We start from the raw sequence: 55,352 nt of genomic DNA, 5'->3' as shown, positions 1-55,352 counted from the left end.
CGCGAACTCTCGGGTGGCCAGCAACAGCGCGTGGCGATCGCCAGGGCATTGGCCGTGCGGCCGCGTGTGCTGCTGCTCGACGAGCCGCTGTCGGCGCTCGACGCGCAGATCCGCCGCAACATGGTCGAGGAGATTGCCCGCCTGCACCGCAGCCTGCCGGGCCTGACCATTCTCTATGTCACCCACGACCAGACCGAGGCGCTGACGCTTGCCGACAAGATCGCCATCATGCGCGACGGCAGGGTCTGTTCGCACGGACCGACGACGGAACTCTACCGCCGTCCGCCGAACCGGTTCACCGCCGAGTTCCTCGGCCGCGCCAACCTTCTGCCGGTGACGGTCGCCGAGGGCGCCGGGTCGAAGGGCCTTGCCACGGCAAGGCACGGCGACGCGGTGCTCAGGGGTGCCGGCCGCGACGAGAAGGCTGGCGACAAGAGCCTGCTCTGCATCAGGCCGCAGCACCTCAGCCTGACCGCCGACAGCGAGCATACCAACCGCATCGTCGGCACATTGATGGAAGTGCACTGGCAGGGCGAACTCACTCATCTCGTGCTCGATGTCGAGGGCACACCGGTTCGTGTCTCGGCAACGAGATTGCCGGTCGCCTTGCCCGAGCCCGGCGCCCAGGTGCCGCTGTTCTTCGCTCCCGCCGATACCTCGCTTCTGCCGGAAGACGCCGGTGTCTGAGGCGGTCGCCATCGGTTCGCCGGCCACCAGCAGGCGGGAACCCGGCAAATTCTGGATCGTGCCGCCGGCGGCCCTGCTGGCGCTGCTGTTCTTCTATCCGCTGGCGCTTATTGCCCGGCAGGCATTCCTTGACGATAGCGGCGTCGCCAATGCCGCCGAGATCATTCGCGTCCTGCATTCGCGGTTCTTCCTCAACGCGCTGATCAACACGGTGACGATCTCGGTCGCGGCGACAGCCGGATGCCTGGCCGTCGGCCTCGTGCTGGCGCTGATCCTGGCCTTCGTGCCGTTTCCCGGCAGCGGCTTCATCGCCCGGCTGATCGACACGTTCATCGCGCTGCCGACTTTCCTGGTGACGCTGGCCTTCACCTTCCTCTACGGGTCCGCCGGCATGCTCAACACCGGGCTGATGGAGGCCTTCTCGCTGCCGCTGCCGCCCGTCGATTTCCTCTATTCGACATGGGGCGTGGTGCTGGCCGAGGTCACGGTCTACACGCCCTTCATCCTGCGGCCGCTGCTTGCCGCCTTCTCCCTGGTCGATCGCGGCCAGATCGAAGCGGCAAGCGTGCTCGGCGCCAGGCCGTTCCGCATCGTGCACCAGGTCATCCTACCGGCCGCGGTTCCGGCGCTCATCGCCGGCGGCAGCCTGTGCCTGCTGTTGACCGTCAACGAATTCGGCATCGTGCTGTTCATCGGCGCCAAGGGTGTCATCACGCTGCCGTTGCTGATCTACGGCAAGGCGATCCAGGAGTCGGCCTACCAAGTCGCCTGCATCATCGCCGTGGTCAACATCGCGCTGTCGCTCGGCCTGTTCGGCCTTTACCGTTTCGCCGCCGCCCGGTTGGGGGTCTAGCCAATGCTGGTCTGGTCGCGCCCTGGTCGCATCGTGCTGTGGATGCTCTTCGCGCTGATCTTCGGCGTGCTGTTCCTGGCGCCGCTGGCGATCATCCTCCTGTCCAGTCTCGCCGACCAGTGGAACGGCGTGCTGCCCAATGGCCTGACGACGGAGCATTACACCGATGTGGTCAAAGGGTCGGCCTGGAACTCGGTCAAGGCCAGTCTGATCACCGGCTTCCTGGCCAGTGCGCTGGCATTGGTCAGCGGCACATGGGCGGCACTGTCGCTTCGCCTCCAGGGGCACTCCTTGAAACGGCTGCTCGGCCTGCTGTTTTTCATCCCCAGCGCCGTGCCTTCGGTGTCGGTCGGGCTGGGCCTGCTGGTTGCCTTCAGTCATCCGCCGCTGCTGCTCAACGGCACGATCGCGATCGTCATGATCGCCCATTTCGTGCTGATCTCGGCCTTCACCTTCGGCAATGTCTCGGCCGGTCTGGCACGGCTATCGCCCGACTTCGAACAGGTGGCCTCGAGCCTTGGCGCGCGGCCGGCCTACCGGCTCTGGCACGTCACGCTGCCTCTGCTCGCGCCTTACCTTGTCGCCGCCTTCGGGCTGAGCTTCGCGCTCTCCATGGGCGAGCTTGGCGCGACCGTGATGGTCTATCCGCCAGGCTGGGTGACGCTGCCGGTGTCGATTTTCTCGCTCACAGATCGCGGCGACATCTTTGCCGGAGCGGCGCTGACCATGATCCTGGTGGTGGCAACGCTGGTCCTGCTCCTCGGACTCGAGCGCGTCACCGCACGTGCCACCGGTTCGTAGCAAATTGAATTCAGCGAGATTGCGATCGGGAGAAGCAAACCGTCGAAGCGGACTATCTGCACCTATTTCGACGAGAATTTTCTTCAATCTTGCCCCGTTCGAGCAGATCGAGGGCCTGTACAGGTGCCTCGACGACGATCCGTTTGGCCGCGCGCTCCTGCGGCGATACAGCGACCGGTTCCCCGGCAGCGCGATGTTGACGGCAGGCAGCGGCTGCACCGGCCATTACCGCGCGATCAGGATGTGGGAAGCGGCGGTGAACGAGGCCGGCACGGTCGAGCGCGCGACGCGGTCATCGGGGCGCTCGATCATACCCGGATAGGCGAGGGGCCGGCGGTCCGGCCGAAATGGTCCCCGGCCAGCACCACGTTCGCATGAACATGTACATCGCGCAGGCGCAGCGCGGCCGCTTCACCGCCCTGCAGTCTGCCAATGACTATGGCCAGAACGCATTGGAGGTACTCGATCAGGAAGTCGGACGGCACCGGTTGCTGCGGATGAAGTCTGAGCTTGAGTCGATGGTCGAGGACAACGAGGCGGCACCTTTGGCCCTGGCGGCCGAACAGTATGCAACCGTGCACAAGTATGCCGGTGCTTTTCTGCGGACGCTCACATTCCAATCGGCGCGGCGACACGATCCGCTTCTTGCGGCAATTTCGCTGCTGAAACGCCTATATGCCGAGAGGCGTCGGACGCTCCCGGATCGCGTCCCAGTCACCCACCTCAGCCAAGCCGATCTACGGCTCATCTTCGAACAGGGAAAGCCTGATCGCCGTGTCTACGAGATTGCAACGCTCGGGGCTTTGCGAGACAGGCTTAGATCTGCAGACATTTGGGTCGACGGCAGCCGATCCTTCCGGCCGATCGATGAGCCCCTGATGCCGCGGTCGGCATTCACCACAATGAAGGAAGAGGATCGGCTCGGATTGGGCGTCCAGCGTGATGGCACGGCTTGGCTCGCCGAAGCGCGGCAGATGCTCGACTTCAATCTGAAGCGCCTGGCGCACAGAGCACGGTCAGGGAAGCTCGAAGGTGTTCGCCTTGAAGCCGGGACGTTGATCGTCACACCGACCGCTGGCGAAGTTCCTGCCGCCGCCGAGGAACTGAATGCCGAGATCAGCGATATGTATCCAATGGTTGAGGTGCCGGATCTCCTGAGGGAAGTGCACGATCGGACTGGTTTTGCCGACCAATTCACGCATCCTAGGACACATTGTCGAGCAAGGTCGACTTATCCCAAGCCTTGTGTTGATTCAGGCAGCCATTCACCATTCGGCGTCATTTCGTTGACTGTCTCGGGTAGGTCCCGCGTAATCCTTCTGATTAGCTCCTCGCGCGAAAGACCCGTCTGCACCGACATGGACATCAGTGTACCTTCGTCCATCGCCGCTTCGACGAGCCTTGGCTCGATTGGTTGGTTTGGGCCGTTGCCAACCCACGAGTCGACTTTAGATCCTGCGCCCAGCTCCCTGAATCGGTCGAGGATCTGACCAAGGTCAGCCCTCGACACGCCATTAGTTATCTGAGCCAGAATTCTGCGTTGCGGATCGTTTGGGTTAAGATACCCCGCTCCCGGAATCAATTCACAGACTTTGTCGCGACTTCGGTATGCCAAAACGCCAAGCATCGCGATCGCCAGTCTTCCCAGATTTGCCATTTGGTCTCCTCCGCGGTTTGGCATGAGCGAGTCTTGGCGAATGCCGACGCGTTCGGGCTCGAATAACTGCCGGTCGGCTCGCCGCCGGAGAGGACGCGTCCTTCCGGCGCTTGGCTGCCGCCCTGCGTCGATCGAACCTCCTAACCGGCGCCTCCCGGGTTTGTTCCGCTTGTCGGAGTTTGTCGGTGAACGATGCAGGGGCGCCCGACTCGACGGGAAACTCTACCGGTCGAGAGATAGAGTCGGCCCAATCTGACCTATTTTCAGAACGATGGCGGATCGGTTGCCCTAGCTATCTGGGACGCTGGCTCGCGCACGAATTTCATTTTCGGCGGCACGGCCAACTGCCTGAACCGATCAGCCAGGCTGTCGAGAGCTTGACGCATGCCCACGCCCGCAGCCGCCGTCCCGTGTCCGCTGATGACCATCTGCGGCTTCAGTGCGGCCATGCGCTTCACCGATCTTTCCGCCGCATCCCAGTCGGGCGTGAAATAGCGTGGCGGACCGTGCATCTCGAGATCCTGAACGGCGACCTCATAGACCGACTCCTGACCCGTGGTGATGAAAGCGTCCCCCACGATCAGCGAGCGGTCTTCCTCCCGCCAGAGCGAGATATGCCCCGAGGCGTGTCCCGGCGTGTGCAGCCATTGCCATCCGGGCATCCCGGGGATCCATCCGTCGGCAGGCAAGGACACCAAGCGGTCGCCAAGATCGGATCGGGCCGCATGGAAAGAGCGGCGAAAGCAATGCCATCAGTCCAACCCCCCACAGGGGTCCGGTGGCGGATAGAGCATGGTTCCGTCCAGATAACGCTCGAGCGGGTGTGCGAAGACAGGCACGTCCCACGTATTCGCAGGTCCAGAACCGTTCCCACATGGTCGAAATGGCCGTGAGTCAAGATGATCGCGGCCGGCCGCGTGTCAGTCCCAAAGCGCTTTCCGCGACCGCAAGGATGCTGCTCCGGGACGTCGGCAACCCTGTATCGAGCAGCACCCATTTGCGATCTCCGCTGCCCGGTGCGCCGAAGAACACGACATTGACGATTGCCAATCGCAAATGGCCCAGATCTGGTGCGATACTCCAAGCGCCGTCGCCACGATCCTCCCGCCTGGCGCGGTCGATATCGGAAAGTCGAATTTGAACGGTCATATGATCCCGTGCCTCTGTTGTTTGCGAGCATCCGGCCGAGCTGATCGATGCCGGTGGTACATCCCCGAACTTGGCTCCGGCCGCCTTGTTCCTGATTTGCCTTCGCCACTCAGCTACCGGACGGTGGACCACCGGAACAAAGACACGACCAATCGGTTCGGCACTACTCGGTCATGTAAGAATGACGGGTATGCCGAACTGAGCAGGGGGATGCTGCTTGCCCGATCGGATGCGTTTTCGCCAAGGCAGTTCTCGCTCCGAACAATCCGGCCGAGTGCGAAGCCGACTGACCAAAGGAGACTTCGAATGAACGAGGCGGCACGCACGAAGGGCCAGGAGGTGGATGCTTCGGTTTCCGGTGCTTGGCGCTTTGCCAGTTTTTTCATGGCGGGCTTTGAATGCTCCTCGCATCGGCGCAAGGACGGCGTTCGCCTCGACCTTATTCGTGCGACCTCGCATAATTTGCATGCCCTGGGCGACTACCGCGGCTGCGCCGAACTCGGCCTTCGCACCATCCGCGACGGGTTGCGCTGGCACCTGATCGAAACCGCTCCCGGAACTTATGACTGGTCAAGTTGGGCGCCTATGGTCGAGGCAGCCCAAACGGCAGGTGTCCAGGTCATCTGGGACATCTTCCACTACGGATCCCCAGACCACGTCGATCAGGGGTCGCAGCATTTCATCGATGCCTATGCCTCATTTGCGGCCGAGGCCGTGAGGGTGCACCGCTCGATTACCGGAACATCGCCTCTGTTGTGTCCAATCAACGAGATCTCCTTCTTTGCCTGGGCTGTTGAGGTCAGCTATTTCCCGCGCGTGGGGCCGAACAAACGGGGATGGTTCAAGCGGCATCTCGTCAAGGCCGCCATCGCGGGTGTTCGTGCAATGCGGGAAGTCGACCCGGCATGCAGATTTGTCTGGGCCGAGCCGCTCATCCATATCGCGCCACGCGACCGGACCCGAGGCGAAAGGCGCCGGGCCGAAAACGCCCGATTGGGACAGTTCGAGGCTTACGACATGTTGCTGGGCCGCGTCGAACCTGAGTTGGGCGGGAGCGAAGATGTTGTCGACGCCGTTGGCCTGAATTTCTACCCGCACAATCAATGGTACATAAATGGGCCGACTATTCCGATGGGGCACCACGAGTACCGTGCTCTGTCGGAAATGTTGATGGAGGCCGCTCATCGATACGGCAAGCCGATGTTCATCGCAGAGACCGGGTCGGAGGGATCCGGCGGGCCGGCCTGGCTCCACTATGTCTGCGACGAGGTGCGTGCGGCGATGAGCCTCCAAGCGCCGATCGAGGGTATTTGCCTGTACCCGATAACCGCCTACCCCGGGTGGGATAATTCCCGACATGCGGAGGTGGGGCTGTTTTCGGTCATCCAGGCGGATGGCACGCGACGTCTGTGCCAGCCAATCGCGGACGAACTGGTCCGTCAGCAATATCTGTTCGCGCCGAATCTGACGCGCTGAAGGTGTGGCCGGCAACACCAAGGGGAGGGCGCCTGCCCGCCCCGCGGTGCTGGATGAGTTCTTTGCGGTTCCCCAGCCGCCTTTAGCCCTTATGTGCAGGGGAACTTATTGCCAAGTCCGCCAACGTCTTTCCCGGGCTTGCCCATTCCGGGACGCTTTTTTGGATGCGATCGAAAGTAGCCAGAGCCTGTCCGACCACCTGATCCATGTTGTAGTAGCGGTATGTTGCCAGGCGTCCGACAAACCACACGTCCGAACAGGTTGCGGAGAGTGCTTCATAGCGCTTGTACAGCGCTTCGTTTTCGGCCCGCGGCACCGGGTAGTACGGATCTCCGATATCCGTGGGGTATTCGTAGGTCAGGCTGGTCCGCGAGTTCTGCTGGCCGGTGAGATGTTTGTACTCCGTGATGCGAGTGTAGTCTTGCGTCTGCGGATAATTGACGACGGCAACCGGCTGAAACTGTTCGCAGTCCAGTGTAACGTGCTCGAAACGCAGCGAGCGATAGGGAAGATGCCCGAGCTGCCACCCGAAATATTCATCGATTGGTCCGGTATAGATCAGGCGCCTGAACGGTATCTTCTCACGAATTTCGCGGAAATCGGCATGCAGCATGATCTTGATGTTCGGGTGATCGAGCATGCGTTCGAACATCCTTGTGTATCCGCCGGCCGGGATTTTCTGGAAGCTGTCGCTGAAATAGCGGTCGTCATGGTTGGTCCTGGTCGGCACTCGTGCTGTCACAGATTTACTCAGTTGGCTGGGATCGACGCCCCATTGCTTCCTTGTGTAGCCACGGAAGAATTTTTCGTAGAGCTCCCGTCCGACGGTACTGACGACGACGTCCTCCGCCGTGCGAACATCCTCCACAGTCTCGCGTCGGGACGCAAAGAAATCCTCCAACTGTGCCGAGGTCAGGTCCAGACCGTAAAGGCGGTTGATCGTGTCGAGATTGATCGGGATCGGAACGAGCTTCCCGTCCACCGCCGCCAACACCCTGTGCTCGTATGACCGCCATTCGGTGAACTGCGACAGATACCCCACGATCGCCTGACTGTTCGTGTGAAAGATATGCGGACCATAGCGGTGGATGAGGATGCCGGCTTCGTTGTAGCAATCGTAGGCGTTGCCGCCGACATGGCCGCGGCGATCGACCAGCAGAACGCTCTCGTGACGCTGCGAGGCTATTCTTTCGGCAAGCACGCTGCCGGCAAAACCCGCCCCGACGACCAGCCAATCGAACATGGCTAAGCACTCCTGCGAAGAGGGACGACCTTTTTGCCTTGATAGGCGCGCTCAATGTGAGCTGCCATGGCGTTCCATGTTCGCTCCCACGAGGTGTCCGCAAGGTAGGCGTCGACTTGCTGCATAAGCATTTCACGCGGCCGTAAAAGAACGGAGCGCAGCTTGATTTCCAGATCATCGGGGTCGGCGATTTCCACCAGTCCAGCGGCGCCGTAGCTGCGCACCACGTCGACGATCGCCGTCGAGATCACCGGCAGGCCCGCCGCCAGGAACTCCGGCGTCTTGGTAGGGCTGATGAACCGGGTCGCTTCATTGAGTGCGAACGGCATCCAGCCCGCATCCCAATGGCGCAGGTAGTCGGGCAGATCGCGGTAACCTTTCCCGCCCAGCCAGTGAAGATTCTCGGCCTGGGGCAGGTCTGCGGGGTCGATCTTGACCACCGGGCCGAGCATGACGAAATGCACGTCCGGCATGGTCTCCGCCGCTTGAGCCACGAGATCGACATCCAGCCGCTCGTCGATTACGCCGAAATACCCTACCCTCGGGTGAGGGATTCCGGTCTGATCGGCTGGGTCCTTGCCCGGCTTCCTTGCCTTGTGAAAGTGGCTCACATCGATGCTGCTCGGGAAGGGATAGATCGCATGATGCAGATGACGTTTGTTCTCGAACAGGCTTAGGCCGCCTGTAAAAACGCGATCGGCGCGGCGCAGAAGTGCCTTTTCCAGTTGGCCGAGTTCGGGTGGTGCATTCTTGAACGCGGAGAGTTCGTCCATGCAGTCATAGACGCATACGTCCGGCACAAGGTATTCCGTGAAGCGAAGAGCCATTGGTGTGTAATACCAAGCGATAAGCCGGCTGTGCGGCATAGAAGCGATTGTCTGCTGAACAAATCTCCGCTGCACGGCATCTGCTTTCGCGGCGGACGTGCCGAGCGGGAGCACTGGTGTGACAATCAGAATGTTTGGCGAGGCCTCGCTTTTCCGCATCACCGGCTGCGGCAGTTCTTCGAAAAGGGGTTCTTCAAAGTAGACCACTCTCTGCTGCATGGACGCGAGAGTGAGGATATGCTGCGGTCTTTGATGAACGAAATTCCACCTTAAATGGGAGAAGCAAACCAGAAGATTTTGCCTGCCAGCATGTTTACTGGCGGTTGCCCTGCTCAAGGCTGCTTCCATTGAGATATTCCTTTTTATAGACGGTCGTTTATGTTGCGACTAACATTTGTTAATCGTGAATGACGAAGAATTAGACTTCGGTTTCAGCTCCTAACTTTCGTGCAGGTGAGTTGTTCCAAGTTGAAACAAACAGCCTCGGTCGCTGCTTTGGATGGGCGCTGGCTGCGCGGGGAAGAATGGCAGCCGGAGGGGACGGGCCATCGGAAGGCTCCCGATCAGGGTTTGCTGGTGGAGAACCGCCCTTGCCGTATTTGTGTTGAACTCGCTGGCTATAAAATATGCGGGACATCCAAATTGATTCGCCTGCATCGCTGGGGATCTAGGGCAAGGCAAATTCCGAGACTGAGATGAAGATCACCTTCGATACCAACGTGTTTCCGCTGTTTCATCCGCAGAGCGTGGATGACCTCAAGGACCCATGCCCCGTCTTCGATGGCAGGCTGTGGCATGTCTTCGGTTCAAGCGGGACGGTAACGACCGAGACGTGGAGAATCCTGCACGCGACGGCGCCCGACCTTTATGGGCCTTGGACCGAGCACGAAGCGATCGAGCTTCCCATCAACGGGACGGGGGTCGCGGCTCCGGGCGTCATCCACGAAAGTGGCGTCTTCCACATGTTCATCCAGACCGAGTTCATGAAATCCGGCGGCCGTTGCGAGCATGCGGTTTCCAACGACGGCTTCCATTGGGTGGTTCTCACCCCGGCCATTCTCGCCATCCCCGACACGGAGGAGGATGGCATCTACGATCCACACCCCGCGGTCATCGGCGGCAAGCGCTATCTCGCTTACTCTGCCATGCCAAAATTCAACAGGGTGCCGCAGCCCGACATCTATCTCGCACGCAGCCAGTCCGACTCGTGGTTCGGTCCCTGGAAGCGGATAGGCAAGATACTCGATCATGCTGATGTTCCTCATCACAATACGAGAGAGGATCCCGACTATGAATGGGGCATAGAGGGTGCGCAGCTGGTCGAGTTGCCAGATGGCCGCGTGCTTCTGAACGCCACTTGCTTTCTCCCAAATGGCCTTCGTGGGAACCGTCAGCGCGTATTTTTCGCCATCGCCGATGACGTCGCCGGACCTTACGTGTCGATCGGCCCGGTGCTCGAACCAGGCCAGCCCGGAGAGAATGGTCATTCGACAGTGATGATAGAAGGCAGCCAACTTTCACTGTTCTACCAAAGCCGGGTTGCCGCGACCGATCACCGGTGGCGTTACGGCTTGGCCAGATGTGACGTCGCTCTGTTTTCCAAGGTTGCCTAATCCCGGGCCGACGGTCAGCGCCACCGCGTTCGACCGGCCGGCACGGCCCCGCGTCGTGGCAATTGAGCTCTGCTGACAGGGGGGCGATCCGCTGCCAGTTCTTTCGGAATTAAACGGCTGCCCGGGCGGAATGCGTCCAGGCTGAGGTTCGGCTAGCTGCAAACAAACAGTCGGCCATGTATCACACCGACAAGAAATTGCAGTTCCCGGTTCGAGTCGAGGCGTCGAACCCACTCTTTGCTCCCGCCTTACAGCAGGCCATCGACGGAGTGCGCCGATGCTCTCGCCGCCCCGGCCAAGCCCTGGTGCGCAAATTGGGCAGATGTTCGACAGGAAGGCAGCCGAATGGGTAAAATCGCAGGCAGGAAGCGGCGGCGAAAGCCACCGCTTCCGCTTTGTCCCGTTCGCACTCGAGGGTGGCGGCCTCCCGTCAAGACGCCTCCGGCTGAAGAAGCCTGGCGAAGACATCGCGAATGAGCTGCGGCAGGACGTCGAACGAGTAGCCGACGTATGTCACTCGAGCGGCGTGTGATAATGCGTCCCAAGGGATCGATGTTGATGGTCGGTATGTTGGCCAGTGCTCGCTGGAGAAGCCAGCGCACGCTGTCTTTCCGCGATGGCGTGCTGCGGGCGACGATGTCGAGGGAGGATTCATCTACTTGGCGATCGGCAGCTGTGCTGGAGAACTGGACCGAGGCCCCGCGGCAACGCCGCTCTTGCCTGCGGTGTCCGGACCAAGCTTCCCCTGCATCGCCCTTGAATCGCAAAAAGCTCTTCGTCAACGGAACATCGCAGGTTCCGTGAAGTTGGGCAGCACGGAGGAACGTGCAATGAACAGTGTCATCTATCTTATCGGCCTCGTCGTTGTCGTGCTCGCGGTCCTCTCCTTCCTCGGTTTTCACTAGGTGATCCATGCAACGCAATGACGGCCAGGGCCGTAAACCCGCAGATTTCGACAAGGCGACAAGTGACGTTTCCGACAGGGTTGGCCGGGAAAAAGAGCGCGCGAGCGAGTTGCTTCACGATGCGCGCGACGAACTGACCCGCAAGACTGGCGGCTACGCAAAAGAAGCCACGCAGGTCATGTCGGACAAGGCAGAGGAAACGCAGCGCGACATCGAGTCGAGCTTGGCGGCGTTGGGCGGCGCGCTACGCGCGGCCAGCGATCACCTGGCCAACCATGATGAAAGGACAGCATCGAAATTTGCCTTGGAGGCCGCTGGCGGACTGGAGCGGCTTTCCTCCTCGTTGAAACAAAAACCGTTGGGGCAGGTGCTTGAGGATGTGCAGTCCTTCGGCCGGCAAAACCCCGGTGTCCTGCTCGCTGGCTCCGTATTGGCTGGATTGGCGCTTGGACGGTTCATCAAAGCCTCCCCACCGACAAGCCCCGAGGCATCTCGGAGTGCCTCGGGAGAAGCCAACTCGCAGACCGTTCGATCTGCTGATCGGTCGACAGACGGCTCCCGAGGATATGGCCGCCCCGATGACGATCTGGCCACGCAGCACGCGGAGCAAGACAGATGAACACGCAGGACAATCCCAGCCTCGCGACCCTGGTGACCGACTTGGCCCAAAACGTCACCACGCTGGTGCAAACCGAAGCCAGGCTTCTGCGGGCGGAGCTTTCAGAAAAGCTCACCAAGACGGGAGCTGGCGCCGCCGAGGTGCTGGGCGGAGCAATCTGCCTGCTCGCGGCTCTGATCGTGCTGCTGCAAGCACTGGTCATCGCATTGACTCGGGCAGGGCTGGGCGCCGGGTGGTCCTCACTGCTGGTCGGCGTGGTGGTAGCGATTCTTGGCGTTATCCTGCTGCGCACGGGGACGGCAAGCATGGCGCCTTCCGAACTTACTCCCGACCGGACGCAGGAACAGCTCAGGCGCGACGCGAATGTGATCAAGGAACAAGTGAGATGACCGAGAAATCCGCAGCCGAACTTGAACGCGAGGCGGAGGCCGCGCGCGCCAGGGTGGTGGAAACCGCCGAATCCATTCGAGGCAAGATGACACCGGGACAATTGCTGGATGAATTCACCGGGATCTTCTCCGGAGGAGAGAGTTCGGCCATGCTCAACAACCTGAGAACCCAGGTCCGGGACAATCCTTTGCCCGTGACCATGGTGGGCGCCGGCCTGGCTTGGCTGATGCTGGGCAGTGGTCCGTCGAACGGCAGCAACCGCCCGGCCAGTTATGCGACGCCTACACCGCCCAGTGGGCGCTACGAGGCGGAGGGCGGCGGCTTGGGCAGCACGCTCTCCGACGCTGCTGGATCGGTCTCGTCAGCCGCAAGCAGCGTTGGGAGCACCATATCGAGCGGGGCAAAGGGCATCGCGGAGGGACTGACGAGCAACGCCGCTGATGCAGGATCGGCGGCTGGCGACATGGCTGCGAAAGCCAGCCGCTCGGCGCATGAGCTATTGAATGATCAGCCCCTGGCCGTTGCGGCGGTCGGTCTCGCCATCGGCGCCGCGATAGGCGCCATGTTGCCCCATACCGCAATCGAGGATGAGCAACTGGGCGGATATCGCGAGAAGCTTCGCGACACCTCGGAGGGCATGCTCGAGCAAGGCCTCGATCAGGCCAAGCAAGTTGCCGCAGAGGCCTACGAGACGATCAAGCAGGAAGCTGGACGGCAGGACACACAAGCAGGCACGGTGGCCGACCAAATTGGAGATGTCGTCCAATCCGCGGCTGACTCGGCGGAGCGGTCCGTACGTGAACGGATTTCTCCGTCAGAGCAAAAATCCTAGGTGTTCTAGTTCCCACGTGGGAGCTGACGAACCATTTGGGTTGCAATCTATGCTGCCGCGGCAGAGCGCTTGAACACAATGGTGACTCGGGTGCCCGCGTCAGCGCTGGAAGTCACGTCGAACTCAGCCTTGGCGTTCTCTGTCAGCGATTGGGCGATGAGCGCGCCGAGCTTGCCCTGCTTGGGCCAGCTCTCGCCTTCCGGCAACCCGATGCCGTCATCGGCGACGACGACACGGCAGCCATCGTCGTTAACGACGCTGTGCAGGGTGATCGTGCCGCTGTCACGCCCGCGAAATGCATGTTTGAGCGCGTTGGTCAGCAGTTCGTTGACCACCAGGCCAGCAGGCATGGCAACGTTGACCGAAACCGGGTAGGTATCAACCTTCATGTCGAGGCGAATGCCCTCGACAGCATGCGACGCCATTACGGCGGACGCGATCTGGCTCAGATAGACGCCGAGATCGACTTCCTCCTTGTGCTCCTCGCCCGACAGCGTCTTATAAAGAATAGCCAGGGCGTCGACGCGGCCGGCCAGTCTTTCGAAGCGCTCGCGGTCCGGCTCGGTCGCATTGCGCGTTTCGAGGCGTATCAGGGCGGTAATCATCTGCAGATTGTTCTTCACCCGGTGCTGCAATTCCCGCAGTAGCGTGTCCTTCTCGCGGACGCGCTCTTCGATCGTCCGCGCACTTTCGGCCTCGCCATGGACCGAGACGTCGACCAGTGCGACCAGCCGGAAGCAGGCTTTGCCGCCGTCATCCTCAATTACGTTGGAATAGACGTCGACGATTGCTGGGTTGTCCTCGGCCCGCTCAAGCCGGAACGTACCGACGAAATCGGTCTCTTCGACCACCGCACCGGACAGCGCGCGGTCCTTCTGCTGGTGGAGGCCAATACCGGAAAGTGCCGCCCAATGCTTCTGGGCGAGCGCGGCCGCCTTCAGGCCGGAGAGCTTCTCGAACTCCGGATTGGCATAGACCACACGTTCCAGCCCACCGAGATCCGAAACGGCGATTGCAATCGGCACTTGGTCGAGAAACTTCTTGAACTGTTCACTTTCCAGCGCGCTGGCAAGGTCCGGCGTTTCCAGCAGCTGCCCGACCGTTTCCGCCATATCTGAATCCGATGTCATCTGCTGCGTCCAGAGTTTTCTAGACTGCACCAATATCAGTGAAGCGATGCGCGAGCTATCGCCAAAGCGGCACTTTCAGCGGCATCAGGAGTAGGCCGGTACCAGCCTGGTCTCGCGCAACGGCAGCGCCATGGTGAAATGCAGGCCATCGCGAAGATAGTTCAGCTTGATTCTGGCATTGCATTGCCGGCCACCAGATGCAGAAGATGTCCTGATTGCATCATTCGCAAAAACCCACTGCAACCATTAGTCTCTGCTAACGTTGCAGGCCAACTGACCAGGCGCCCCTATCACCGAAGGGCAAGGTGGAGGGGTTATTGTGGGGATTGATCGTAACGGCAGATATCCCTTCTCCGGACTGCAAAGTACCCTTTCGGTAGCACATCGGCGCACCGCGTTGCCGACCGTCGCGACGGTCGTAGTCACCGTGGCCGCTCTGTATTTCGGGCGCGAGGTTTTCCTGCCGATAGCGATTGCCCTGCTGTTGACCTTCGCACTCGCCCCGATGGTTTCCGCGCTAAAACGGGCCGGCGTGCCCAGGGTCGCGGCTGTCGTATTGAGCGTCCTTGGCGCCTTCGCAGCGCTGGCTCTGTTCAGCTTCATTGTCGCCTCGCAGGTCAACGAATTGGCGCACAATGTATCGCTTTATCAGGCAAACATTCTAACCAAGGTTCGCTTGCTGAAGGAAAGAGGCGTGGGGGGAGGGATCATTGCCAGGTTGAGCGATGTGGTCGAGCGTGTCGGCCAGGAGATTGATAGACAGGAACCTGCGCTGCCCTCAGCGGCAGACACGCCAAAGCGCGAACCGGTGCCAGTCGAAATCGTCGCGCGCGAAAGGCCGCTCGAGGTGCTCCAGAGCATCGTCGGCCCTTTGATCAGTCCCCTGGCATCTGCCGGTCTGATCATAGTCGTTGTCGTCTTCATGCTCTTAGAACGGGAAGATCTACGGGATCGTTTCATCCGGCTCGTGGGCTACGGCGACCTTCATCGAACGACTCAGGCGCTGCAGGATGCCGGAAGGCGAGTCGGTCGCTATCTGCTGATGCAGATGGTGGTCAACGTCGCCTATGCAGTGCCAATTGCAATTGGGCTCTGGATACTCGGCATCCCTAACGCCTTGCTCTGGGGCTTGCTAGCACTTGCACTTCGCTTTGTGCCCTATATCGGCCCGATCATCGGTGCTTCCCTACCTTTATTCCTAGCGCTCGCCGTGGCTCCCGGATGGTCGCTCCTGTTGTGGACAGCGGCGCTGTTCGTCGTGATGGAGCTGATCACCGGCAATGTCATAGAGCCTTGGCTTTACGGGTCGCGCACAGGCTTGTCGCCGCTGGCGATCATAGTCGCTGCAATCTTCTGGACCTGGTTATGGGGGCCACTCGGTCTGGTCCTGTCAACGCCCCTAACTGTCTGTCTAGTCGTGCTCGGTCGGCACGTTCCGCAGTTTGAGTTCCTCGACGTGCTGTTCGGCAACGAGCCGATGCTTGAACCCCACGCGCGGCTCTATCAGCGTCTGCTCGCCGGCGACCCAGAAGAGGCCACAGACCATGCTGAGGAGTTTCTTGAAGAGGGCTATCTGGTCGAGTTCTACGACAAAGTGGCCATTCCAGCCTTGCTGCTAGGCGAGCAGGATCGTGTTCGCGGCGTAATGGGCGAACCGCAAAGACGTCAGGTGGCGGCAAGCGCCCAGACTCTGGTGGCAAACTTGGTGGATAGCGCGCAGCAGGAGGCCAGCGAGGAAGAGGAACCGGCCTTGGCCGACGACGCCGAACCGAGCGACACCAAGGGCGGCGAGGATGAGATCGAACTGCCTGATGGCACCGATATCACCGTGCTGTGTGCAGGTGGGCGTGGCGAACTCGATGACGCTGCGGCCGCCATGCTGATGCAGGTGCTGGAAGTCCAGGGTGCGGAAGCATCAATGGCCAGCTTTGCCGATTTGGAGCCAAACGCTCTTCGCCGCCTCGAACTTGGCAGCTTCGACACCGTTGTCGTCAATTTCCTCAACCAGGATTCGGTCAAACACGCTCGCTTCCTTGTTCGTCGCCTGAAGCGCGCAAAGGCGGCGCTACGGGTAGGCGTGGTGTTGTGGTCCGGGCCAGGCAATGACGACAACGACGCATGCGAGAAGCTTGCCACTGGCATCAACGCCGATTTCGTTGCGGATGGCATGATCAGTGCTGTGCTTGGTGCGCTTTCCAAATCCGCGCCAGTCGGGCTCAAATCAACGGCAAAACGCCGTCGCCCTCCGCCTCGTCGGAAGAGGGCCCTCTCGGCCACTCCGACCGAGTGATCTCCACCATATTGCCATGACGCGGGCGATCTTTACCTGTCCATCAGGCCTCTGACTGTCGCAGAAGGGTGCTCAAGACCTGTCCATCAGCCACGGCGGCGGTGACCAGCCAAGCGTCTCTTCGCTTTTGCGTTATCACAGCAACGATATCGCTGCAAAGACGTTACACGCTGTGCCGTCTAAACCCGGACGTCAAAAACAAGGGACGGCCTCATGCGGAAAGTGTCAGATACGATTGCGCGCCTCGCGGCGATTCGCGCCCGGCAACCTTCTCCTCTCCCGGATTTCCGTTCCGACCGCCTCTTGAACCTCACCGGTTTCGGGTCCAACCCGGGCGCGTTGAACGCCAGGATCTACCTTCCAAAGGGTCTGCCAAAAGGTGCGCCGCTCGTCGTCGTGCTGCACGGCTGCACCCAGAACGCGGCTGCCTACGACCACCATTCCGGCTGGTCCCGCCTCGCCGACGAAGCCGGCTTCGCGCTGCTCTTTCCCGAGCAGCAACGCGCCAACAATCCTAACCTTTGTTTCAACTGGTTTCTCCCTGCCGATGTCAGGCGCGGTTCGGGCGAGGTGCTTTCGATCCGCCAGATGATCGAGACGATGGTGGTCATCCAAGGTCTCGACCGAAAACGCATCTTCATCACGGGTCTCTCGGCCGGAGGGGCAATGGCGGCGGCCATGCTCGCGACCTATCCGGACGTGTTCGCCGGCGGCGCGATCATTGCGGGGCTTCCCTACGGCAGCGCGACGACCATTCCGGAGGCGTTCGATCGCATGCGCGGCCATGGCGGCCGGTCGGATAAGGATCTGCAAGGCGCTCTCCGCAGCGCATCCGATCATCGAGGACCTTGGCCAAGGATATCGATCTGGCACGGGACCGCCGACCGCACGGTTGCGCATTCCAACGCGGAAGCAGTCGCGGCGCAGTGGCAAGGCGTTCATGGCCTCGAAAAGACACCTACAAGATCAGAGGTGTCAGGGCGGCATGCAAGGCGTCTTTGGCTCGACCCCGCGGGAGAAGTGGCCCTTGAGATAAATAGTATTGCCGGCATGGGCCACGGAACCCCGCTGGCCAATGACGGTTTCAGCGCGCCAGGGCCATTCATGCTCGATAGCGGCATCTCTTCCACACGGGAGACCGCTCGGTTCTGGGGGATCGTGGCAACGGAAAAGAGCGTGTCCACGAGATCGCGGCAGAAAGTGGTCGACGGTGAGAGGCTGCTAACCCGTACACCGTTGCCAGATATGGAGCAGTCTCCGGACCCAAATGCCGTCAAGCAGTTCCCGCGTCATACGAGGCCGGCTGCACCGGGGGTGATGACGATCATCGAGGACGCCCTCCGGGCTGCGGGATTGATGCGTTAGGCGCACGGCAATCGCAGGCTTAAGCCTGGAACCGAATTCGGGTCGGCAGCAGCGCGTAGCCGGCCCAAGCCAGCCACGCGATTGATCAAATCAGAAAAATTGCCGCCACGCGCTTAGCGGCGCCAGGCGAACGATTGGCGCACGGGTCAGCGACATTGCCGCTCAGCTTCCGAGGCCCTTTCAAACTGGATTGACCGATTGGAACATTGCTGCAATCGCTGTCCGGTCGCGCTGACAAGGCGGAGATGCCAAGGCTCGTGAAGGCAAGTCGCTTTGTCGCCACAGCGCGGGCTCGGTCGCCACTGGTCGTTTCGCCTTTCGAATGTCCACGAGCCCACGAACGTCCGCCAAGAATCCGTACCATTTCGGACTAAGTCGGCTGCTCTGTCATTTCTTAATGACTCAATATGCCGGCGGAGTCATGCTCTGCAATCAAATACACATCTGAAGGAAAAGGAAGCCATGTTGTTTCCTGGTCAAGTGGTCATGCCCGACGAACTGGAGATGCTCGCCCGCGTGTGCCGGACCGCCTGCAAAGAGGAGGCTGTTCCGCTTAACAGCCGCCAGGCACAGACACTCGCTTCCCATGTCCTCAAGCTTTTCTTGAACGGCCTTACGGGCGAGGAAGAGCTGCTAAGCGCCGAGCGAAACCGCATGAAAAGGCAAGCTCACGTCGACGCCTTGAAGCAGCCGCCTGCGCGCCAGGGCTCGTGTCCAACAGCGAGTCGCAGCGCGTCTCCTAGCCATTTTTAGATCGGTCCTGGCCGATTGTGGCTCTTTCCAGCATTGCGTCGGGTTCGGTCTCGGCGATACGCCGCGACGCCGCTGACGTCCTCACCAACGTCACCCGCTGATTGGCGGTCTCGCGCAGCCCGGCTTCCCGGTGTTCAATGAGGTGATGGTCATGACCCACGGGTCGTCAGTTTCCAAGCCAGCCTAATATTTGCTTCGCCAATTGCGGAACTTTTGGCAGGCCGCGACCTTCTCCATAGTCGACACCAGAGGAGGAACGAGTGGCCAATTTTGGAAGACTTGCGATCGCTATGCTGGGGGTCCTAGCCTATCAAAACCGCGGCATCGCAGAGATGATCCGTGGAGCGGGAGAGCGCGATTCAAACAATCCCCACGGTGGGATTCTGGACCAGGTCACCAAGGGGCGTTTCCGCCACCGCGCTCGGCGATATTCTCGACCGCTTCAGAAATGCAGGTGCAGGCTCGAAGGCGGACTCTTGGGTTGGCGCTGGGCCGAACGAGCCGATCAAGCCACACGAGGTGGAAACGGCTATAGACGCGCAGATCCTGGAAGCGCTTTCCAGGCAGACCGGCCTTTCGCGCGAGGAGCTAATTGCAAGGATCACCAGGGATCTGCCGGATGCCATTGACCGGAAGACCCCAAACGGCAACCTGCCAACTGATCACCAAACCAACGTCTCGGTCGAGCCGATGCTGCTCGACGTGGTGCCACAGACCTGGCGCGGGGTGCCGGCGCGATAGGACCAACTCATGAGGCATGTTCCCCATATTGTGCTGAGTTTGGTTGTCGGGATTATGCCCACATCACCGCTCGGTGCTCAGGGATGGCAAGCCTTCGGAATCAGGCACTTCGGCTTTGTGTTCGATGTTCCACCTGGGTTTGTGCTGACTCAGCATTCCGATCAAGGGGCGGCCTTCGAGGGCAAAAACAAGGCGTTTCTTGCCGTCTGGGGAGCGCAACTCGGCAATCCAAGTTTTCGCACCGAGATTGAACATCGCATGGCAGTGAATGAGAAGGACGGCTGGAAGTTGACTTATAAGCGAGTGACGCCGCAGTGGGCCAGCTATTCAGGACTGAAAGACGGCCAGATCCTGTATGTTCGCGCCATCAAAGTCTGCGGCGACCGCGCTGCATTGTTTACGGTCAGTTATAGCCGCGACGAAAAAATCCCCTACGATCCGATTGTCATTCGCATGGTAAGATCGCTAAGGGCCGATGGTTGTTAACCATGGCAGCATACGACCCGGCTAGATCGCGCAGCTTGCAGCCCTGCTCGTAGGGCACCTCATCGACTTATAGTCGGCTCTGTCCGCACGGGAGCATCCGCCACGCGCTCGTGTGCTCGGGACGAGGAGACACACGCCGTAGTCTGTAGCGTCGCGGGAACTGCTTGCCAGAGACTATCGGCTTGCGACGGATGCCGCCCGAAGGCCGGAATCCAGATTTGCCGAGCTGGAACCTTTTTCGATTACATCTCTGAAACCGGACAGGGACATGCCATGTTTAAGGCGTCTGGCCGGACATCCGCTAACCCTAGATCGCCGGACGGGCGATTGGAACGCGCGGCGGGATCGTGGAGGGAAGGCGCCCACGTCCGGCCCGGTCGCTGACGGCCATCTTAAAGCTGCCGTCAAGCCGCGTGTCCTGGCGAGATCGCGACAATAGAGGACCTGCCGACATTGACCATCGGCTTGGTGCGCACCGGAGGCCCAGGCACCGGCGCGCATAGAGCGGCATTGGCGCGAACAGAACCTGAGCTAGACTAGTGCCATTGCCTTGGTCTAGAGCCGCCCCATCCGGTCCACATGCAAAAGAGCAGGTAGCAATAAGTGCGCGCATCGACGCCAATGTCGGCAGTTGAGGTCAAGCGATAGGAGACGCTGGCTGTTCAATCGGTCCGCCTTGCCGATCGCCTCGGGAGAGTCGGCGTGGAAGTACTCCGAGGATTCGCTCTGAATAAAGATCGCGTCCGGCCGCGCCTGCAGGATCGCTCGCATAGCCACCACATTGGCCTTCACGATGTGCTTGAGGGCGGTGACGAAGGCAGTGTCGGTGCTCAGTTGCTCGTTCCACCATCCCCAGCGGGCGGAAAAGGTGGCGCAGATGAACATCTCATTGACCGGCGCATAGAGCTGGATCCACGGAAAGCGGGTTGCGCAGTCGTGAGCGTAGCGTTCGAATAGCCGCGGAAAGTCCGGGTTCTGAAATTGCCGACCCAGTGGGCGCGCCAGACGCAGGTCAACGTCCCGCCCACTCCGCAGTTCCGGCATTGACAATGCCTGCCGCCCGCTAGCAACGCGAAGCATCGCTGCTTGTTCTGGGGTTGTCATAGTTAATTGCGAATTGATAATGCCTCGATGGGCTGTTGCTGAGGTAAGCTTAGGCTGATCCGCCGGGAAGGGCGCTTCGAGGCGCGAACGTGTGGAGGAAGTTCGTTGTTGGGCATTCCATAGAGAAGTGGACGATTTGATGCGGAACCTTACGCCAGCTTTGGCAGCATTTGCCCTGGTTGCATGCCAATCCGCCCAAGAAGTGCACCAACCCGCCGCTGCGGGGCATGCCGCGCCCGCCTTCATTGCTCCCCAACCCGCCTTGAGTGCTGCCGCGGTGCCAGCCGGCTCGGCAGCAGGGGATCAGTCGCTCACGATAGTCCCTCCTGGGAAGGACGTCCCTCCAAGGTACGCTGCATTTACGGGCACTTGGATTGGGCAATTGCAGGGAACATCCGAAGGCAGGCTCGATGTTCAATCCGTTTCGGCCAACGGGAAGGTCACGGTCAACTACGCATGGGGAATTCTGGGCGACAACAATCCGGGAGAGGCCGCGGGCACGGGAAAAATCCTCGGGACCACGTTGAAGCTCGGGCGCCTTCCGAACGGCTCGGACGTCAGCTTCCTGATGCTGCCCGATGGGACCTTGGCAGCAACTTACACTCTCGCGGGCCAGAGCTACCAGGGCGTGTTTGCCAGGCAATGATCGACAGGCATTCGGCCGCCGCCCGATGAAGCAATGTGGAAGCATCTTGATGGTCACGACCACGATCGAGGGTGGCTGGCTGGCCGTCCTCCGGTTCGTCGGACAGCGAACGGCGGCGGGCTCGACATGAAAGCTGTTCGCAAACCGAACCGGCGCCTCGACGGGGGATCGACAGCGGCTCCTCTGAGTTTGCACTCCCTCAACAGTTTCACCAAGCGCCTGCCGGATGGAGCCAGCGGGCAGCTCACAAGAAGGGAAAGACGTTTGCCAGGGAGGCTCCCGAACTTCGGACTCGGGTCGATACGGCGCGTCCCTGCCTGGTGCTTCAGTCTGGGGGAGGCGAAGTGTTCGCGCGTGCGTTGGCCCCTTGGTTCTGCTCGGGGGCAACCTTAAGCGGCGTTGCTTGCCGCGAAGAGTTTGACAACGGCGCGAACATAAAAAAGGCGAGCAGGCCCAGAAAAATGAGGGCGGCCAGAGCCACCGCCCAACTGGAGATCCGAGCTGTACCACGCCGTTCCTGCCTGCGTGAGAGATCTTCGGTCATTGGATTTCCTTCCGGGATCCAATCAAACATCGGATCCCAATCGGCTCCCGAACTTCATGTACGGGCCAATGTTCCTCCCGTCGGAGGGTTAGCTATATGTCCACAGGGGAGGCGCGCTTGCTATCAGCAGGTAGACAACACCAGGTCGGTCGAGCTTCAGATCAAGTCCGGTCTTTCAACCGGCCAACAATCTACGTCACGCGTGTCGTCTGGGCCGCCGGAACTAACCGTGCCTCCGGAGATTGGCGCAGAGAAACTACGACCCGGGAGGGGCCACTGATCGGAGACTTATACCGGAACTGTGAAGCACAGCGCGTTATACCGCGACGCCAGGCTTGCAATGCTTACCCACCAGGTTCTGCAGCAGATGGAGCTTACAAGAGCTGCGGTCAGGTGGTGTCGAGCACGCATTGGCGGAATTCGCCCAGGCCCCCCACCAGCCCGCTTACAACGCTGCTGGTCTGCCACTCGCAGCTTTCCTTCATCTGGAACCCAATCAAACCTTAGGTATGTGAAACGCGCATGACTGGACAAGCCCATATAGCGGCGCGTCAGCTCAATGTCAGAGTTGGGAGGCGGTGGCCGAGGAAGGCGAGGCGCAAGCTATCAGCGAGGCCCAGAGGTCGGCTGGGCGACAAGCGCCGTCGGTCGCAGGTCTAGTCAGCTTTAAATCGGCGGAGAAGGAGGCTGGCGACGGCAGCACTGTGCTTGGGGCCTGCCGCGCTTACACTCCTTTGTCACCCATTCGGGTCCGGAACATTTTCCGATGTGCCTGGCGATAGCGCGCCGCCTTGGCGCGGTTGCCGCAACTGTTCATCGAGCACCAGCGTCTCGGTTTTGAGCGGCTATCGTTGACGAAGAAGCCGCCGCATTTGTCAGCCTCACATTGCCGGATATCGTTTCCTGACGGGAACAGGACTAGCATGACGGCGGCTGCGGCCGACCGGCGCAGGGGCAGGTAAATCGCTTGGTGTGTCGACGCGGATGTGAGGTTCAGGATTTCGCCAAGGCCTGCCGATCCGCCCGCTTGCGCTATCGCTTTATGAATGCCGCGCAAGGCGGTGCGTTTCGAGACGAGACCACCGTCAAGGTTTTGCACCGTCGCATCGAGCCACGATTTGAGTGCTGCGCGTAACTTTAGCACCTCGAGATGCACATCGCGGGCGACGCCTTGGTGATTTAGGGAGAGACGCTTGAGGACCCGCCCTTCATTTTCCGACAGCAACAGGGCCGGAATGCAAAAGTCCAGCAGGTCTTGGTAGGTTGGAATGAAATCGATCTCGGCCCCATCTCGCCAGTGCAATGTGTTGGCAATGTCAAGTGCGGGCGCGCCACCCAGCATGCGCATGTGTCCATGCGGGGAGAGGTAGGTCCGGACAGATTCGGTTGATTCCATCACCACCAGTATGTAACCTCATAAACAGTTACTCAAGAGGGCAGGGCGGGTCAATGAAGAAGGCACTGTTGACGTTCCTGTCCTGGTTTGCGTTTGCGGTCGCGGCGCATGCAGACGACGATGTACTTTATCGCTCAAAGGTGATTGTCACCGGAGATCGCGAGGAAACGCGCGTCCCCGCCATCCCGCAGGGTTTCGAACTGGCAGCGCAAAAGCTGACCGGAAATCCCGACATCGGGCAAAATCCTGCCTTCTCTTCACTGGCGACCGGGGCACCTGGCATGGTTTGGTCCTACACCTACCATGACCGTATGTTCGGCACTCCAATTCACGATGAGCAGGGCACACGTGATCGTCCTTTCGATCTCACGTTCCAGTTTGACCGGAAGCGGATGGACCATGCAATGGGGGTGTTGGGAGAGAGGCCGTGGCTAGGCGCGCGCCCAAAGCTGGCGCTCGTCGTCGAAGTGACCGACATGGCGCGCAGCTATGTGCTGGCCGCCGACGGCGCCCACGGATCGGAGCTGCGCGCAAGCTTTGAAGATGCTTCGGCGCGCTTTGCGATACCGATCATATTCGCGAAAGAGGCCGATCTGTCGGCGATCGCGCAGGAACAGCTTGATGCTATGTCTCATGAGAGCCTGGCCAGACTGAAATCCAGATTGGGCGCTGACGCGATCTTGGTCGGGCACCTCGATTGGGAAACCAACGAGCCGGGCTGGCATGCGGTTTGGCGCATGCCGCTTAGTACAGAAGACACCAGGTGGGAGGTTGCCGGCGTAAATTTCGATGCTGCCTTCCGCAACGCGATCGGAGGTGCAGCCAAGCGCATGCGGCCGAGCAATTAGTGCGGGGTCCATGACATTGCGCGGGAGATTGCATCGTCGCTCACCTAACTCGAGCGACGCGGCAATTGTCGTCCATTCTTATACAGATGAACCCCTGGGCCACGGAGAGAGCGAGCCAACCAGAGCCGGCCGATTTTTGGGCGTGAGGTTGCGGCCCAGGATTGAGGTCGAAACCGGTGCCGATCTCAACAAGGCTGAAGCCATCCATTCGCCACCGGACTTCCTACGGCCCGCCAGTTCGAACGGCGGGTGCGCGACCGCCAAAGACGAATGTCGCCCCAATCTGGTCGGCGACTGTTGCCGGCTAGTCCCCAAAACCGGGAGATAAGCGAAGTGGACGATATGCCGGTGTCGATCATAAAAGGTCCGCCGTCACTCAAGCCGTCTGCCGAGTCCACAGCTGTTCCGTGCGCCATGCCTGAGATGAGGTAGGATTCGACGACTCCTCATTCGCAGCAGTCTTCCAAACGTCGCGGCGATAGGCCTGGCGCTCCTCGGTGTCGGCTTGAGCTTCACTTTGTCCATGAAGTGCAAGCCACTGCCCGACGAGTTGATTGGAATTGACGGGGCTGACCGTCGTGTCGGCGCTTCCATGCCAGACAAAGAGCTTCGGCCATGGTCCGGAGTAACCGGTTGCTTGCTTGACTGCCGAAGCCAAATTGCTTCGCCGTTGGGCCGCCATGACATACGGTCGAATGCCTGCGGCAGGGTAGTGGCGCTGCCATAGGGTAGACCAGCTAGGATGGCCCCGCCCGCAAAGACTTCCGGGTAAGTGGCCAGCATCGCGGCGGGCATTGCCCCGCCGGCGGAAAGTCCGGTAACGAAGATCCTGGTGCGGTCCGAATCCTGAGCGACCATCACTGCCTCTATCATTTGACGAATCGAAAGTGCCTCACCCGAGCCTCGTCGGGTGTCATCTGGAATGAACCAGTTGAAACAAAGATTGGCATTGTCACTGCGCTGCTGTTCTGGAAAGAGCACCGCAAAGCCCCTGCGATCTGCCAACCTCGACCAGCCGGCGCCGCGGTCATAGGTCCGCGCTCACTCCGGACACAGACCCGGGTTTGCCCGCGCGCTCAATGCCTTAAATTGCTATCGCCCGCCGCAAAATTCACTCGCATGGTGCAGACCAGTCCCGATTTCTGGAACTTCAGAGTGACGCGTCCTGACGTGCCGGACGCAAACACGCGCTCGAGGAGCTGCGTGCCGAAGCCCTTTCGCTCGATCGGTTCAACAGGTGGACCTCCCCGTTCGCGCCATTCCAGGTTGAGCCAGCGATGCTGTTTTTGACCGAGAAGCTTCCATCGAATCGACACCGTGCCTGTTTCGTTTGACAGTGCTCCATACTTCAGCGCATTCGTCGTAAGCTCATGAAAAGCCAGAGCGGCCGAAAGAGCGACGTTCGGTGGTAGCCAGACCGACTCGCCGCTAATCTTAAAGCGGTCGATAGGTGCGTGTGAGCTGACTGATGTGGCAATCAGATCCTTGACGTCGGCGCCACTCCAGTTCTGCTGGGTCAACAGGTCGTTTGCCTTGGCCAGCGAGACGAGACGGCTGGAGAGCGTGCGCCCTGCCTCGGGCAAACTTGTGGCGTTGCGCAGTGTCTGGGAGGCAATGGACCGAACCACAGCAAGGATATTCTTCACGCGATGGTTCAGCTCATTGGTCAACAATTTGAGCTGCTCCTCACCGCGTTTGCGGTCCGTGATGTCGAGACTGATTTGTACGGCGCCTATAATGCCGCCGGCCGGATTGCGAATTGGACGTGCGCTGGAAAGTAGAAAGCGCTCGACACCTGAAGGCAGCGTGTAGGCGAACTCTTCATGATCGGTCAGCTGTCCGCGCATGGCGCGGCTAAGAGGGCGGTCTTGGCGGCTCACTACGTGGCCGTCCTTGACGGCCACGGTGTCGATGACCAGATCGGGCCTGCCGAAGGACTTGTGCGCATCCGTTGGCAGGCCCATGAGTTCGGCGGCGAAGCGATTGCGGATCACCTGAAGGGCTTTCGGATCGTATGTAAACCAGACCGCCGCCGGCGCTGTCTCCAACACCGCTTCCAGCTCGTACCGCCGTTCGGCGATCGCACGCTCTGCGTCCACCATCGCCTGGGCAATGGCGGCGAACTCCGTAACCGAAGTCGACAGGGGTTCGACGCTGCGGCCATGACCGAGCGCCTCGGCGCGTGTCGCCAGTTCTGCGGCGGCCTGGGTAAATCTCTTGCCGACGACATATCCGAGAGCAACGGAAACAAGGAGCGACAGGAGACCTATCCCGCAAATGGCGGCAAGCGAGCGCCAGAGCGGCGCCTGCGCAGTTGAAAGAGGCACGTTTGCGGTGTAGAACCAGTCAGAGTACGGGGATCTATAGTAGCCTGCCAGCAGCGTCACCCCTTCGAAGTTGCGGGACGTAAACGAGCCGGAGCGCCCAACTATCTTTTCCACGTATCCCGGCAATCCGCGCTTTCCGGTCCATTCGTCGTGCAACTTGGAACGTGCCACGTAATTTCCGTCGCGATCCCCGACGCCCACGATCCATCCTTCCGGTACGGCCGGCATCAAAACATCGCGGATCCGGGCAGTCGGTACAGAAAGCGAAAGAAGCAGGTCCTCCCCCTTCGGGGCGGGCACCCGAATGGCGACAGCAACCCGGTATTCGCCTGACCGTTTGGCGAAGACATCGCTGAGGAAAACACCGGAACGGTTGAGTTTCTCGCGGTCAGCTACAGCTATCGGTTCGACGGACGGCAAAGCGGCGCCGTAGCCGATTTCGGTGTTCACCAGCTGATTGCGGCCAAGGTCGCGCAGGACAATGATCCGGTCCGTCCCTTGGACAAGATCAAGTGCCTCGTGGTGGAAGGCTTGTAGATCACCATTGGCGAGCGCGGCGGACTTGGAAAGGCCGTCGAGGATGGTTTGGAGATTTGCGAGCTCGCCTTCTACAACGAGCGACACCTGTCGAGCCGTTTGCACGGCATCCTGTTCGAAACGATATCGTTCATGCAGGGCATATTGGCCCAGCAAATAGCCGGCAAACAGCCATACCGGGATAACCGCGGCGGCGATCAAACCAAGCAGGTGCGATCGAACTGATCGACGAGGCAAGTCCATATCCCGTGCCGCCTCAGGAATGCTCAACCATAGTCAGCGGGCCAGGAACAGCAAGCGTTAGTTCAAGTGAATATAGTGCCGTTGTACCTTGTTCACCTCGTCGGCGAAGCGGGCGCTGCCGGCTCGCTTGCCCTCTTGCGCGGGCCTTCAGGGCCAGCCCGGAATAGCTCGGCCTGTGCTCTCCATTTCGGCAAGCCCGGATTGCGGTAGTCGGGTTGTCGCTGCCGAACCAGTCATCCTGCAGGCCGGAAGGAAGGGCGGTGCCGTTGATCAGGCTCTGACACATTGCCCGGTGTAGGACGCCTTGCGCTATGCGGGTTTCTTCATCGCGAGACCGTGACGTTGGGCACTTCAGCTACGATCCTTACCCCTTGATCGGACCACTCGCGGCGTAGCGAACCCTGAAGCTGTCGCCGGATTGTAGCTTCGGTCATCAGCGTCCCAAATCCCTTGCGCCGAGCCGTCAGTGGGGGTGGTCCCCCGGTCTCCTCCCAAACGAGAACGAAGCCATGATTTTGCGGGCTGAGCTGCCAACTGATTTGTACCTGACCCGTCTCTTTCGAGAGCGAGCCGTGGGAAGCCGCATTGACTGCTAGTTCGTGAATGAACAGCGCCAATGGCTGAACGGAATGTGCTGCCAGCAGGACTTCGGGTCCGGCCAGCAGAGCCCGAGCCGCTCCATATGGCTCAATCTGAGATGAGATTGTTTCCCGCAATGGAATCTCGTGCCAGGCCCGCTTTGACAGTAAGCCATGTGCCCGAGCCAGGGCCTGTATGCGCCTCTGAACAGATGCGGCATATAGCGCGGCATCGTCAGAGATCGTCAATCGTACGATGCTGTCGACAAGCGCAAGTACATTGTTGGCCCGATGGTCCACCTCCAGAAGCAGCCTATGCTCTGACGCTTCCAGGCTCTCGATCCTGCGATAATCCGTGCGATCAATCTGCGAGGCGAAATGGTAAACCAGACGGCCATCGTCGTCGTGGATTGGACTGAGGTGCAGTTGGTTCCAGAACGCCGATCCATCCTTTCGGTAATTTAGCAACTCGACGTTGACCGCACGATCCTCCCGCAATCCTGCTCGGATCTCGGCGATTGCCGCAGGGGCGGTCGCGGCGCCTTGAAGAAACCGGCAGTTGCGTCCGAGGACTTCATTTGCCTTGTAGCCCGTGAGGTTCAGAAAAGATTGGTTCGCTAGCACGATCGGAAAATCTTTCTGCGTGGCGTCAGTCACCACGATTGGCATTCGCGTTCGTTGGAAGGCTATGGCAGCCAATTCCTTGAGATCAGGCATAGCGCGATCGGTGACGGCGGCCGGGGCATCACCATGGAGACCGGATGTGCCTTCGTTGTCCATCGATGTTTTTCCTGAGCTGAGATGAGCCGAGGAACAACGTCGATGAGACTAAAACGTTTCCCTTCGAGATATTCAGTATACGTCCCTCCATTGGAAGCTTCGGTAGCTGATCTAAGGCAAAGGGTTCCAATCAACTGCGTGAGAATGGGTTCATCACGTGCGCCTGTAATAGGGGCAGGCGTGCACTGATATTACTGAAGTTAACGCGCGGTTATGTGGCATGGCACGGCGCGAGCGCGTGGCTCTTCCAATCCTGCTCCTCTGAAACATTTCAGGTAGCGCACACGTTGGTTCCGATCAAAGAAGAGAAGACCATGCACAAGGACGAAATCAAGGGCTCAGATAAGAAAGAAGCCGCGCGACGAGATAAAGGATAAGGTCGGAAAGGCCACGGGCGACGACAAACTTCGCGCTGACGGAACTGCCGACAAGGCTGAAGGGACCCTGCAAAAAGGGGTTGGCAAGGCAAAGGACGCGGTTCGGGACGCCTTGAAGGATTGAACGGCTGACGAAGCGGTTGGATAGCGGTTCGCCCGCTGGGATGCCGTCCTTGCGGATCCGAACTTAGCATTCTTCCCATACCAATGGAGGGCTTCGTCTCCCTCCAACCTTCGCTGATGTTGGATTCAGTCATTGCCAAATACCTCGACGGACGTCGACGTGGTTCCGTCAGGGAGGCACCCAACCAGCAATAACAATTCGAATGCATCGAGCAACCAGTTCTGAGCAGGCATGGCGCCTTCTCCGAAGCGGTCTTTTGCACGTAGCGAGGAACCATAGATGGAACAGCAGGTTTGGCTGAGATGCCGGCAGCGGGTCCGACCATCGTTAAAGGAGAGCAAGATGAAGAGAGCAATGAAAGCGACGGCAATCGCCGGGCTCCTGGCCATATGAGCATTGCCAGCAATGGCCCAGTCCAGCGGTACGCCGGTGCCCGCAGTCAAGGCACAGGATCATGGCCCCGAACGGCCGTCCGACAGCACAGGACAGCCCCAGGATTCTATGAGGGCAATGATGCGCCAGATGATGGACGAGATGATGCAGGAAAGGTCGGACGCAGATGGGTCCTCAGCCGAACGTGACGGCGGCTAGCGCGGGGGCCGGGACAGAATGGGCCCGCGTGAACGAGACCGCATGCTCGAAGATCGCACCCGCATGGGACCAAGAATGATGCATGGCGCAGCGGTGCGAATGATGTTTGCCATCGTGGACGCCAACGGCGATGGATCGGTCTCACAGAGCGAAATCGAGGACTTTGTAGACCGCATTTTCAGTGCAATAGACGAAAACGGTGACGGCCGCGTCGACATGGAGGAAATCCAAACCTTCTTCCATGGCCCCGGCAATCGGGAGGCGGATTAATCTTGGCCGGTTACCAGCGGTCGGCCAAGCCTAAACAGCCCCGACGAGCTCACGCCGGAACAAGCAGGTGAACAGGGCGTCGGCCATCGAGGCCTGTGTATGGCGGTGCGTAAGCGCAAACGAAAATCGCCCGCCCTACTCGGCTCTTTCAACCGTGATGGAATCAAAAGCGTTGCTCATCAAGAACACCTCCCTGAACCCAGAGCAATATGATCTATCGCCAAGATCTGACAGCCTTCAAGGGCATGTCCGATTCCGAACAATCAGCCGGTGGTGATGTCGAAGTGACGTTGCTCCTCCTCGCCATAGGCACCATTCGTGATTGCGATCATTCCGGCGCGGTCACCAATCGTGATCTCGCCGCGCTTGGCATGAACCAGCCCCCGATATTCGAGCATTTGGAGAGCGGTGGTCGATGATGCCGACTTCGCTTTGCCGCCCTCCGGGCATAGCGGCGACCACGGATGCGATTCCCGTCTCAGGAAAATGTATCAGCTCGATTGGCTGAGATACGATCTCCAGCTGGCGTGATGGGCGACGCGACGCATCCATAGCCGTAGAAGGGCGAAATCTTCATGAGTCAGAGTTTTCAATACACAGTTGCGAACGGTGGATTGAGGCATGACTCTTCTCCCCCACGGGCAAGAGCACGTACCTCTCACTGTCGACCGCATCCAAAGATCTGGCGTCCGAGCCCAACACTGACGCATTTGCGCTAAACTGAACTGCCTCCCCTAAACGGCAAAGTTCAACGGCAACTTCTTTCTTATTCGCCGCGTCGAATATACCGAGGACCTGCACTTCGTAATCCCGTGAAGCCAATACAGCAGCCATGGCCTCGTCACTCATCATCCCCACGACTGGACACGCAATTGCTGCTGAAGACCCCCAACGGGAGCCCCTGCGTTGACGCTCGATTCACACCGGCAACGGTTTTTTCTTTCGTCCTCGTTAGCTCTGGCAGCGAGCAAAATAGCGGCAGCCTTTGTGAGGCCAATGAGGCACTCACCTGCAAACTCGGCCGGCTCGTCGATCGCGGTGTCGAATACCGCCCACGTGTCGCATGGTTCCTGAATGGGCAAGAATCTCACATTAGGCTCCGCTAAGTTTTACCCTGAACATTAGCGGAGGTAAATTGTTCCGGCGGAGCGCACCCTAGCGCCGTACGATCACCGCTCTTGAAGAGCATCCGTCGATTATCCAATGCAGCACCGGATGAGGAAGCCCGGGCCGGGAAACGCCGGGGCGGGCTATCAGCCTGGTGGCAGGATCATGCCGCTTCGGCCATGCATGAGGTCGCGGGAACGCCGAGCACTGCCAGCGCGATCTCAGTTCGGCGTCATTGACATGCGCGGTCACCAAGACGATCCCTTCGACCGGATCCAAATCCACGGGCCTCACCGCGGCAGCTGCCATCGATCCGATCAGCCCGCCAGCAAGCTGGCGTAAGCGAGCCCCGCCAGGGCTGTCGGCGAGAGCCCTGCGCCATGAGGGTTGATCACAAAGGCCAGAAGCGCGCTTCCGCTGAACATCGCGGTAAGAATGGCGGCTGGAGCGATCCCCAAGCCGGCCAACTCGTCGCGATAGGGTCCGATAGCGGCGATCCGAACGCGGGCAATTCCCGCTCCCACAAGGTCGCCTGCGGCTTTGGCTGCTTCGGCACGGGAGTCAAAAAGTCTGCTGAGTGTCGGCCTGGTCGGCCACGTTGTCCGGCGCCAGGTCGTTGACGAAGGAGGCCGCGATAAGATAGTCGCCATCGATACGACCTAGTCCGTCCTCCATGATCGCGACGACCTTCTGGAAGGTCATCAATTCGCCTTCAGTGATCTCGGCCGCCTGCATTCTGGCTCGAAGGCTGGCGACGCGCATACCCAAGGCACGGGATGTGACAGTTCGATCTAGCATTGTTCGATAATCCGTTGGATTGGCAGGCCAGTGTGGGGGGCGGAAGTTGTGATCTGGACGCCCGCGATTTGATCGAGATCACTCTGCTGGAATCTGGGCTAAGCGCTGAGCCTCTTCGAGTGCTGGCAGCTGCTCATGCTTGGCGAAGAGTCTGAGTTTGTCGGGATAGGTGATCCGAAACTGGCGTTGGCACCCCTCGCATCGATGCGAGGAAACGACCTGAAACCAACTGCCTGCCCTCTTCAAAGCGAAACCGCAATGGGGACAGTCGAGGGTCATTTTGCACATCAGCAATCGTCGGGAGAGTGCCATCTTCCACCAGCATCACACGTGACGAAATTACGGGCCGCGACCCAACTCCACGCAAAATCGAAGGTTCCGGATGCTGGGCTTCGGTCGGAAGCAACCGGGACCAAAGTCCGATTAACGAAGCGAAAGGCTAAAGCCTGAGGCCGTTCCAACACACCCAACGATCTAATCGGAAAGGCTACCATCGCTCAACGCTAACGAAACAGCGCCGTCTACTCTACGCCTTTGGCGACGGCCTCTGGCAAGCAGTTCTCTTGATGCCCTCCTACGTGAGCACCGCCACCGCGCGTGAAGGGAGGCTGCTCCCTTCCGGACGTGTTGCCTATGCAGGTCCGGCAGGTCTCAAGCAGAACTCCAATCACGGTCTCGTCTGGCCCGGTGCCGGAGAAAATTCTCACGAGATCACGAGCTTGTTGCTCCCATTCGGACTTGGGGATGCCGCCCTCGGCAACTATCGCTTTGAGTGTGTTTTTTATCACATCAAAATCAAGGGCGGAGATCACGGGGCGATTGTGCCTCATTGGTTTCTCTCTCTGGTCCGACGTCTAACCAAAGAGTCGAGTCGGAGCCACCAACGTCACCTTCGCATGCGTCGTCCGTCCGGCGCATTAACCTGCGTTAACGGCAACGGGTACTCCGTCACTGCTCGCGACTAGGAGCAGCTAGTCCGAAACTTAGCTACAGTTGAACCTGCCCGAAGAGTGAGGCGACCGACGCCGGTCGGGGGGGCGGGGCAGACGCCGGTCGCCTTCAAGATTGGGGACCATGGATTCAGCAAACTGCGTTGCGATTGGTCCTTGGAGAAAAAGAGGCGATTCTCACAGGAATAGCAATTGGCTTGAAGTGCATCTGTTCGGTCTCAGAGTTTGAAGTGCGGTTCAGCAGCAGGGCTTCGCGCAAACGTTCAGATCGCCCATGCCGAGCAGTTCAACCAGATCACGGGCTGTGCACACCGGAGGTGCCCGCCTCGTTCGGAGTCTGATCGGTAGCTTTGCTGGCGCTGGTCGATCGCCACGAGCCCGCGACTGTGTGACGGCCTACGGATCGTGTCCCTTAGCCGTTGCGCTGGGCGAGCCGCAGCGGGTTCTTCTCGCCATAGCCGGCGCCGGTGGCCGCGCCCACCTCCATTTCCATCAGCCGCTCGGCGGCAAAGCCGATCATCTCGCGCAGCAGATCGGCATCCGGGGTCTTCTCCACGAGCGTGCGCAGGTTCATCATGTCGTCGGTCATCGGTGGTCCTTCCGAAATGGGGTGGCGTCAACAACCAAACCCTACCGGAAAACGCCGATGACCACCGACACCCCGCTCACTCGCTACAGCGCTACTAACGGCGCGCTCGCGAGCGGCTTCGTAACCGCCAGCTACACCACTCGATGGGACACGACCCCTACGTCTGTCCAATCTGTGGTCAAGTTGGTCGATATGATATCCGGCAGCTCAATCGGGAGCCGGGTCATGAGCCGCTGGAAATGGAAGGCGGTTTCTCCGCGTGATCCAGCCATGCGAACCTCGTCATTGGTGTGGGTGAGAATGATGCGGCTGCGGTTAGGCGATGCCTGCCGGTCGCGGTCCCAGCGGTCGATCAGATCGTTGCGTGCGTGTTCCCGCGTCTGGGCGGCATGGACCATGCCATGAGTGTCAAAGGCCCGAATCGCAGCTCCGGTCCTGCCGATCGCCAAATCGCGCGTGGCGTCGCGCTGCCAGTCTTCCCGTTGGCGGCGGACCTCGCCGATCTCGACGCCGCCATGACGTTCGTGGACCGACCGGAACGCCGCACCCGCCTCAATGGCTTGCAACTGCTGCGGATCGCCGACCAGCACCACTTTTGCGCCTGCCTCGGCGGCATGGGACAGCACGCGCTCCAACTGGCGCGTGCCGACCATGCCCGCCTCGTCGATCACCAGAACATCGCGCGAGGTAAGCATGTCGCTGCCCTGTTGCCGGCCATGCCGGCTGCTGGAACATATGACAGACAAAAGGGTTGGGAAGCCGGCCGCCTAGAACCCTGCGGCCGTCCCATCTGAACTGCCCGCTGGCTGAAAATCATACCCTAGCTTGCTGGAGCTGGCTGTTTGGCTCGTTCTGCTATGGCGTCCAAGCCAATCATCTTCGCAAGCGCTTCCTTCGTCTGAGTCCGCAAATTCCGTCGCAGATGTGAGGCATCCCGGTAGATGAACTCACCGTTGATGTAAGTTGTGCATTGATCATTTGGGCACATCCCAGGACCCGGATCAACGAACGATAAATTGTTCTCCGCTGCCAGCGATTTGAGGGCCGAGGTAATCGGTCGACGCACCGATGTGGCCCATTTGCTGTTCATCTCGGTCGAGCATCGACGCCTGAGAAGGTTACTTTCCTTGTTAACAGCGCAAGAAGTCAGATCCTCGGCGGGCCCTGGCGTTGGAGCAACAATTGTGATCCGTCGATTGGCCGCGGCAATCTCTGGAAGGAGCATTTGCAAACCCTCGCGCACCAATGAAACCTTGTCAGCCTGATGTCCATCGGCAGCAACGATATCGGTGAATTGCAGTCCAGACCAAGCGGCGGCCAGAACCACGACATCAACGTCAGGCCGCAGGCGTAGCATGTTGATGGCTGCTTTCTGCGATGACGCACAGCGGTCCTTGTAGTTGGGCGCCTCGGGAAAGTTGCGATAGATGCGCTCGCCGAGCGCCGCAGGGCAGGGTTCGTACAGAAAAAATGCCGTATCTTCCAGCTGGCCGACAACATCAATTAGCGGGGCAAGATGGTCAGCATGGCTGTCACCCCAGAGTATACCGTGGTGCTTGGCTGTCACCCAAGGAGCTCCGAACGCGCAGTAGGTAACGCGGAGTTCAGGGATGTTGACCGTCTGCGGACATGGCCAATCCCACATCACCTTAAGGCTGCGCATTGCCAAGGCATCATCGGAAACCCTGCTGGTAAACCCGCCAGCTTGCGAGATCGCGTTGCCACTCCATGCGACCATCAAAGCTGCGGCGGCTCCGGCGGTGATTGCTTTCAACGGCATAGGCTGGAGGCGACGTACGGGCTCCTCGATGTAGCGCCATGAGAGCGTGGCGGCCAAAAACGTGAATAGGAAGACTGTTCCGGTCTCGATCGCCGTCGGTAGAGTACCGTCGGCATATTGACGGAAGAAAACAAGGATCGGCCAATGCCAGAGATACAGGCTGTACGAGATTTTGCCCGTGAAACGTAGCGGCGAGAACGACAGTGCGGCGGTGACTGGCGATGGCGAGCGGCGCCAAACCAGCAACGCGGCGCCAAAAACTGGAGCCAGTGCATTCACTCCGGGGAACGCATCGTCCGGCGACAAGCGAAGGATGCTCAGCACAATGATAATCAAGCCCAGGCAACCTAACCAATCGACGGATGAACGCCGTGGCAAAGGAACAAAGACCAGGATTCCACCGACAGCCAATTCCCATGCCCTGCTGAAGGGGGCATAAAATGCCTGTTTGGGATCGGTGGCGACCAAATGAACCGCTGTCGAAAAGCTGACGATCGCCACCAAGCTGATTGCGACGACCGCAATAGTCGGCCGACCGCGCGAAATACGGCTGAGGGCAAGCATCAGAGCTGGCCACACGAGGTAAAACTGCTCTTCAACACCGAGAGACCAAAGATGCAGTAGCGGCTGTAGGGCGGCCTCGCGGTCGAAATAGCCCGTGTTCCAGAGAAAGTAATAGTTCCCAAACCCGACTGAGGAATAGGCGGCGCTTTTCCCTAGGCTATCATAATCACCCGGCAGGAGCAGAAACCATCCGGCGATGAGGGATACGGCAATTACCAGCAACATCGCCGGAAGTATGCGGCGCACGCGCCGACCATAGAATTCGGCGACAGAGAGGCGTTTCGGCCCAACAAGTATACCGGTGATCAAGTAGCCCGAGATTACAAAGAAGATATCTACCCCGACGAACCCGCCGGCAAGGCCGGGCACGCCGAAATGAAACAGCATGACGGCGATCACCGCTACGGCACGCAGTCCATCGATGTCGTGTCTATAGTCGTTGCGGTTGGGGGCTGGATCGGCGGCTGGCTTCGTCAAGGATGCTCTGGGCCTCGTCTCGGGTGAGGCCGAACTTGCGAGCATAGTAATCAGCTTCGGCCGTAAACTCGCGATCGGCGACAGGTTCGGTGACGCGTTTTTGCTTCTTTCCCGCGGCTCGAATCATAGCACAAACCGGGCAACCAATCTATTCGGAGTAGTTGACACTACGCTGGTTGATACCAGCACACTCCAGAATCGCCCACTGCCGAAAGGTGGCGGGCTTTTTTGTTGTCGCAGCGCTCCGCACGCGGACAGCTCAGTTTCGTATACCTGTCGCGACGGCCCATGCCGTCTCCGAGTTCCGTTTTCGAACCTCCGTCTCGCTGAACCCCACACCTTGCAGAGCAGCTGTGATCTCGTCCGGCTCACGTGGGGTGAAGATATCTGCTGGCATGTTCATCCGGTCCATATGCGCCTTGGGAAGGAAGCCCAAAACGATCCGCCCGCCGGGCCTGAGAACTCGTGCCAACTCAGCAGATCCGGCTTTCAGGCTTTGCCAGAAGTATACTGTGTGGACGCTGAGGGCTTTGTCGAATGTTGCATCCGGCAAGGGCAGCTTTTCAACCGCCCCGACGTGAAACTCGGCTCGTCCGGCGCGCACCGCATCGGCAAACTGGCGAGCGGCAGCGCTCACCACATCGCGAGAGCGATCAAAACCGCAGACGAATGACGCGCCACGGAGAAGGCGCTGCACTGCTGCGCCGCCGCCGAATCCGACTTCCAGCACTCGATCTTCCGGAACAATCTGTAATTGATCGAGAGCGAAGTCGTTCAGCCGGGCGTTTCCCCGGTTCATACCAGCTCGGACGAGCCAGCCGGCGATACCAGCCGGCCAGGAAAGCTGTTTTGCTATGAACCTTGGCGCCATCTTATTCCCAACCCCTGCCGATCATAGGGCGGTTCACCGGCTGTGAGCAACCATTCTGGTCGTTGAGCCGCTGGCTCCGGCCCGGCGGGCTTTTTGCGTTTCAGGAGCGTTTGACGACTTCGGGCTTCAGCCGCTCGTGCCTAGGCTGCTCGTGCCACATTACCTGGCGCAGGTCGCGCATGTCGACCGGCTGGCCGCAGATCTTGCACTTATAGAAATGGCCGTCCTCATCGGAGGGCTCGCCGTCGTGCCGCTTGCCGGGAATCGGGAGGCCAAGGTCTGAAAGCTTCGTCATGGGGCCAGCAACATCCCGCCATGGTAAAAGTTCCCGGAATTATTGCGGTCCCTTTGCAGATGGGAGCGTGCCTTAGGTTGGCTTGTCCACCACCGGCTTCTTTCTCGTCGGCGGCTTGTAGGCGTTCACCAGCCTGACGACAGCGGCATCGACGGTGACGGGAATGCCCAGGTTCACCGTCACGCGGTTCTTGTCGAGTAGGTGGGTGACGTTGCCAATCAGCTCGATGTGCTGGCCCTTCGTCACCTCTGTTGTTCGTCGACAATCGAAATGCGGCTGGCCGTAGGACGGGATTGAAACGCTCACGCGGTCCTCGGTGACGCGCCGCCGAACAGTGGCGGTAATTGCGACCTCATCGCCGATGTTGATGACCTTCGCCATGCCCATGAGTCTGGGGCGGGCAACAGCTTCGTCAAGCGGAGGCTAATATACGGGCCCGGAACCGAAACCGCAGATCGAGCTTATGATTCAATGAGCGCGCGTGGCATCGATTTCCTGCATGAATGGATCGCGAACAACATCCCCGAGACGGCGAAACCAGACGTCATCTGCGTGGATGAACTTACCGATAAGCTAATTGCGGATGCCAAGGCGTTCGGCATCAAGCGGGTCGAGCTCGACGAGGAAGTGGACAGCCTCTACCGCACCATCATCGAAGCGATAGTGCATCACGAACATGGTCGGCCTGAATGACGGCGGCGGGGGGCCTTCGCGTCCTAGTTTCGATCATGTTCACAGACATGTTGAGGCTTTGGCCAAAAGGCGCGCGATCACGAACCGCTGCTGTTGAGCGTAGTGCCGACCGCCTTGAACTTGGCGTTGATTGAATTTCCGAGGGCGCCTGCTCCGGTGATGATGGCAAGCGCGATCCACTGCGGCATGAAGCGGCCGGCGACCCAATGGGTCAACCCGGGATCATTGGCAGGGTGAAGCACCTCCGGGGCGAGGAGGATTTGCGCCATGCCTCGCTTCAGGATTTCCGGAAAGAATGAGCAAGATGTGGGTGGCCGGCGCCTCTCGTTGGGGAGAATTGCCTGAATTTGACGCCGGCCTGGCGAACCGAGGTCCGCCGCATATGCCAATCGGCTAATCTACCTCAAAAGGACATGGTGTGATCGCGGAAGCTACCCTCGGGTAGACGCTGATGGAGATCAGAATTTATAAGCGATCCCGATTCTGACCTCGTTGGTCTTGATGCGTTCGTGCTCAACAAAGGACGAGTCAGTGTTGGTGGTGGCAGTCGTAACCTTGCCGAAGTCTGTGTATCGGTATTCGACCTGACCAACCCAGTTTTTGTTGAAGGCATAGGCGGCGCCAGCACCGACGGTCCAGCCGGCCTTGATGCGCGACTCGGAATCCGTTGCCGCGCCATCTTCGAACTTCGTGTGAATGTCCCCGAGGGCGAGACCACCGGTGATATAGGGCAGCCAATTGTCGAAGGCATAGCCCAAGCGCCCGCGCAATGAGCCTTGGGCGTAGATATGGGTATTGTCATCGGTGCCGAACGGCCAGTCTGGATTGTGGCCGACAATTCCGGAGGCCTCGATATCGCCTTCGATGCCGCCGACAACGTTGCCCCATTGCATACTATAGCCGGCAAAAACACCGCCGGTCACGCCCCGGACCTTGAAGCTATCCGAATAATCCGAGAAGCCTCCGCCGAGGATTTCATCCTCAATGTGGTCCCGGCCCCAGGCGTAACCGATCTGGCCCCCGATATAAGCTCCGGTCCAGTCATACGTGGAAGCGACCGGAAGCTCGTTCAAAACATCAGCCGCCATAGCCGACGTGAGAGTGGCGCCCAGCATCGCTGCTGCCAAAATGTATTTCATTGGGTTTCCCACCTTGCCCGACTTCAGCCCCAGTATATCAGACGAATTCCCTAAAGGAATGTAGATCGATTGTGGAGACACGCGGTTTTCCCCCGTACGGTTGCAATGGCGCAACACTACCGAGGGGTCAAAGCGACTTTCCTGCATTGCTCTGGCAATCGCCGATTTGGCCTCGACGCTAGCTGCTGCTGCGCGCCAAGATAAGCGGAACCTAATATGCGCCGGCTGCTTATGGAAGAATGAGCACACGCGGCGCCAATTTCTTCGATCGATGGATGGCAGAGCATCTGCCGTATCCGGTGACCGAAGACCCGGCCACGATAAACGATCTGGTTAACCAGGTGATGGAAGCTGCGGACCGACAGGGCATCGCGGTAGCCGCGATTTAAGAGGAAGTCGGCAGCGTCTTCGAAGTGATCGCGGAGGCGATGCGGCACCGCGATGGCAGCATCGCCAGTGGATCTTGTAGCTTATGTCAAAATCGGCCGTGCGCGCTAGTAGTCCGTTTCGTGGCCGGTACGGCCGCCTGGCTTCGCCTCGGCAGATCGCTCGCCGCACGCCCTGTCAGCGCTGTCAGTTTGTGTTCGAAGGTCGCAGGGATGTTGGTCGTTCGCGCCTACATTCACCACGATGCCGGGCGGTTGGGCGGGCGCCAGGGTTGTTCCCCGAAATTGTTGAACACCTGCTATTCGCTGGCCGTCGCCCTCAATGTGCGTATTCCGGGTGTTCGGATTGAAAGGGTCGACGGTCTGCGAGAGGCTGTTCGTACGGTTCGCATCGCCGGCCGCCAATGTCACGGTGTCATAGTTGTTGAGATAGTCGGCGCCGCATCCGCTCAAAGCTAGGGCGATGCCGACGCATGTGGTAGGATAAAGCCGCATTGTCGACCCTCTAAACTGGGGACGGGCTGATGCCGGCGGCGTGCAGTTTCGCGCCAAGTTTCGCGCGAATAGCACACGCAGCTTTGTCACCGGCGACGCACTTGTTGTTGGTGTCCGACCAGTCCAGCAGAGCCGTGTTGATCCAGCTGCCAGGTGCGCGGGCTATCCCATAGGGTGTCGGAGGCGCGCCACTTGCAACGGCTGCTGCGGCGGCGGCTCCTTGACCGTGAGGCGCACGTTTCCATCCGCTCAGGATGAGGCAGTTCTTCATGTACTGCTCTTCGGCAGCCAAGTTGCCGAGAGCGTTGCCAATTCCGGCACCCGCGACAAAGCCGGGTGATCCCATGGCAATATAGCCTTGGTCAGCCGAACCCTTTTGCAGTTCGCATTGGGCATGGGCGACATCGAAACTTGGCCCATAGCCAATCTGCATGTAATCAGCTTGATTGCTCGTCTGACAGCCGCAAAGTGCCGCAATGGCGCCCAGCGCCATCCACTCCTTGATTTTCATCCTCTAGCCCCTCCCGAGGCCGAGAGGCAGCATCTATCACAGTCGACATGTCTGCAAGAGCCCAGAATTATTCTGGTAAAGTTCGGAATTGGAAATCTGCCGAAGCGAAAACTTGCTCGGAAGCACAAGGTATACTGGATTATATAACGACGGACTTGTCCATTTACGTTTGTACCCGGACATTCGCTTGCGAACCCCTGCCGCAGCCGGTATCCAGTTGCGGAAGGGGGACGCCTGAGGCCTTGTAATGCTCCCGCCTGGTATGGGAGTGACTGTAATGGCGGCTTTCCGCTCACGGGGTGAAGTGTCGGCGTTCGACTGCAATATTATGCGCGAGGCCTTCCGGGTCTTGGTTCGTGAAGAACATATCGCTGAAGGCCAGTGGCAGGAATTCGCTGCTCAGTTATTTCGCGACTATACCGGCTACGAAGAGGTTGAGCCGCGCTTGCTGGAATGGATCACGCGGAAGTAGAGCCTTATCCACCGCTGGACACCGGGCGCTTTTGGCCATTAGGGTCCGGTGGGCCTCCGGTGCTCGACGCCATAGTTAGTTCATCATAATGGCGGTCGTTCGCCCTACAGAAAGTGATGTCCGCGCGGCCACATTTGTGTCGTCTGGCCATAGGACCGCCGCCGGAACATTGTCGAGAACCGTAAGTTCCTCCTGCCGGAGGACACCCGATGTCAGACCGGTCAAAACAGCCGGAGCTTAGTTCAACGCAGCCGGAGCTCAGTCCTGCCGAGGTCGAAGCCCTCGCACGCCAAATAGGATGCTCGGAGGACCAGAATCGGCAGATCGTCTCGCTCGTCGGCCGGCTGGGCGCTTGACGACGGCGAGCAGGATGCCGGCGACATCCCGGAGGTATCAGCATATGGCGAATAGCAATCAGATCATTGCCAACGCCGTCACTGAGACCAAGGCGAAGGGCGCGCCGAAATCGAAGTGCTGGCTCGCCTCATTGCCGAGAAGATGCAGAGCATCCATGGCGATCAATACCGTGTCGAGATCGACCATTCTGTCGGAATGGTTTTGGTGAGGATGGGCTGAGCCCATGGAACTTTAGATCAAGGCCCGGCGGCTCCGGCTACCGGGCCTTTTCTGTACCTTGGGCGAAATCTCGTTACGAGGTGCCGCCTTGGACAACGACTCGATGATGGTGCCGGTGATGACGGGAGGTTTTGACGACGACGGTGGTGGAGTGGTGATGATGGCGTCTGCCGTGATCGTAGAATTCAACCCTGCCGTGGTGGCGGTGATGCATGCGGCGCCCATCGTTGATAACGATGGCGGTACCGTGATGATGATGATGCCTGTGATGCATCCTGACCACCACATCAGCTTCGGCAGCGGATGAGACAGCCGGAGCGGCGATGCAGAACGCCAGAGCGGCGAAGAGCACTGTTTTCATTGCGAAGATCCCTGTTTGGTTGAATTGCCCCTTCGCCCCGTTAACTCAACGCTGGCTTACTTTGTTCCGCAGTCGCGCCGGTGATTCAGGACATGGTGAATGTTTTGCAATCACAGAGTCGGCCAAGGGCCCGCTTATTGCACTGTCATGGTGACGGTGAGTTGCCGAGCCTGAACCCTCTCCAGGCATCGAACCGGGATATCGGGCCAAGTCGCCTTGGCGCATTCCGTGTCTGTGATGGCCACAGCGGGCTCACCTTGGACACTGGCCGCTTGCGTGGCCGTCGATCCCAAAAGGAATGTTTGCGTCAGGAGAGCCGAGAAGGCGGCGACTTGAAGCAGTATGGCGGCAAAGGCAATCTTCTTGAACATGCGAGAGAACGTTGTTGATGGCTGCCGGTTCCCTCAGGCGACGCCCTTGTCAATCATTCATCGATAGGAACATATTCCCCGTGCGGCGATTTCTTCCTTTCCGAGGCCGCACCATGTCCAAGACCATCGCCGACGCCATTCGCAGCCGTGAGACGTTCTACGTTACGTGCGGCCATCCCAAGTGCAATCATTCCACCCAGCTCGACCTGGAGGCGCTAGAGCGGGATGAGATTAGTTTCGGTCATATCCGGAGTTTTCGAAGTAGTGTGAGCATTCTGTCGGTGTGATGCGGTTGAGAATTTGGCCGATCGCGTCGCAAACGGTTTGGACGGTGCGGCTTGCTGCCTTTCTCAGCCAGTGCTTGAGTTTTGAAAAGAGCTGTTCGATCGGATTAAGATCGGGCGAGTATTTCGGCAGGAAGAAGAGCCTGGCGCCGGCGGCGAGGCGCAATGTGCCCTTGATCGGCGATGCGTTGGCAGCTGCTGAGGAAGCCGTGGCTGCGGCAGGCAACTCGTCGATGCTGTTCCCGACCTATGGCCGGCCTAAAGGCGCGTCCTCAGCTTCTGCTGCTCTTGAAAGCATGTACGGGCCTGTGTCACCGACCCGAAGGCAACTACACACTCGCTCCGGCATCTTATAAAAGACCGGCTACGTCTGGCAGGTGTCACCAAGTCGGACCAAGACATCGTGCTGGGTCACTCCTCGGGCAGCGTAGGCGAGGACTACGGTGGCGACGAGGCGCGGCTTGAGATGGCCAGACGAGCGCTAGAGAAGGCGTTGCCCTAGGGCGCCGGTGTAGCCAGAAACCGCAAAAAACCCATACCGTGCGTGGCCGAGAGGATCGCGAGGTCCAATGGCGCTTCGTGAATTTGATCCGATTGGGTTCCATGGCGAAATGGGTGGGCAGTCTTCACCCAAGCTTTGAGTGAGTTCAGCAACCGATCGATCATGTCTTCGGCGTTCGAGAGTCCGCCGTACCGCGCAACGAGGATAGCCGCATCGCCATCACCGTCGTCAAACGCACCGATACACAAATCAAGGTGTTCGTCGTGCTGCCAAAGCGTTGGGTCGTCGAAAGAAACTTCGGTTGGATAAATCGCGCCCGTCGCCTGGCGAAGGACTTCGAGGCGACCCTCGAGTCACCTTCGCGTGGCTCCAGATCGCTCTCGCCTTCCTAATGATGCGAAGGCTGGCGAGAGGCGAGTGCCATGCCGCATGAATTTCGAGTCAGGCTCTCAGACGTTGTGCTAACCTTCGGCCCTCCACTCGGATCTAGGGGAACAGGATGCGCATTAATCATCGCCCAATCCAGATACTCGTAGAGCCGAGCGATTATGTGCTGCGCAATATCGGCGACATGGCAATGCTCTATGCTGCCACGGAGCGGCTTGCGCGGCTGTGCGACAATTCGACGATCAACGTTCTGACTGACGATCCGGACGCGCTTCGCCGCTTTTGTCCCTTTGCCACCCCCCTGTCCGCCGAAGGGCGCGCCCTATGGCTCAAGCCTGATTTCAGGCCGGCCAAGTTGAAGCGGTTCGTGCCCAAGCACTGGCCCGATCGCATTCGCCGACACGCGCCGAGGCTCGTTTCTCTGTTCTGGCGCCTTAAGTTTAGGCATATGCCGGATGCGCGCGCGGCACTTCTTCGCTTCACTGATGCTGTGGACAGGGCAGACCTTGTGCTTGTAAGTGGAATGGGCGGAATCACAGACGCTTTCCCAGAATATGCCCTGTCGGTACTCGAAACTCTGAATCTCGCGCTTGCAAGGAAAGGACGGCCAGTGGTCATGGTCGGCCAGGGGATGGGCCCGCTTGCCAATGCCGAACTGAGAGCGCGTGCATCGGCAATATTGCCAAGGCTCGACTTGATCGCGCTTCGCGAAACGCGAGCCGGGCTTCCTCTGCTCGCGGAGCTGGGTGTTTCCAAGGACAGGATCTGCGCAACCGGCGATGACGCCATCGAAATGGCGCATGAGATGCGAGTGGATGAGCTTGGCACCGGCATTGGCGTCAATCTACGTCTTTCCTCCTATTCAGGAGTATCAGCGGGTATTCTCGAAGGGCTGCGACATGTATTAGGCGCCACATCGGATTCGCTCGAGGCACCATTGATCGCCGTTCCAGTCTCATGGGTGCCTCGCGAAGCGGACATCGACGCAATTCGTGGACTGATGCCCACCGATGAGACCGAGTTGAACCGGGCACTCGCGATCCGCAGGCCGATCGACCTCATTCGGCAAATCCAGCGCTGTCGGGTCGTAGTCACTGGCAGCTACCATGCCGGCGTTTTCGCGTTGGCCAACGGTATCCCGACGATCGGGCTAGCCAGATCCGACTACTATGTCGACAAGTTCCTTGGCCTCGCCGATATGTTCGGCACGGGCTGCGAGATGGTGGCACTCGATCATCCGAACTCTGCCGAGAGGCTTCGATCGGCGCTCCGGCGCCTGTGGGAAGAGGCGCCCGCTATTCGCCCGGCGATATTGGCCAGGGCCGAAGCTCAAATCGCTGCCGGCCATACCGTTTACCGTCGCATTCGTGACGCGATCGGGGACCAAGGCTGAATCAGGGGCCGCCATTGCTGGAATACAACAGTTGGTCGACAAGACTAAAAGCGCTCAGATGCAAGCTGTTCGGAAGGACCGACTTTGAGCGGTGGACCGATGCATCGGCATTCGAGGACTGGGAGGAAAGGACGAAAATCATTGCCCGGTTAGTGCCACCTGGGGCGAGGGTGATTGAGTTTGGCGTGGGAATGGGCAAGCTTCAACGTCATCTCGACCCAAGCTGCCAATACACCCCGTCCGACCTCGTGAGCCGCGGACCTGGCACCATCGTGCTGGACCTAAATCAACGACCCTTGCCTGATCTGACCGCCCATGCATTCGATCTCGCAATTTTTGCTGGGGTTCTCGAATACGTTCACGATCTACATTCCTTTGTAGAATGGCTGAGGCAGCAATCGCCGGCTTGTATCGCGTCATATGGTTGCGCGGCTCACCCCCGACATAGCCTGGCCAGGCTGCCGGAAACGTTCCGCCGCGCTGGCGCAGGCTGGACCAACACATTTACGGAAACGGAGCTGATCCGCCTCTTTGCCGACGCCGGATACGGGCTAGCGCACGCTGTCGACTGGCACACCACGGAAGGCGACGAGCGGATCTTTCACTTTCGAGACAATGACTGAACCCAGGCCGGTTCCTCCTCGCAGCTAGTCGACAACTCGATCTCAGGCGAGCGTGTCGCCCGGGAACTCGACATCATCGCCGAGCATCGCGGCTACCCCTGCATGATCGTGTCGGACAATGGCACCGAGCTGACCTCGAATGCCAGCCTGGCGTGGCAAGAGGATCGGCAGGTCGAATGGCACTACATCGCGCCGGGCAAGCCGATGCAGACGGATGTTGTAGAATAGCCCCTTCTTCTCATTCGGCGGCTTTTTCCACAGCGTTTTGCCTGTTCGGTCGCGTCCGCCATCGGGAAGTTGCTGCTGCATAGGCAGCTTCCGCCTTCTCGACTCGGGATCGTTCTTCGGCGCGCTTGGCCGGGATGTTGTAGTCGAAGGCGGTGCCGCGTCTGGCATGGCTGGTCGGAAGGCCGGCACGCAGCTCGACCGATCTAAACTTGCGGGCGAGCAAGGCCGGCCGGGCCCAGATGTAGTCGGTATTCTTGCTCAGCATGTGCCAGATGATCATTGCAAGCTTGCGCGCAGTGGCGACGGCCGCGATGTGCTTTGTTGTAGAATAGCCCCTTCTTCTCATTCGGCGGCTTTTTCCACAGCGTTTTGCCTGTTCGGTCGCGTCCGCCATCGGGAAGTTGCTGCTGCATAGGCAGCTTCCGCCTTCTCGACTCGGGATCGTTCTTCGGCGCGCTTGGCCGGGATGTTGTAGTCGAAGGCGGTGCCGCGTCTGGCATGGCTGGTCGGAAGGCCGGCACGCAGCTCGACCGATCTAAACTTGCGGGCGAGCAAGGCCGGCCGGGCCCAGATGTAGTCGGTATTCTTGCTCAGCATGTGCCAGATGATCATTGCAAGCTTGCGCGCAGTGGCGACGGCCGCGATGTGCTTTGTTGTAGAATAGCCCCTTCTTCTCATTCGGCGGCTTTTTCCACAGCGTTTTGCCTGTTCGGTCGCGTCCGCCATCGGGAAGTTGCTGCTGCATAGGCAGCTTCCGCCTTCTCGACTCGGGATCGTTCTTCGGCGCGCTTGGCCGGGATGTTGTAGTCGAAGGCGGTGCCGCGTCTGGCATGGCTGGTCGGAAGGCCGGCACGCAGCTCGACCGATCTAAACTTGCGGGCGAGCAAGGCCGGCCGGGCCCAGATGTAGTCGGTATTCTTGCTCAGCATGTGCCAGATGATCATTGCAAGCTTGCGCGCAGTGGCGACGGCCGCGATGTGCTTTGTTGTAGAATAGCCCCTTCTTCTCATTCGGCGGCTTTTTCCACAGCGTTTTGCCTGTTCGGTCGCGTCCGCCATCGGGAAGTTGCTGCTGCATAGGCAGCTTCCGCCTTCTCGACTCGGGATCGTTCTTCGGCGCGCTTGGCCGGGATGTTGTAGTCGAAGGCGGTGCCGCGTCTGGCATGGCTGGTCGGAAGGCCGGCACGCAGCTCGACCGATCTAAACTTGCGGGCGAGCAAGGCCGGCCGGGCCCAGATGTAGTCGGTATTCTTGCTCAGCATGTGCCAGATGATCATTGCAAGCTTGCGCGCAGTGGCGACGGCCGCGATGTGCTTTGTTGTAGAATAGCCCCTTCTTCTCATTCGGCGGCTTTTTCCACAGCGTTTTGCCTGTTCGGTCGCGTCCGCCATCGGGAAGTTGCTGCTGCATAGGCAGCTTCCGCCTTCTCGACTCGGGATCGTTCTTCGGCGCGCTTGGCCGGGATGTTGTAGTCGAAGGCGGTGCCGCGTCTGGCATGGCTGGTCGGAAGGCCGGCACGCAGCTCGACCGATCTAAACTTGCGGGCGAGCAAGGCCGGCCGGGCCCAGATGTAGTCGGTATTCTTGCTCAGCATGTGCCAGATGATCATTGCAAGCTTGCGCGCAGTGGCGACGGCCGCGATGTGCTTTGTTGTAGAATAGCCCCTTCTTCTCATTCGGCGGCTTTTTCCACAGCGTTTTGCCTGTTCGGTCGCGTCCGCCATCGGGAAGTTGCTGCTGCATAGGCAGCTTCCGCCTTCTCGACTCGGGATCGTTCTTCGGCGCGCTTGGCCGGGATGTTGTAGTCGAAGGCGGTGCCGCGTCTGGCATGGCTGGTCGGAAGGCCGGCACGCAGCTCGACCGATCTAAACTTGCGGGCGAGCAAGGCCGGCCGGGCCCAGATGTAGTCGGTATTCTTGCTCAGCATGTGCCAGATGATCATTGCAAGCTTGCGCGCAGTGGCGACGGCCGCGATGTGCTTTCCGCGGCGCGAGGCGATGCGCTTGTAGAAGGCGCGTAGAGGTCCTGGCGATCGCACAGCCGCCCATGCCGCCTCGACCAGCATCCCCCGCGCATGGCCGCGGCCCTGCTTTGTGATGCGCCCGTGATAGGCTGGCCCCTCACCAGACTGCCGCACGCTCGGATTGAGGCCAAGATAGGCGACGAGCTTCTGTGGATCGCTGAAGCGCCGTATGTCTCCGATTGCCGCGGCAACGCTTGCAGCCACCGTGACGTCGAGGCCGGGCAACGTCATCAAGCGGCGGATTGTCGGATCCTGGAGCGCATGCACCGCGATATCCGCCTCAACCACCGTCAAAGCCTCGTTGATCTGGTTAATCAAGCCGAGGTGGCGCTCGATGGCGGCGCGCTCATCCGCAGGCAATATTTGCCTCGTCAGCCATTTGCGCCCGCTGATTCCGACCAGGTTCCCATGCGGACACGGCGGGATCAGGTGGGCGTGGAGGATTGACTGGATCAGGTTCTTCAGCCGCGAACGCTGGCGAACCAGCTGTGTCCGCCTGGTGACCTGTCTTCGGAGGGCAAGGGTCCCCGGATCCGGAACCCAGACCTCCGGCAGAAAGCCCGAGGCGTAGAGCTTCGCAAGGACTGTGGCGTCGATCGTGTCAGTCTTCACCTTTGCGTGCGCGATCATGTGCACCTGCTTGGGATTGGCGATCACGACCCGATCCACGTAGGGCGATAGCACCTCGGCAACGGCCGCGGCATTGCCGGTCGCCTCGATCACCACGTGGTCGTCATGGGTGAGTTCCTTCTTGGCGAACACTTCGAGCTTATCGCGCAGCATTTGAACGCGGCCGAGCTTGACGATCTTGCCGTCAAGCAACGACACGACCTCGGCGGCTACGCGGTGTATGTCCATGCCGATAATACGCACGGTTCCCTCCATCGTTGGTCACGAACAGGGAGCCAGCGGGCAACACGACAAATACGGATCCGCGCTCGCAGCGCATCCGGGCGAGTCGTAGGGGCGGCCAGATAACGTGCTCGAACTCGCAGTTCATCTGCATACGACGGCCTGCCCGCACTTGCGTGCTCCCGGTGCCCCGTGGCCCGGATGCGCCAAGCTTAACGAAACCTGACGACCGAACAAACGATGGGCACCGAGAACAACATGCCGGATAATGGCTTCGTGGAAAGCTTCAACGGGAGGCTACGCGACGAGTGCCTCAATGAGCGGCTCTTCACCAGCTACCGGCATGCCCGCAACAGCATCGAAGAATGGAGAATGGACTACAATGTGAATCGCCCACACACGAGCCTCGATGGGCTCACCCCGCTTGAATCCGCAACCCGATCCGTCAAGGATCACAACGTGAACAGCGCTAACTTATTGCGGACAAAACGGGGAGCACGTCACGAGCGCTGTGGCGTCTGCCGCCTACCGCTCGGCTTCGCGGCTGTGTAACTCATCCCATGTACCAAGGTACTCGCCGCAGTCGGCGCAGCTAATCGTAGTTGAAGGCTGAGCGTCTTTCGGGATCATAAGACGTATGGTGCCGCAATAAGGGCACTCCAAAAGCTGGTCCAGATACTCGCCGGCCATGGTCACTTTCAGCCCGCGTCCCTACCGGGACTATCGGGCGAGGAAGCCGCAGGCACAAGGTAAATCATGGCGCGCCTGCGCTACGAAGTTCGGGCCCGGTCGCGACACCGTCAGGCAAACCTCTCCCTATGCGTTGGTTCCAACTGCTTGTTGTTGAACTTTGCGACGATCAATCCGCCTCCCCGCCGGCCGACCCCGCCGTCGATGCAGACGCGTCTGCCCGGAACACCACAATCGAAGGGTGTGTGGCCGTGAACGACCAACTTCTTCAAATGGCTGGGCCATGCAGCGTCCATATCCCTTGGCTTTATCCACAACATGTCGAACTCGCTTTGCCTAGCCAAGGTGTAGTGACCGGCACCGACATCTTTTAGGCCGGCATGAACAAAAATGCGGCCCTTGTCCTCGACCCAGAGTAACATCCGCATCAAAAATCGTCGATGCTCGGCCAACGCTTTCGCGTCGACGATAAGTTTGGGTTCAGCAGATAGAACGTAATTGCTAAAGGTCGTTTTGCCACCGTCTCTCATCCAGGAATGCCACAGGTTAGCGTTGTCGGTTCCAAGTGCTTGGAGCATCAACTGTTCGTGGTTTCCCGCGAGGAACCTCCATACGATCTCCTCGTTGTTAGGCCCGGCTAGTAGACGGTCAAGGACCTTGCGGCTATCGGGGCCATAATCGATATAGTCCCCGCCGAAGATGACGACCGTGCCAGGTTCCTCGCCGCCGTCCTTCGCGATCCAGTCAAGTGCGCGTTGTAGAAGGTCGTAGCGACCGTGAATGTCCGACAATGCGTAGAACGGTGGATCGCCGAGCATGGCCTCGAAGGTGGTGCTACCAAAGGATGTCATCTCTTGACTCCGACCAATGGTTTCCGTCAGCGGCTACCCTCCCGCGCTGGGGATGACCTCGCGAGTTTGATTATCTCGTTCGTGTTGCCGCTTCTCATCGCGGCCGCCTCTCGCGTGGTCCCGGAATTGGCAATTTCAGGAGCTTGAAACCGGGCTCCGGTTCCAACGGTTCGTGGCCAGGCTCTTCGTGCCAAAGGACTTGCCGCAGGTCGCGCTGATCGGCCTTCTGGCCACATGCCTGGCAATTATAGAAATGGCCCTGTTCGCTTGCGACCACGCGGCCGTGAAGCCTGCCAATGATGGATGGGCCGAGTTCGGATAGCCTCGTCATGGCGGATCAACACCCCGCAGCAATTAGGGTTCCGCAACCAATTTAGCACACGCTAATTGAATTGCCACCCGCGAGTGCACTGGATGCGTCTGACGTTCATAAAGCCCCTGATGCCGACCTTGGTGGAGACCCCGCCGGAGGGCGACGATTGGATTCACGAAGTGAAGTTCGACGGCTGCCGATCGGGTCGTCATCGACGCGGCCGGCCCAAGAATCTTCACACGCAACTGGATGGACTGGACGGCGAAGCGATCCCTACCTGGTCGAAACAGCCAAAGGACTCAACATCGAGAGCGCCATCATTTCGCGATGCAGCGATAGGAAGGTATCACGATCGCCATAAAGGCTGGTCATCTGGTTGCCGTTATTGCGACTCCATGGAATCAGATCACGTACGCTCATTTTGTTTCCTCCTTTCCTCGTAGAGGTGCAGTTCCGGCGGGGCCAGGCACGATCCCCCGGCCCCTCGGAGTTGCGAGATCATCGACTATTCAGGCCGCCTGCTTGCTGGCCTTCGCCTTGTCGGCCTCGACCTTGCCAGCGTCGGCTTTATCCGCCTCGATCTGCTTGGTCGTCTCGACCTTCCGCGCGGGGCCGCTGCTGGCGATTTCGATCCGGCGCGGCTTCATCTCTTCGGGAATTTCGCGCCTCACATTGATGGTCAGCAGACCGTTGGCGAGATTGGCGCCGACGATCTTGACGTGGTCGGCCAACTCAAAGCGGCGCTGGAACGCACGGCCGGCGATGCCCCGATACAGGTAGTCGCCGGCGTCGTCTTCTGCCTTGTGTCCGGCCACGAGGAGCATGTTTGGCTCCTGGGTGATGGCCAACTCGTCCTCAGTGAAGCCTGCCACCGCCATGGTGATGCGGTAGTCATCGTCGTTGGTCTTCACGATGTCGTAGTGAGGCCAGTTGTCCACCGTCGTGACACGGCTCGCATTCTCGAGCATGTCGACGATGCGATCGAAGCCGATGCTCGATCGGAACAGGGGAGTAAGTCGAAAGCGGTTCGCATAGCCATATCCTCCTTCGAGCAACATGGAACGAGAAGACGCCAAAAAACCGCTGAGCGAGCCTCAACGCCTTCTCGACTTGTTCGCCAGCCCCGGCTTGGGCGGCGGCTGACACACTGGATTTAGTTCGCCAATTTATGGCTTCAAGAGCCTGAGAGCCTTAGTTGCGACATCGATGAGCACATTTGGGCGGGCACGGCCCGTTCGAAATGTCACGGCCACAACAGGAGGATCAGAATTGCGGGCCGAGGTCCTGCGAAGCCTGTGGGCGTCATTTTGGTGTCTTTTGGGTTGGGTGCGGTCGCAGCGGAAGCGACGAGTATCAAAGGGCAGCCTCAAGACTGCGGTGGACCTGCATTCTTAAGCAGCCGACCGCATTCGCGATTTCCGAGGGACGTTTCCCTCGGAGTGCATTTGAATAATCCGGTCGTGGGTCGAGCCGCTGCTTGCCCCCGCATAAGCACCATCCCGTTTGGCCTTTTCGATGCCTTCGCGCTGGCGCTCCTTGATAAACCCGCGTTCCATTTGCGCGACCTTCCGAGCACCGTTAGCACAATGCGGCCCATTTTGCCTCGTGTTGAAACATGTGGGTCAAGCACCGTGACGACTGCACCCTTCTGTTCGCATTCGTGGATAAGATTGAGCACGTCCCGAGTATCCGGCCGAGCCGATCAAACGGGCTACGATCAATTCGTCATCGGGACAGAGGAAATCCAGCACCATGGCCAGTTCTGCACGGCCGTCACGGCTGTACGAGTACAGCTTGGCCGGGCCTGAGCGTCCAGACCTCTTGGAATTGACGAAGCCATCCGACCTTGGGCCACCGACCGCCGGCAAGCTGCATGCTCGAACTCGCCACGAGGACGATCATTTCTACAACTGCCCCCGTGCGGCCAAGCGGTCGACGCGCGATCTGCGCCAGGTGATGTGGCACAAACAACCGAACCATGAACCGTTGGAGCAAGAGACGACAGCCAAGGTCCCCGTGTTTCCCCGCCAGAAATAGAAAGGCCCTCCGCCTTTGGGCAGCGGACCAGTCCAACAGATATGGGAACAGCATTTAGACCGGGAGCAGCCTTTCGGGAACATTTAGCTATGTTGAATGTTCGATTGGTTATGACGAAGCTTTCGGAGCTTGGGGCACCGCCGAACCACCACTACGGGGGTGCGGCTTATCGGTCGGAGAATCTATACCAATGCCCAGTGTGTCGCCAGCCGGTGGACATGCGCGACCTCAGACAGCTCGTTTGGCACGACAACATGTTTCACGGCCCCTTGAAGCCGGAGATTGTTTGCACAGGCAATTCGCAAGGCTGAGCTACGCCGCACCGCGTGTCCGGGTTCGATGCCGACATTCTCCAAACGAAGACGCCGGATCCTGAATGGCGCGGTCTCGCTCAGAGCTTGGTCTACGAGTTTACCGAGCGCGAGCGAGTTGACGCTGCCTTGGTGGATTGGATCACTAGAAATGCGCTTCCAACCTCCCGCGCTGTCCGGCATCGTTTAGATGATCCGCTTTGTAAGCGCAGCAGCAATCGGGCCGACTTCTGCGATGACCTCCGCCATTGGGATGTGAGCCTCGCTTGCCAAACAGGTAAGACTGAACACATGGGTTCCAACCCCGACCCCTTTGAGGTCCGGATGGTTGAGGCTGTTCGCGACGTAGCTATCGAACAGTTCGCGGGCGCACACCGACATGAGTGGCCTCCATGCTTTCCTCTAAGCAATTATAGGCGTTTGCGCACCTCGATCAAACAGAATAGGCGTTTTCGCAATTCAAACTGAGACACTACCCGCCGGCCATCACCGCTCGGCTGCCAGCCAGAAGCCGCTCGCAATAAAGAGCAGCACAAATGCAAATAGAGTGGTTCGCATGCGACGCCCCAGTCTGCCGATCACCCGTGGCGCCGTCGTCCGTGAACAATGAAGTGGGTCAGGCTGCGCTGGATCTGGGGCGGCTTTGGAGTGCTGTGATGAGAAGCCACAAAAGCAGCCTGAACCATTTGATCAGGAGCGAGAAGTTGTAGCCGGCGGCGGCGAGGATGGCGTTGATGGCGTCGCCCTGTTCGCCGGCGAGGTAGTTGCGGCCCATGCGGTGCTCGGCCTTGATGTGGCCGATGACGGGTTCGACTGCCGATCGCCTGCGCATCTGACGCTTGATGGCAGGTGTGACGCGGCGCTTCTGGCCGGCGGTGAAGACCCTGAGCTTGTGGCTTTCAGGTGCGTTGTGGCCGCGATATCCGGCGTCGGCGAGGATGCGGCCGATTTCGTTGCCGATGGTCTTTTCCATGTCGGGGATAACGGTCGCGAGCGTATGGCCGTCATAGGGATTGCCGGGCAGTGCCTTAGCGTGCAGGGCGAACTGGCCGCCCTTCGAGCGTTCGAGCGTCGTGGCGATCGAGACCTTGACGCCGAACTCGTAAGGGGCATGCGCCTTGCCCTTGCCGATGCACTCGACCTCATGGGCGTGCAGGCTGTAGATTTTGCGGCCGCGCTGGCGCTGACGTTGCTCCAGAACCGCCGAGGCCTGGTAGAGCGGCCACTTGAAGCTCGCCTCGAGGTCCGTTTGGCCGGTGATCCGGCGGGAGATGTCGCGAATGGTGCGGCCGAGATAGGTCTTGAGCTTGCGCAGCGCCTTGTTGGCCCGCTTGAACTGCTTGGCGTGCGCGTAGCGCTGGTGCTTGATCAGCGCCAGCTTGCCGACCCGCACGTAGGTCTGGCGCAAATCGAGCCCCGCCTTCTTGGCCAGCCGCACCAGCCGCTCGCGCGCCCGATTGACGAGCTTGGCGTCGGTGGGGAACATCACGTTCTTCGGCTGCACGGTCGTGTCGACGATCACCCGGCGCGTATCGGCCGGCTTCATCGCTCCGCTCTTGACCGCCACCGCCAGGCTTTCTTGCAGGAGCGCCGTGATCGGCTCCTCGCCCATGCGCTGGCGCCAGCGCGTCATCGATGAGCGCTCGAAGGAGAGCTCGTGGCGGAAGAACTCTTCACCGCACAGATACTGGAAGTAGGGGTTCTCCACCCAGCGGGCGCACAGCTCCTCGTCCGACAAGTCGAAAGTGTGCTTCAGGATCGCAAGGCCCGCCATCAGTCGCGTCGGCAAGGGCGGCATGCCAGGACCGTCCGAATAGACCGCGCCGAAACGCTCCTCCAGCACCGGCCAGTCGATCGCCTGCGCCAGCCGCACCAACTCGTGCTTCATGTTGATGATCTGATCGAGCCTGGAGCGGAACAGGTCCTGCTCTCCCGTCTCGCGCTTCTCGCGTGGCCTGGACATTCGCCGTCCCCTCGATTCGCCCGCCAAAACGAGTGAATCACGCATCGGCGCACAAGGGAATCGTCAAATCGAATTGCAAGAAAACGGCAACCAGACACCGCAAATGTTGCAACGCTATTCCCGCATTCCTCGCCGATTAGGAAACCAGATCAAAGCCTTGCGGATAGTTCACCGACGACTGGCGCCCAGTGCGGAAGATCCGTCGACAGGCGTGGCCCGCGCCCCAGAAGGCGCGGGCCGGCCAAGCTGCCCGCGTGGCCAGCAGCAAAGGGACTATGGC

General features: G+C 59.8%; 57 protein-coding genes and 10 pseudogenes (1 of these 67 cut by a window edge). 31 read left to right on the top strand and 36 right to left on the bottom strand.

The features are described 5' to 3' along the window. The 5 genes and pseudogenes from FJ970_RS25650 to FJ970_RS25635 all read left to right on the top strand — a co-directional run. Window positions 1–687, top strand: the 3' portion of a protein-coding gene (locus tag FJ970_RS25650; RefSeq protein ID WP_140762557.1) for an ABC transporter ATP-binding protein. It extends 459 nt beyond the left edge of the window; only the last 687 of its 1,146 coding nucleotides appear in the window; its start codon lies beyond the left edge, outside the window; it ends in the stop codon at window positions 685–687. After that, a complete protein-coding gene (locus FJ970_RS25645; RefSeq protein ID WP_140762560.1) occupies window positions 680–1,540 on the top strand; it encodes a 2-aminoethylphosphonate ABC transporter permease subunit in 861 nt (286 codons plus the stop codon). Before FJ970_RS25650 ends, FJ970_RS25645 begins: the two co-directional genes overlap by 8 nt. Window positions 1,541–1,543: 3 nt before the next feature. Then, the gene (locus tag FJ970_RS25640; RefSeq protein ID WP_140762563.1) at window positions 1,544–2,341 is read left to right on the top strand and encodes an ABC transporter permease subunit; all 798 of its coding nucleotides are present in this window, start codon (window positions 1,544–1,546) and stop codon (window positions 2,339–2,341) included. Window positions 2,342–2,534: 193 nt separating this feature from the next. Beyond that, window positions 2,535–2,663: a hypothetical protein gene (locus FJ970_RS33705; RefSeq protein WP_265336196.1), complete on the top strand. Its 129-nt coding sequence runs from the start codon at window positions 2,535–2,537 to the stop codon at window positions 2,661–2,663. Between the two features lie 91 nt (window positions 2,664–2,754). Then, window positions 2,755–3,552: pseudogene (locus tag FJ970_RS25635) on the top strand (Tn3 family transposase); the annotation flags it as partial. Between the two features lie 20 nt (window positions 3,553–3,572). Here FJ970_RS25635 and FJ970_RS25630 read toward each other — a convergent pair. Beyond that, entirely contained in the window at window positions 3,573–3,968 is a 396-nt protein-coding gene (locus tag FJ970_RS25630; RefSeq protein ID WP_227792200.1) for a YidB family protein, read from the bottom strand. 293 nt (window positions 3,969–4,261) lie between these two features. Beyond that, window positions 4,262–5,147, bottom strand: a pseudogene (locus tag FJ970_RS25625) (MBL fold metallo-hydrolase). Between the two features lie 306 nt (window positions 5,148–5,453). Here FJ970_RS25625 and FJ970_RS25620 point away from each other — a divergent pair. Beyond that, entirely contained in the window at window positions 5,454–6,623 is a 1,170-nt protein-coding gene (locus FJ970_RS25620; RefSeq protein WP_140762570.1) for a beta-glucosidase, read from the top strand. 82 nt (window positions 6,624–6,705) lie between these two features. Here the strand turns inward: FJ970_RS25620 and glf are convergent, their stop codons facing one another. After that, window positions 6,706–7,866 carry a UDP-galactopyranose mutase gene (gene glf / locus FJ970_RS25615; RefSeq protein WP_140762573.1) on the bottom strand — a complete coding sequence of 387 codons (1,161 nt, stop codon included), beginning with the start codon at window positions 7,864–7,866 and terminating at the stop codon, window positions 6,706–6,708. A 2-nt stretch (window positions 7,867–7,868) separates the two neighbouring features. Further along, window positions 7,869–9,041, bottom strand: a complete 1,173-nt coding sequence (locus FJ970_RS25610) for a glycosyltransferase (protein ID WP_140762576.1) — start codon at window positions 9,039–9,041, stop codon at window positions 7,869–7,871. Window positions 9,042–9,388: 347 nt separating this feature from the next. Here FJ970_RS25610 and FJ970_RS25605 point away from each other — a divergent pair, with 347 nt between their 5' ends. From FJ970_RS25605 to FJ970_RS25580, 6 genes and pseudogenes are all read left to right on the top strand, one after another. Continuing rightward, the gene (locus FJ970_RS25605) at window positions 9,389–10,306 is read left to right on the top strand and encodes a hypothetical protein (RefSeq protein ID WP_181178741.1); all 918 of its coding nucleotides are present in this window, start codon (window positions 9,389–9,391) and stop codon (window positions 10,304–10,306) included. Between the two features lie 176 nt (window positions 10,307–10,482). Beyond that, window positions 10,483–10,578 (top strand): annotated as a pseudogene (locus FJ970_RS25600) (catalase); the annotation flags it as partial. Window positions 10,579–10,965: 387 nt separating this feature from the next. Next, on the top strand, window positions 10,966–11,211 hold the full coding sequence (locus FJ970_RS25595) for a hypothetical protein (RefSeq protein WP_140762579.1): 246 nt from the start codon (window positions 10,966–10,968) through the stop codon (window positions 11,209–11,211). A 7-nt stretch (window positions 11,212–11,218) separates the two neighbouring features. Continuing rightward, window positions 11,219–11,830 (top strand): hypothetical protein, encoded by a 612-nt coding sequence (locus FJ970_RS25590; RefSeq protein WP_140762582.1) that lies wholly within the window; start codon window positions 11,219–11,221, stop codon window positions 11,828–11,830. Next, window positions 11,827–12,219: a phage holin family protein gene (locus FJ970_RS25585; protein WP_140762585.1), complete on the top strand. Its 393-nt coding sequence runs from the start codon at window positions 11,827–11,829 to the stop codon at window positions 12,217–12,219. Before FJ970_RS25590 ends, FJ970_RS25585 begins: the two co-directional genes overlap by 4 nt. Continuing rightward, complete coding sequence (locus FJ970_RS25580; RefSeq protein ID WP_140762587.1) at window positions 12,216–13,052, top strand: DUF3618 domain-containing protein; 837 nt, start codon at window positions 12,216–12,218, stop codon at window positions 13,050–13,052. The genes FJ970_RS25585 and FJ970_RS25580 overlap by 4 nt, the downstream gene beginning before the upstream one ends. Before the next feature lie 47 nt (window positions 13,053–13,099). Here the strand turns inward: FJ970_RS25580 and FJ970_RS25575 are convergent, their stop codons facing one another. Beyond that, on the bottom strand, window positions 13,100–14,182 hold the full coding sequence (locus FJ970_RS25575) for a sensor histidine kinase (protein WP_140762590.1): 1,083 nt from the start codon (window positions 14,180–14,182) through the stop codon (window positions 13,100–13,102). A 358-nt stretch (window positions 14,183–14,540) separates the two neighbouring features. Between FJ970_RS25575 and FJ970_RS25570 the strand changes: the two genes are divergently transcribed. From FJ970_RS25570 to FJ970_RS25555, 4 genes are all read left to right on the top strand, one after another. Then, window positions 14,541–16,472, top strand: a complete 1,932-nt coding sequence (locus FJ970_RS25570; protein WP_411908798.1) for an AI-2E family transporter — start codon at window positions 14,541–14,543, stop codon at window positions 16,470–16,472. A gap of 213 nt (window positions 16,473–16,685) precedes the next feature. Then, a complete protein-coding gene (locus tag FJ970_RS25565; protein ID WP_140762596.1) occupies window positions 16,686–17,837 on the top strand; it encodes an alpha/beta hydrolase family esterase in 1,152 nt (383 codons plus the stop codon). A gap of 1,092 nt (window positions 17,838–18,929) precedes the next feature. Further along, a complete protein-coding gene (locus tag FJ970_RS25560) occupies window positions 18,930–19,331 on the top strand; it encodes a YidB family protein (RefSeq protein ID WP_224598356.1) in 402 nt (133 codons plus the stop codon). Between the two features lie 9 nt (window positions 19,332–19,340). Further along, window positions 19,341–19,817: a hypothetical protein gene (locus FJ970_RS25555; protein WP_140762599.1), complete on the top strand. Its 477-nt coding sequence runs from the start codon at window positions 19,341–19,343 to the stop codon at window positions 19,815–19,817. Window positions 19,818–20,372: 555 nt separating this feature from the next. Here FJ970_RS25555 and FJ970_RS25550 read toward each other — a convergent pair. After that, on the bottom strand, window positions 20,373–20,861 hold the full coding sequence (locus tag FJ970_RS25550; RefSeq protein ID WP_321575696.1) for a hypothetical protein: 489 nt from the start codon (window positions 20,859–20,861) through the stop codon (window positions 20,373–20,375). A gap of 442 nt (window positions 20,862–21,303) precedes the next feature. Here FJ970_RS25550 and FJ970_RS25545 point away from each other — a divergent pair, with 442 nt between their 5' ends. Beyond that, complete coding sequence (locus FJ970_RS25545) at window positions 21,304–21,567, top strand: hypothetical protein (RefSeq protein WP_181178743.1); 264 nt, start codon at window positions 21,304–21,306, stop codon at window positions 21,565–21,567. Between the two features lie 325 nt (window positions 21,568–21,892). Here the strand turns inward: FJ970_RS25545 and FJ970_RS25540 are convergent, their stop codons facing one another. Continuing rightward, the gene (locus FJ970_RS25540) at window positions 21,893–22,111 is read right to left on the bottom strand and encodes a hypothetical protein (RefSeq protein ID WP_140762605.1); all 219 of its coding nucleotides are present in this window, start codon (window positions 22,109–22,111) and stop codon (window positions 21,893–21,895) included. Between the two features lie 724 nt (window positions 22,112–22,835). Next, the gene (locus tag FJ970_RS25535; protein ID WP_210241199.1) at window positions 22,836–23,453 is read right to left on the bottom strand and encodes a CGNR zinc finger domain-containing protein; all 618 of its coding nucleotides are present in this window, start codon (window positions 23,451–23,453) and stop codon (window positions 22,836–22,838) included. 107 nt (window positions 23,454–23,560) lie between these two features. On the opposite strand from FJ970_RS25535, the gene FJ970_RS25530 reads away from it, so the two are divergent. Next, the gene (locus FJ970_RS25530) at window positions 23,561–24,355 is read left to right on the top strand and encodes a DUF2066 domain-containing protein (protein WP_181178744.1); all 795 of its coding nucleotides are present in this window, start codon (window positions 23,561–23,563) and stop codon (window positions 24,353–24,355) included. A gap of 372 nt (window positions 24,356–24,727) precedes the next feature. On the opposite strand, the gene FJ970_RS33950 is transcribed toward FJ970_RS25530, so the two are convergent. From FJ970_RS33950 to FJ970_RS25515, 3 genes are all read right to left on the bottom strand, one after another. After that, entirely contained in the window at window positions 24,728–25,336 is a 609-nt protein-coding gene (locus FJ970_RS33950) for a PHB depolymerase family esterase (protein ID WP_415752051.1), read from the bottom strand. Window positions 25,337–25,431: 95 nt separating this feature from the next. Beyond that, entirely contained in the window at window positions 25,432–27,489 is a 2,058-nt protein-coding gene (locus FJ970_RS25520) for a sensor histidine kinase (protein WP_227791909.1), read from the bottom strand. Window positions 27,490–27,785: 296 nt separating this feature from the next. Beyond that, on the bottom strand, window positions 27,786–28,820 hold the full coding sequence (locus tag FJ970_RS25515) for a PAS domain-containing protein (protein ID WP_140762616.1): 1,035 nt from the start codon (window positions 28,818–28,820) through the stop codon (window positions 27,786–27,788). Between the two features lie 342 nt (window positions 28,821–29,162). Here FJ970_RS25515 and FJ970_RS25510 point away from each other — a divergent pair, with 342 nt between their 5' ends. Continuing rightward, on the top strand, window positions 29,163–29,321 hold the full coding sequence (locus FJ970_RS25510; protein ID WP_210243069.1) for a CsbD family protein: 159 nt from the start codon (window positions 29,163–29,165) through the stop codon (window positions 29,319–29,321). A 125-nt stretch (window positions 29,322–29,446) separates the two neighbouring features. On the opposite strand, the gene FJ970_RS25505 is transcribed toward FJ970_RS25510, so the two are convergent. Then, window positions 29,447–29,764 (bottom strand): hypothetical protein, encoded by a 318-nt coding sequence (locus FJ970_RS25505; protein WP_140762619.1) that lies wholly within the window; start codon window positions 29,762–29,764, stop codon window positions 29,447–29,449. 190 nt (window positions 29,765–29,954) lie between these two features. On the opposite strand from FJ970_RS25505, the gene FJ970_RS25500 reads away from it, so the two are divergent. Both FJ970_RS25500 and FJ970_RS25495 read left to right on the top strand, forming a co-directional pair. Continuing rightward, a complete protein-coding gene (locus FJ970_RS25500; RefSeq protein ID WP_181178745.1) occupies window positions 29,955–30,182 on the top strand; it encodes an EF-hand domain-containing protein in 228 nt (75 codons plus the stop codon). A 209-nt stretch (window positions 30,183–30,391) separates the two neighbouring features. Continuing rightward, entirely contained in the window at window positions 30,392–30,601 is a 210-nt protein-coding gene (locus FJ970_RS25495) for a hypothetical protein (RefSeq protein ID WP_181178746.1), read from the top strand. A 1,249-nt stretch (window positions 30,602–31,850) separates the two neighbouring features. Here the strand turns inward: FJ970_RS25495 and FJ970_RS25490 are convergent. From FJ970_RS25490 to FJ970_RS25460, 7 genes and pseudogenes are all read right to left on the bottom strand, one after another. Further along, window positions 31,851–32,024: a hypothetical protein gene (locus tag FJ970_RS25490; RefSeq protein ID WP_318013033.1), complete on the bottom strand. Its 174-nt coding sequence runs from the start codon at window positions 32,022–32,024 to the stop codon at window positions 31,851–31,853. 1,428 nt (window positions 32,025–33,452) lie between these two features. Then, window positions 33,453–33,626, bottom strand: a pseudogene (locus FJ970_RS25485) (IS256 family transposase); the annotation flags it as partial. A 272-nt stretch (window positions 33,627–33,898) separates the two neighbouring features. Next, window positions 33,899–34,357, bottom strand: a pseudogene (locus FJ970_RS25480) (AAA family ATPase); the annotation flags it as partial. Window positions 34,358–34,446: 89 nt separating this feature from the next. Then, entirely contained in the window at window positions 34,447–36,447 is a 2,001-nt protein-coding gene (locus FJ970_RS25475) for an acyltransferase family protein (protein ID WP_181178747.1), read from the bottom strand. Between the two features lie 259 nt (window positions 36,448–36,706). Continuing rightward, complete coding sequence (locus FJ970_RS25470; protein WP_181178748.1) at window positions 36,707–37,246, bottom strand: class I SAM-dependent methyltransferase; 540 nt, start codon at window positions 37,244–37,246, stop codon at window positions 36,707–36,709. A gap of 172 nt (window positions 37,247–37,418) precedes the next feature. Continuing rightward, a complete protein-coding gene (locus FJ970_RS25465; protein ID WP_140762637.1) occupies window positions 37,419–37,613 on the bottom strand; it encodes a hypothetical protein in 195 nt (64 codons plus the stop codon). A 72-nt stretch (window positions 37,614–37,685) separates the two neighbouring features. Then, window positions 37,686–37,994, bottom strand: coding sequence for a hypothetical protein (locus FJ970_RS25460; RefSeq protein ID WP_140762640.1), 309 nt, complete (start codon window positions 37,992–37,994; stop codon window positions 37,686–37,688). Window positions 37,995–38,084: 90 nt separating this feature from the next. Here FJ970_RS25460 and FJ970_RS25455 point away from each other — a divergent pair, with 90 nt between their 5' ends. Then, entirely contained in the window at window positions 38,085–38,306 is a 222-nt protein-coding gene (locus FJ970_RS25455) for a DUF768 domain-containing protein (protein ID WP_140762643.1), read from the top strand. A gap of 77 nt (window positions 38,307–38,383) precedes the next feature. On the opposite strand, the gene FJ970_RS25450 is transcribed toward FJ970_RS25455, so the two are convergent. Both FJ970_RS25450 and FJ970_RS25445 read right to left on the bottom strand, forming a co-directional pair. Continuing rightward, window positions 38,384–38,575, bottom strand: a complete 192-nt coding sequence (locus FJ970_RS25450) for a Flp family type IVb pilin (protein WP_224598513.1) — start codon at window positions 38,573–38,575, stop codon at window positions 38,384–38,386. 189 nt (window positions 38,576–38,764) lie between these two features. Next, on the bottom strand, window positions 38,765–39,445 hold the full coding sequence (locus tag FJ970_RS25445; protein WP_181178749.1) for an outer membrane protein: 681 nt from the start codon (window positions 39,443–39,445) through the stop codon (window positions 38,765–38,767). Between the two features lie 239 nt (window positions 39,446–39,684). On the opposite strand from FJ970_RS25445, the gene FJ970_RS25440 reads away from it, so the two are divergent. Continuing rightward, a complete protein-coding gene (locus tag FJ970_RS25440; protein ID WP_140762648.1) occupies window positions 39,685–39,834 on the top strand; it encodes a DUF768 domain-containing protein in 150 nt (49 codons plus the stop codon). A gap of 105 nt (window positions 39,835–39,939) precedes the next feature. On the opposite strand, the gene FJ970_RS25435 is transcribed toward FJ970_RS25440, so the two are convergent. Both FJ970_RS25435 and FJ970_RS25430 read right to left on the bottom strand, forming a co-directional pair. Continuing rightward, entirely contained in the window at window positions 39,940–40,326 is a 387-nt protein-coding gene (locus tag FJ970_RS25435; protein ID WP_140762651.1) for a hypothetical protein, read from the bottom strand. A 10-nt stretch (window positions 40,327–40,336) separates the two neighbouring features. Continuing rightward, complete coding sequence (locus FJ970_RS25430) at window positions 40,337–40,837, bottom strand: hypothetical protein (RefSeq protein ID WP_140762654.1); 501 nt, start codon at window positions 40,835–40,837, stop codon at window positions 40,337–40,339. 277 nt (window positions 40,838–41,114) lie between these two features. On the opposite strand from FJ970_RS25430, the gene FJ970_RS25425 reads away from it, so the two are divergent. After that, on the top strand, window positions 41,115–41,309 hold the full coding sequence (locus FJ970_RS25425; protein ID WP_140762657.1) for a hypothetical protein: 195 nt from the start codon (window positions 41,115–41,117) through the stop codon (window positions 41,307–41,309). A gap of 414 nt (window positions 41,310–41,723) precedes the next feature. Here the strand turns inward: FJ970_RS25425 and FJ970_RS33700 are convergent, their stop codons facing one another. After that, a complete protein-coding gene (locus FJ970_RS33700; RefSeq protein WP_263489405.1) occupies window positions 41,724–41,852 on the bottom strand; it encodes a hypothetical protein in 129 nt (42 codons plus the stop codon). A 121-nt stretch (window positions 41,853–41,973) separates the two neighbouring features. On the opposite strand from FJ970_RS33700, the gene FJ970_RS25420 reads away from it, so the two are divergent. Beyond that, window positions 41,974–42,192: a hypothetical protein gene (locus FJ970_RS25420; protein WP_181178750.1), complete on the top strand. Its 219-nt coding sequence runs from the start codon at window positions 41,974–41,976 to the stop codon at window positions 42,190–42,192. A 656-nt stretch (window positions 42,193–42,848) separates the two neighbouring features. On the opposite strand, the pseudogene FJ970_RS25415 reads toward FJ970_RS25420, so the two are convergent. After that, a pseudogene (locus FJ970_RS25415) lies at window positions 42,849–43,052 on the bottom strand (transposase); the annotation flags it as partial. Between the two features lie 569 nt (window positions 43,053–43,621). On the opposite strand from FJ970_RS25415, the pseudogene FJ970_RS25410 reads away from it, so the two are divergent. From FJ970_RS25410 to FJ970_RS25395, 4 genes and pseudogenes are all read left to right on the top strand, one after another. Further along, a pseudogene (locus FJ970_RS25410) lies at window positions 43,622–43,836 on the top strand (transposase); the annotation flags it as partial. A 66-nt stretch (window positions 43,837–43,902) separates the two neighbouring features. Next, a complete protein-coding gene (locus FJ970_RS25405) occupies window positions 43,903–45,183 on the top strand; it encodes a polysaccharide pyruvyl transferase family protein (RefSeq protein WP_140762669.1) in 1,281 nt (426 codons plus the stop codon). A 14-nt stretch (window positions 45,184–45,197) separates the two neighbouring features. Then, a complete protein-coding gene (locus tag FJ970_RS25400; RefSeq protein ID WP_140762672.1) occupies window positions 45,198–45,806 on the top strand; it encodes a class I SAM-dependent methyltransferase in 609 nt (202 codons plus the stop codon). A 24-nt stretch (window positions 45,807–45,830) separates the two neighbouring features. Continuing rightward, window positions 45,831–46,031, top strand: a pseudogene (locus FJ970_RS25395) (integrase catalytic domain-containing protein); the annotation flags it as partial. Between the two features lie 13 nt (window positions 46,032–46,044). Here the strand turns inward: FJ970_RS25395 and FJ970_RS25390 are convergent. The 6 genes from FJ970_RS25390 to FJ970_RS25365 are packed head-to-tail and all read right to left on the bottom strand — an operon-like array spanning window position 46,045 to window position 48,913. Continuing rightward, window positions 46,045–46,380: a hypothetical protein gene (locus tag FJ970_RS25390; protein WP_227791907.1), complete on the bottom strand. Its 336-nt coding sequence runs from the start codon at window positions 46,378–46,380 to the stop codon at window positions 46,045–46,047. Continuing rightward, window positions 46,377–46,712, bottom strand: a complete 336-nt coding sequence (locus tag FJ970_RS25385; protein ID WP_227791907.1) for a hypothetical protein — start codon at window positions 46,710–46,712, stop codon at window positions 46,377–46,379. Before FJ970_RS25385 ends, FJ970_RS25390 begins: the two co-directional genes overlap by 4 nt. Further along, on the bottom strand, window positions 46,709–47,044 hold the full coding sequence (locus FJ970_RS25380) for a hypothetical protein (RefSeq protein ID WP_227791907.1): 336 nt from the start codon (window positions 47,042–47,044) through the stop codon (window positions 46,709–46,711). Before FJ970_RS25380 ends, FJ970_RS25385 begins: the two co-directional genes overlap by 4 nt. Next, window positions 47,041–47,376: a hypothetical protein gene (locus FJ970_RS25375; protein ID WP_227791907.1), complete on the bottom strand. Its 336-nt coding sequence runs from the start codon at window positions 47,374–47,376 to the stop codon at window positions 47,041–47,043. Before FJ970_RS25375 ends, FJ970_RS25380 begins: the two co-directional genes overlap by 4 nt. Further along, complete coding sequence (locus tag FJ970_RS25370) at window positions 47,373–47,708, bottom strand: hypothetical protein (protein WP_227791907.1); 336 nt, start codon at window positions 47,706–47,708, stop codon at window positions 47,373–47,375. The genes FJ970_RS25375 and FJ970_RS25370 overlap by 4 nt, the downstream gene beginning before the upstream one ends. Further along, a complete protein-coding gene (locus FJ970_RS25365) occupies window positions 47,705–48,913 on the bottom strand; it encodes an IS110 family transposase (protein ID WP_227792197.1) in 1,209 nt (402 codons plus the stop codon). Before FJ970_RS25365 ends, FJ970_RS25370 begins: the two co-directional genes overlap by 4 nt. 261 nt (window positions 48,914–49,174) lie before the next feature. Between FJ970_RS25365 and FJ970_RS25360 the strand changes: the two are divergent. Continuing rightward, window positions 49,175–49,459 (top strand): annotated as a pseudogene (locus FJ970_RS25360) (integrase core domain-containing protein); the annotation flags it as partial. 248 nt (window positions 49,460–49,707) lie between these two features. Here FJ970_RS25360 and FJ970_RS25355 read toward each other — a convergent pair. The 3 genes and pseudogenes from FJ970_RS25355 to FJ970_RS25345 all read right to left on the bottom strand — a co-directional run bounded on the left by FJ970_RS25355 (window position 49,708) and on the right by FJ970_RS25345 (window position 51,819). Continuing rightward, entirely contained in the window at window positions 49,708–50,448 is a 741-nt protein-coding gene (locus FJ970_RS25355) for a metallophosphoesterase (RefSeq protein WP_140765897.1), read from the bottom strand. A gap of 622 nt (window positions 50,449–51,070) precedes the next feature. Beyond that, window positions 51,071–51,181, bottom strand: a pseudogene (locus FJ970_RS25350) (Hsp20/alpha crystallin family protein); the annotation flags it as partial. A gap of 89 nt (window positions 51,182–51,270) precedes the next feature. After that, a complete protein-coding gene (locus tag FJ970_RS25345; RefSeq protein ID WP_140765893.1) occupies window positions 51,271–51,819 on the bottom strand; it encodes an Hsp20 family protein in 549 nt (182 codons plus the stop codon). Between the two features lie 694 nt (window positions 51,820–52,513). Between FJ970_RS25345 and FJ970_RS25335 the strand changes: the two genes are divergently transcribed. After that, window positions 52,514–52,798, top strand: a complete 285-nt coding sequence (locus tag FJ970_RS25335) for a hypothetical protein (protein ID WP_224598525.1) — start codon at window positions 52,514–52,516, stop codon at window positions 52,796–52,798. Window positions 52,799–53,295: 497 nt separating this feature from the next. On the opposite strand, the gene FJ970_RS25330 is transcribed toward FJ970_RS25335, so the two are convergent. Together FJ970_RS25330 and FJ970_RS25325 are read right to left on the bottom strand one after the other, a co-directional pair. Beyond that, a complete protein-coding gene (locus FJ970_RS25330) occupies window positions 53,296–53,490 on the bottom strand; it encodes a hypothetical protein (RefSeq protein WP_140765889.1) in 195 nt (64 codons plus the stop codon). A gap of 235 nt (window positions 53,491–53,725) precedes the next feature. Next, complete coding sequence (locus tag FJ970_RS25325) at window positions 53,726–55,072, bottom strand: IS5 family transposase (protein WP_227791889.1); 1,347 nt, start codon at window positions 55,070–55,072, stop codon at window positions 53,726–53,728. Between the last annotated feature and the right edge of the window lie 280 nt (window positions 55,073–55,352).

Origin of the sequence: Mesorhizobium sp. B2-1-8 (assembly GCF_006442545.2) — a bacterium.
Classification (GTDB): Bacteria; Pseudomonadota; Alphaproteobacteria; order Rhizobiales; family Rhizobiaceae; genus Mesorhizobium.
Note: the sequence above shows the minus strand (reverse complement) of the source record. Positions and strands in the feature narration are given on the sequence as shown.

Coding starts and splice junctions, on each gene's coding strand:
- FJ970_RS25465 (WP_140762637.1), bottom strand. CDS start 37,613: ATGACGAAGCTTTCAGACCTTGGCCTCCCGATTCCCGGCAAGCGGCAC.
- FJ970_RS25530 (WP_181178744.1), top strand. CDS start 23,561: ATGAAGAAGGCACTGTTGACGTTCCTGTCCTGGTTTGCGTTTGCGGTC.
- FJ970_RS25620 (WP_140762570.1), top strand. CDS start 5,454: ATGAACGAGGCGGCACGCACGAAGGGCCAGGAGGTGGATGCTTCGGTT.
- FJ970_RS33705 (WP_265336196.1), top strand. CDS start 2,535: ATGTTGACGGCAGGCAGCGGCTGCACCGGCCATTACCGCGCGATCAGG.
- FJ970_RS25495 (WP_181178746.1), top strand. CDS start 30,392: ATGATCTATCGCCAAGATCTGACAGCCTTCAAGGGCATGTCCGATTCC.
- FJ970_RS25460 (WP_140762640.1), bottom strand. CDS start 37,994: ATGGCGAAGGTCATCAACATCGGCGATGAGGTCGCAATTACCGCCACT.
- FJ970_RS25550 (WP_321575696.1), bottom strand. CDS start 20,861: ATGCCGGAACTGCGGAGTGGGCGGGACGTTGACCTGCGTCTGGCGCGC.
- FJ970_RS25390 (WP_227791907.1), bottom strand. CDS start 46,380: ATGAGAAGAAGGGGCTATTCTACAACAAAGCACATCGCGGCCGTCGCC.
- FJ970_RS25490 (WP_318013033.1), bottom strand. CDS start 32,024: ATGCAGGCGGCCGAGATCACTGAAGGCGAATTGATGACCTTCCAGAAG.
- FJ970_RS25355 (WP_140765897.1), bottom strand. CDS start 50,448: ATGACATCCTTTGGTAGCACCACCTTCGAGGCCATGCTCGGCGATCCA.
- FJ970_RS25640 (WP_140762563.1), top strand. CDS start 1,544: ATGCTGGTCTGGTCGCGCCCTGGTCGCATCGTGCTGTGGATGCTCTTC.
- FJ970_RS25610 (WP_140762576.1), bottom strand. CDS start 9,041: ATGGAAGCAGCCTTGAGCAGGGCAACCGCCAGTAAACATGCTGGCAGG.
- FJ970_RS25540 (WP_140762605.1), bottom strand. CDS start 22,111: ATGACCGAAGATCTCTCACGCAGGCAGGAACGGCGTGGTACAGCTCGG.
- FJ970_RS25455 (WP_140762643.1), top strand. CDS start 38,085: ATGAGCGCGCGTGGCATCGATTTCCTGCATGAATGGATCGCGAACAAC.
- FJ970_RS33700 (WP_263489405.1), bottom strand. CDS start 41,852: ATGGTCGATCTCGACACGGTATTGATCGCCATGGATGCTCTGCATCTT.
- FJ970_RS25470 (WP_181178748.1), bottom strand. CDS start 37,246: ATGAACCGGGGAAACGCCCGGCTGAACGACTTCGCTCTCGATCAATTA.
- FJ970_RS25440 (WP_140762648.1), top strand. CDS start 39,685: ATGAGCACACGCGGCGCCAATTTCTTCGATCGATGGATGGCAGAGCAT.
- FJ970_RS25365 (WP_227792197.1), bottom strand. CDS start 48,913: ATGGACATACACCGCGTAGCCGCCGAGGTCGTGTCGTTGCTTGACGGC.
- FJ970_RS25565 (WP_140762596.1), top strand. CDS start 16,686: ATGCGGAAAGTGTCAGATACGATTGCGCGCCTCGCGGCGATTCGCGCC.
- FJ970_RS25580 (WP_140762587.1), top strand. CDS start 12,216: ATGACCGAGAAATCCGCAGCCGAACTTGAACGCGAGGCGGAGGCCGCG.
- FJ970_RS25535 (WP_210241199.1), bottom strand. CDS start 23,453: ATGCTGGGTGGCGCGCCCGCACTTGACATTGCCAACACATTGCACTGG.
- FJ970_RS25430 (WP_140762654.1), bottom strand. CDS start 40,837: ATGAAAATCAAGGAGTGGATGGCGCTGGGCGCCATTGCGGCACTTTGC.
- FJ970_RS25585 (WP_140762585.1), top strand. CDS start 11,827: ATGAACACGCAGGACAATCCCAGCCTCGCGACCCTGGTGACCGACTTG.
- FJ970_RS25385 (WP_227791907.1), bottom strand. CDS start 46,712: ATGAGAAGAAGGGGCTATTCTACAACAAAGCACATCGCGGCCGTCGCC.
- FJ970_RS25630 (WP_227792200.1), bottom strand. CDS start 3,968: ATGCTTGGCGTTTTGGCATACCGAAGTCGCGACAAAGTCTGTGAATTG.
- FJ970_RS25375 (WP_227791907.1), bottom strand. CDS start 47,376: ATGAGAAGAAGGGGCTATTCTACAACAAAGCACATCGCGGCCGTCGCC.
- FJ970_RS25605 (WP_181178741.1), top strand. CDS start 9,389: ATGAAGATCACCTTCGATACCAACGTGTTTCCGCTGTTTCATCCGCAG.
- FJ970_RS25590 (WP_140762582.1), top strand. CDS start 11,219: ATGCAACGCAATGACGGCCAGGGCCGTAAACCCGCAGATTTCGACAAG.
- glf (WP_140762573.1), bottom strand. CDS start 7,866: ATGTTCGATTGGCTGGTCGTCGGGGCGGGTTTTGCCGGCAGCGTGCTT.
- FJ970_RS25450 (WP_224598513.1), bottom strand. CDS start 38,575: ATGGCGCAAATCCTCCTCGCCCCGGAGGTGCTTCACCCTGCCAATGAT.
- FJ970_RS25380 (WP_227791907.1), bottom strand. CDS start 47,044: ATGAGAAGAAGGGGCTATTCTACAACAAAGCACATCGCGGCCGTCGCC.
- FJ970_RS25555 (WP_140762599.1), top strand. CDS start 19,341: ATGAGGCATGTTCCCCATATTGTGCTGAGTTTGGTTGTCGGGATTATG.
- FJ970_RS25405 (WP_140762669.1), top strand. CDS start 43,903: ATGCGCATTAATCATCGCCCAATCCAGATACTCGTAGAGCCGAGCGAT.
- FJ970_RS25335 (WP_224598525.1), top strand. CDS start 52,514: ATGGCCAGTTCTGCACGGCCGTCACGGCTGTACGAGTACAGCTTGGCC.
- FJ970_RS25330 (WP_140765889.1), bottom strand. CDS start 53,490: ATGTCGGTGTGCGCCCGCGAACTGTTCGATAGCTACGTCGCGAACAGC.
- FJ970_RS25500 (WP_181178745.1), top strand. CDS start 29,955: ATGCTCGAAGATCGCACCCGCATGGGACCAAGAATGATGCATGGCGCA.
- FJ970_RS25445 (WP_181178749.1), bottom strand. CDS start 39,445: ATGAAATACATTTTGGCAGCAGCGATGCTGGGCGCCACTCTCACGTCG.
- FJ970_RS25575 (WP_140762590.1), bottom strand. CDS start 14,182: ATGACATCGGATTCAGATATGGCGGAAACGGTCGGGCAGCTGCTGGAA.
- FJ970_RS25370 (WP_227791907.1), bottom strand. CDS start 47,708: ATGAGAAGAAGGGGCTATTCTACAACAAAGCACATCGCGGCCGTCGCC.
- FJ970_RS25345 (WP_140765893.1), bottom strand. CDS start 51,819: ATGTTGCTCGAAGGAGGATATGGCTATGCGAACCGCTTTCGACTTACT.
- FJ970_RS25325 (WP_227791889.1), bottom strand. CDS start 55,072: ATGTCCAGGCCACGCGAGAAGCGCGAGACGGGAGAGCAGGACCTGTTC.
- FJ970_RS25515 (WP_140762616.1), bottom strand. CDS start 28,820: ATGGACAACGAAGGCACATCCGGTCTCCATGGTGATGCCCCGGCCGCC.
- FJ970_RS25425 (WP_140762657.1), top strand. CDS start 41,115: ATGGCGGCTTTCCGCTCACGGGGTGAAGTGTCGGCGTTCGACTGCAAT.
- FJ970_RS25435 (WP_140762651.1), bottom strand. CDS start 40,326: ATGCGGCTTTATCCTACCACATGCGTCGGCATCGCCCTAGCTTTGAGC.